The 57,671-nt window shown below is 30.8% G+C and carries 57 protein-coding genes (1 of these 57 running past the window's edge); 10 read left to right on the top strand and 47 right to left on the bottom strand.

What is annotated here, in order from left to right:
* Positions 1 to 198 carry the 5' portion of a transcription antitermination factor NusB gene (locus B5D14_RS09475; protein WP_200804799.1) on the bottom strand. 180 nt of this gene lie to the left of the window's left edge, so the window shows 198 of its 378 coding nt (coding positions 1-198); its start codon is at positions 196 to 198; its stop codon lies off the left edge, out of view.
* Between the two features lie 138 nt (positions 199 to 336).
* On the opposite strand from B5D14_RS09475, the gene B5D14_RS09470 reads away from it, so the two are divergent.
* A complete protein-coding gene (locus B5D14_RS09470) occupies positions 337 to 876 on the top strand; it encodes a DUF5662 family protein (RefSeq protein ID WP_245289558.1) in 540 nt (179 codons plus the stop codon).
* Positions 869 to 1,243: a GNAT family N-acetyltransferase gene (locus B5D14_RS09465; RefSeq protein WP_078712391.1), complete on the top strand. Its 375-nt coding sequence runs from the start codon at positions 869 to 871 to the stop codon at positions 1,241 to 1,243. The genes B5D14_RS09470 and B5D14_RS09465 overlap by 8 nt, the downstream gene beginning before the upstream one ends.
* A gap of 142 nt (positions 1,244 to 1,385) precedes the next feature.
* Here the strand turns inward: B5D14_RS09465 and B5D14_RS09460 are convergent, their stop codons facing one another.
* The 13 genes from B5D14_RS09460 to B5D14_RS09405 all read right to left on the bottom strand — a co-directional run bounded on the left by B5D14_RS09460 (position 1,386) and on the right by B5D14_RS09405 (position 11,281).
* Positions 1,386 to 2,939 carry an ABC-F family ATP-binding cassette domain-containing protein gene (locus tag B5D14_RS09460; RefSeq protein ID WP_078712390.1) on the bottom strand — a complete coding sequence of 518 codons (1,554 nt, stop codon included), beginning with the start codon at positions 2,937 to 2,939 and terminating at the stop codon, positions 1,386 to 1,388.
* A gap of 65 nt (positions 2,940 to 3,004) precedes the next feature.
* Positions 3,005 to 3,862, bottom strand: a complete 858-nt coding sequence (locus tag B5D14_RS09455) for a metallophosphoesterase (RefSeq protein WP_078712389.1) — start codon at positions 3,860 to 3,862, stop codon at positions 3,005 to 3,007.
* 54 nt (positions 3,863 to 3,916) lie between these two features.
* On the bottom strand, positions 3,917 to 4,441 hold the full coding sequence (locus B5D14_RS09450; protein ID WP_078712388.1) for a RidA family protein: 525 nt from the start codon (positions 4,439 to 4,441) through the stop codon (positions 3,917 to 3,919).
* A gap of 17 nt (positions 4,442 to 4,458) precedes the next feature.
* Entirely contained in the window at positions 4,459 to 4,632 is a 174-nt protein-coding gene (locus B5D14_RS12165; protein WP_159443775.1) for a hypothetical protein, read from the bottom strand.
* Between the two features lie 60 nt (positions 4,633 to 4,692).
* A complete protein-coding gene (locus B5D14_RS09445) occupies positions 4,693 to 5,193 on the bottom strand; it encodes an ECF transporter S component (protein ID WP_078712387.1) in 501 nt (166 codons plus the stop codon).
* On the bottom strand, positions 5,186 to 5,695 hold the full coding sequence (locus B5D14_RS09440; RefSeq protein ID WP_078712386.1) for a tRNA (cytidine(34)-2'-O)-methyltransferase: 510 nt from the start codon (positions 5,693 to 5,695) through the stop codon (positions 5,186 to 5,188). The genes B5D14_RS09445 and B5D14_RS09440 overlap by 8 nt, the downstream gene beginning before the upstream one ends.
* The gene (locus B5D14_RS09435; RefSeq protein ID WP_078712385.1) at positions 5,692 to 6,372 is read right to left on the bottom strand and encodes a TIGR01906 family membrane protein; all 681 of its coding nucleotides are present in this window, start codon (positions 6,370 to 6,372) and stop codon (positions 5,692 to 5,694) included. Before B5D14_RS09435 ends, B5D14_RS09440 begins: the two co-directional genes overlap by 4 nt.
* Positions 6,356 to 6,946: an RdgB/HAM1 family non-canonical purine NTP pyrophosphatase gene (gene rdgB / locus B5D14_RS09430; protein ID WP_078712384.1), complete on the bottom strand. Its 591-nt coding sequence runs from the start codon at positions 6,944 to 6,946 to the stop codon at positions 6,356 to 6,358. The genes B5D14_RS09435 and rdgB overlap by 17 nt, the downstream gene beginning before the upstream one ends.
* Positions 6,943 to 8,589, bottom strand: coding sequence for a B12-binding domain-containing radical SAM protein (locus B5D14_RS09425; protein WP_078712383.1), 1,647 nt, complete (start codon positions 8,587 to 8,589; stop codon positions 6,943 to 6,945). The genes rdgB and B5D14_RS09425 overlap by 4 nt, the downstream gene beginning before the upstream one ends.
* Positions 8,590 to 8,742: 153 nt before the next feature.
* Positions 8,743 to 9,429 (bottom strand): DUF4097 family beta strand repeat-containing protein, encoded by a 687-nt coding sequence (locus B5D14_RS09420; protein ID WP_078712382.1) that lies wholly within the window; start codon positions 9,427 to 9,429, stop codon positions 8,743 to 8,745.
* Between the two features lie 24 nt (positions 9,430 to 9,453).
* Entirely contained in the window at positions 9,454 to 10,281 is an 828-nt protein-coding gene (locus B5D14_RS09415; RefSeq protein WP_078712381.1) for a DUF4097 family beta strand repeat-containing protein, read from the bottom strand.
* Complete coding sequence (locus tag B5D14_RS09410; RefSeq protein ID WP_078712380.1) at positions 10,278 to 10,952, bottom strand: permease prefix domain 1-containing protein; 675 nt, start codon at positions 10,950 to 10,952, stop codon at positions 10,278 to 10,280. Before B5D14_RS09410 ends, B5D14_RS09415 begins: the two co-directional genes overlap by 4 nt.
* The gene (locus B5D14_RS09405) at positions 10,949 to 11,281 is read right to left on the bottom strand and encodes a PadR family transcriptional regulator (RefSeq protein ID WP_078712379.1); all 333 of its coding nucleotides are present in this window, start codon (positions 11,279 to 11,281) and stop codon (positions 10,949 to 10,951) included. The genes B5D14_RS09410 and B5D14_RS09405 overlap by 4 nt, the downstream gene beginning before the upstream one ends.
* A 210-nt stretch (positions 11,282 to 11,491) precedes the next feature.
* Between B5D14_RS09405 and gltX the strand changes: the two genes are divergently transcribed.
* Positions 11,492 to 12,949 (top strand): glutamate--tRNA ligase, encoded by a 1,458-nt coding sequence (gene gltX / locus B5D14_RS09400; protein ID WP_078712378.1) that lies wholly within the window; start codon positions 11,492 to 11,494, stop codon positions 12,947 to 12,949.
* Positions 12,950 to 12,975: 26 nt separating this feature from the next.
* Here gltX and B5D14_RS09395 read toward each other — a convergent pair whose 3' ends face one another.
* A complete protein-coding gene (locus B5D14_RS09395; RefSeq protein WP_078712377.1) occupies positions 12,976 to 13,692 on the bottom strand; it encodes a GntR family transcriptional regulator in 717 nt (238 codons plus the stop codon).
* A gap of 124 nt (positions 13,693 to 13,816) precedes the next feature.
* Here B5D14_RS09395 and B5D14_RS09390 point away from each other — a divergent pair, with 124 nt between their 5' ends.
* Complete coding sequence (locus B5D14_RS09390; protein WP_078712376.1) at positions 13,817 to 14,557, top strand: sugar isomerase domain-containing protein; 741 nt, start codon at positions 13,817 to 13,819, stop codon at positions 14,555 to 14,557.
* 248 nt (positions 14,558 to 14,805) lie between these two features.
* Here B5D14_RS09390 and B5D14_RS12370 read toward each other — a convergent pair whose 3' ends face one another.
* The 24 genes from B5D14_RS12370 to truB form a co-directional block, all read right to left on the bottom strand.
* Positions 14,806 to 15,333: a DnaJ domain-containing protein gene (locus tag B5D14_RS12370; protein ID WP_078712375.1), complete on the bottom strand. Its 528-nt coding sequence runs from the start codon at positions 15,331 to 15,333 to the stop codon at positions 14,806 to 14,808.
* Positions 15,330 to 17,060, bottom strand: coding sequence for an Hsp70 family protein (locus B5D14_RS09380; RefSeq protein ID WP_078712374.1), 1,731 nt, complete (start codon positions 17,058 to 17,060; stop codon positions 15,330 to 15,332). Before B5D14_RS09380 ends, B5D14_RS12370 begins: the two co-directional genes overlap by 4 nt.
* Positions 17,041 to 17,940, bottom strand: coding sequence for a hypothetical protein (locus B5D14_RS09375; RefSeq protein WP_078712373.1), 900 nt, complete (start codon positions 17,938 to 17,940; stop codon positions 17,041 to 17,043). The genes B5D14_RS09380 and B5D14_RS09375 overlap by 20 nt, the downstream gene beginning before the upstream one ends.
* A gap of 1,048 nt (positions 17,941 to 18,988) precedes the next feature.
* Positions 18,989 to 19,840 (bottom strand): hypothetical protein, encoded by an 852-nt coding sequence (locus B5D14_RS09365; protein WP_078712371.1) that lies wholly within the window; start codon positions 19,838 to 19,840, stop codon positions 18,989 to 18,991.
* Positions 19,803 to 20,024 carry a hypothetical protein gene (locus tag B5D14_RS12430; RefSeq protein WP_425351968.1) on the bottom strand — a complete coding sequence of 74 codons (222 nt, stop codon included), beginning with the start codon at positions 20,022 to 20,024 and terminating at the stop codon, positions 19,803 to 19,805. The genes B5D14_RS09365 and B5D14_RS12430 overlap by 38 nt, the downstream gene beginning before the upstream one ends.
* Positions 20,025 to 20,033: 9 nt before the next feature.
* Positions 20,034 to 21,110 carry a hypothetical protein gene (locus tag B5D14_RS09360; protein ID WP_078712370.1) on the bottom strand — a complete coding sequence of 359 codons (1,077 nt, stop codon included), beginning with the start codon at positions 21,108 to 21,110 and terminating at the stop codon, positions 20,034 to 20,036.
* Positions 21,110 to 29,788, bottom strand: coding sequence for a DUF6531 domain-containing protein (locus tag B5D14_RS09355; RefSeq protein ID WP_078712369.1), 8,679 nt, complete (start codon positions 29,786 to 29,788; stop codon positions 21,110 to 21,112). The genes B5D14_RS09360 and B5D14_RS09355 overlap by 1 nt, the downstream gene beginning before the upstream one ends.
* Positions 29,781 to 30,215, bottom strand: coding sequence for a hypothetical protein (locus tag B5D14_RS09350; RefSeq protein ID WP_078712368.1), 435 nt, complete (start codon positions 30,213 to 30,215; stop codon positions 29,781 to 29,783). Before B5D14_RS09350 ends, B5D14_RS09355 begins: the two co-directional genes overlap by 8 nt.
* Positions 30,216 to 30,287: 72 nt before the next feature.
* Positions 30,288 to 30,725 carry a hypothetical protein gene (locus tag B5D14_RS09345; protein ID WP_078712367.1) on the bottom strand — a complete coding sequence of 146 codons (438 nt, stop codon included), beginning with the start codon at positions 30,723 to 30,725 and terminating at the stop codon, positions 30,288 to 30,290.
* Positions 30,726 to 31,008: 283 nt separating this feature from the next.
* Positions 31,009 to 31,143, bottom strand: coding sequence for a hypothetical protein (locus tag B5D14_RS12365; RefSeq protein ID WP_280940288.1), 135 nt, complete (start codon positions 31,141 to 31,143; stop codon positions 31,009 to 31,011).
* A 93-nt stretch (positions 31,144 to 31,236) separates the two neighbouring features.
* The gene (locus B5D14_RS09340) at positions 31,237 to 32,508 is read right to left on the bottom strand and encodes a GHKL domain-containing protein (protein ID WP_078712366.1); all 1,272 of its coding nucleotides are present in this window, start codon (positions 32,506 to 32,508) and stop codon (positions 31,237 to 31,239) included.
* A gap of 2 nt (positions 32,509 to 32,510) precedes the next feature.
* Positions 32,511 to 33,212, bottom strand: coding sequence for a LytR/AlgR family response regulator transcription factor (locus B5D14_RS09335; RefSeq protein ID WP_078712365.1), 702 nt, complete (start codon positions 33,210 to 33,212; stop codon positions 32,511 to 32,513).
* 2 nt (positions 33,213 to 33,214) lie between these two features.
* Positions 33,215 to 33,799 (bottom strand): accessory gene regulator B family protein, encoded by a 585-nt coding sequence (locus tag B5D14_RS09330; protein ID WP_078712364.1) that lies wholly within the window; start codon positions 33,797 to 33,799, stop codon positions 33,215 to 33,217.
* A 109-nt stretch (positions 33,800 to 33,908) separates the two neighbouring features.
* Positions 33,909 to 34,442, bottom strand: a complete 534-nt coding sequence (locus tag B5D14_RS09325) for a dihydrofolate reductase family protein (RefSeq protein ID WP_078712363.1) — start codon at positions 34,440 to 34,442, stop codon at positions 33,909 to 33,911.
* Between the two features lie 24 nt (positions 34,443 to 34,466).
* Positions 34,467 to 35,075 carry a TetR/AcrR family transcriptional regulator gene (locus B5D14_RS09320; protein WP_078712362.1) on the bottom strand — a complete coding sequence of 203 codons (609 nt, stop codon included), beginning with the start codon at positions 35,073 to 35,075 and terminating at the stop codon, positions 34,467 to 34,469.
* 78 nt (positions 35,076 to 35,153) lie between these two features.
* Entirely contained in the window at positions 35,154 to 35,639 is a 486-nt protein-coding gene (locus tag B5D14_RS09315; RefSeq protein ID WP_078712361.1) for a GNAT family N-acetyltransferase, read from the bottom strand.
* Positions 35,640 to 35,704: 65 nt separating this feature from the next.
* A complete protein-coding gene (rplT, locus tag B5D14_RS09310; RefSeq protein ID WP_078712360.1) occupies positions 35,705 to 36,061 on the bottom strand; it encodes a 50S ribosomal protein L20 in 357 nt (118 codons plus the stop codon).
* 20 nt (positions 36,062 to 36,081) lie between these two features.
* On the bottom strand, positions 36,082 to 36,276 hold the full coding sequence (gene rpmI / locus B5D14_RS09305; RefSeq protein ID WP_078712359.1) for a 50S ribosomal protein L35: 195 nt from the start codon (positions 36,274 to 36,276) through the stop codon (positions 36,082 to 36,084).
* Between the two features lie 15 nt (positions 36,277 to 36,291).
* Positions 36,292 to 36,834: a translation initiation factor IF-3 gene (infC, locus tag B5D14_RS09300; RefSeq protein ID WP_078712358.1), complete on the bottom strand. Its 543-nt coding sequence runs from the start codon at positions 36,832 to 36,834 to the stop codon at positions 36,292 to 36,294.
* A 172-nt stretch (positions 36,835 to 37,006) separates the two neighbouring features.
* Positions 37,007 to 37,333, bottom strand: coding sequence for an Asp23/Gls24 family envelope stress response protein (locus B5D14_RS09295; RefSeq protein WP_078712357.1), 327 nt, complete (start codon positions 37,331 to 37,333; stop codon positions 37,007 to 37,009).
* Positions 37,334 to 37,378: 45 nt separating this feature from the next.
* Positions 37,379 to 38,752, bottom strand: a complete 1,374-nt coding sequence (locus B5D14_RS09290) for a nucleotidyltransferase family protein (RefSeq protein WP_078712356.1) — start codon at positions 38,750 to 38,752, stop codon at positions 37,379 to 37,381.
* Between the two features lie 8 nt (positions 38,753 to 38,760).
* Complete coding sequence (locus B5D14_RS09285) at positions 38,761 to 40,083, bottom strand: RsmB/NOP family class I SAM-dependent RNA methyltransferase (RefSeq protein WP_078712355.1); 1,323 nt, start codon at positions 40,081 to 40,083, stop codon at positions 38,761 to 38,763.
* Positions 40,076 to 41,002 (bottom strand): bifunctional riboflavin kinase/FAD synthetase, encoded by a 927-nt coding sequence (locus tag B5D14_RS09280; protein WP_200804798.1) that lies wholly within the window; start codon positions 41,000 to 41,002, stop codon positions 40,076 to 40,078. The genes B5D14_RS09285 and B5D14_RS09280 overlap by 8 nt, the downstream gene beginning before the upstream one ends.
* Positions 41,002 to 41,835: a tRNA pseudouridine(55) synthase TruB gene (gene truB, locus B5D14_RS09275; protein WP_078712353.1), complete on the bottom strand. Its 834-nt coding sequence runs from the start codon at positions 41,833 to 41,835 to the stop codon at positions 41,002 to 41,004. The genes B5D14_RS09280 and truB overlap by 1 nt, the downstream gene beginning before the upstream one ends.
* A 70-nt stretch (positions 41,836 to 41,905) precedes the next feature.
* On the opposite strand from truB, the gene B5D14_RS09270 reads away from it, so the two are divergent.
* Both B5D14_RS09270 and B5D14_RS09265 read left to right on the top strand, forming a co-directional pair.
* Positions 41,906 to 42,667, top strand: a complete 762-nt coding sequence (locus tag B5D14_RS09270) for a tRNA 2-thiocytidine biosynthesis TtcA family protein (RefSeq protein ID WP_078712352.1) — start codon at positions 41,906 to 41,908, stop codon at positions 42,665 to 42,667.
* Entirely contained in the window at positions 42,654 to 43,487 is an 834-nt protein-coding gene (locus B5D14_RS09265; protein WP_078712351.1) for a radical SAM/SPASM domain-containing protein, read from the top strand. Before B5D14_RS09270 ends, B5D14_RS09265 begins: the two co-directional genes overlap by 14 nt.
* Here the strand turns inward: B5D14_RS09265 and B5D14_RS09260 are convergent.
* The 6 genes from B5D14_RS09260 to B5D14_RS09235 form a co-directional block, all read right to left on the bottom strand.
* A complete protein-coding gene (locus B5D14_RS09260) occupies positions 43,484 to 45,181 on the bottom strand; it encodes a M3 family oligoendopeptidase (RefSeq protein ID WP_078712350.1) in 1,698 nt (565 codons plus the stop codon). The two genes, B5D14_RS09265 and B5D14_RS09260, sit on opposite strands and share 4 nt — an antisense overlap.
* A 33-nt stretch (positions 45,182 to 45,214) precedes the next feature.
* On the bottom strand, positions 45,215 to 45,448 hold the full coding sequence (locus B5D14_RS09255) for a hypothetical protein (RefSeq protein WP_159443774.1): 234 nt from the start codon (positions 45,446 to 45,448) through the stop codon (positions 45,215 to 45,217).
* Positions 45,441 to 49,190, bottom strand: a complete 3,750-nt coding sequence (locus tag B5D14_RS09250) for an FtsK/SpoIIIE domain-containing protein (RefSeq protein ID WP_078712348.1) — start codon at positions 49,188 to 49,190, stop codon at positions 45,441 to 45,443. Before B5D14_RS09250 ends, B5D14_RS09255 begins: the two co-directional genes overlap by 8 nt.
* Entirely contained in the window at positions 49,171 to 51,147 is a 1,977-nt protein-coding gene (locus B5D14_RS09245) for an Ig-like domain-containing protein (protein WP_078712347.1), read from the bottom strand. Before B5D14_RS09245 ends, B5D14_RS09250 begins: the two co-directional genes overlap by 20 nt.
* Before the next feature lie 70 nt (positions 51,148 to 51,217).
* Positions 51,218 to 51,511, bottom strand: coding sequence for a pore-forming ESAT-6 family protein (locus B5D14_RS09240; protein WP_078712346.1), 294 nt, complete (start codon positions 51,509 to 51,511; stop codon positions 51,218 to 51,220).
* An 8-nt stretch (positions 51,512 to 51,519) separates the two neighbouring features.
* Complete coding sequence (locus tag B5D14_RS09235; RefSeq protein ID WP_078712345.1) at positions 51,520 to 51,813, bottom strand: WXG100 family type VII secretion target; 294 nt, start codon at positions 51,811 to 51,813, stop codon at positions 51,520 to 51,522.
* Positions 51,814 to 51,914: 101 nt separating this feature from the next.
* Here B5D14_RS09235 and B5D14_RS09230 point away from each other — a divergent pair, with 101 nt between their 5' ends.
* On the top strand, positions 51,915 to 52,100 hold the full coding sequence (locus B5D14_RS09230; protein WP_078712344.1) for a hypothetical protein: 186 nt from the start codon (positions 51,915 to 51,917) through the stop codon (positions 52,098 to 52,100).
* A gap of 35 nt (positions 52,101 to 52,135) precedes the next feature.
* On the opposite strand, the gene B5D14_RS09225 is transcribed toward B5D14_RS09230, so the two are convergent.
* Positions 52,136 to 52,936: a helix-turn-helix domain-containing protein gene (locus B5D14_RS09225; RefSeq protein WP_078712343.1), complete on the bottom strand. Its 801-nt coding sequence runs from the start codon at positions 52,934 to 52,936 to the stop codon at positions 52,136 to 52,138.
* Positions 52,937 to 53,036: 100 nt separating this feature from the next.
* Here B5D14_RS09225 and B5D14_RS09220 point away from each other — a divergent pair, with 100 nt between their 5' ends.
* Both B5D14_RS09220 and B5D14_RS09215 read left to right on the top strand, forming a co-directional pair.
* Positions 53,037 to 54,770, top strand: coding sequence for an ABC transporter ATP-binding protein (locus tag B5D14_RS09220; protein ID WP_078712342.1), 1,734 nt, complete (start codon positions 53,037 to 53,039; stop codon positions 54,768 to 54,770).
* Positions 54,767 to 56,569 (top strand): ABC transporter ATP-binding protein, encoded by a 1,803-nt coding sequence (locus B5D14_RS09215; RefSeq protein ID WP_078712341.1) that lies wholly within the window; start codon positions 54,767 to 54,769, stop codon positions 56,567 to 56,569. Before B5D14_RS09220 ends, B5D14_RS09215 begins: the two co-directional genes overlap by 4 nt.
* Before the next feature lie 19 nt (positions 56,570 to 56,588).
* Here the strand turns inward: B5D14_RS09215 and B5D14_RS09210 are convergent, their stop codons facing one another.
* Positions 56,589 to 57,128, bottom strand: coding sequence for an AAA family ATPase (locus B5D14_RS09210; RefSeq protein ID WP_078712340.1), 540 nt, complete (start codon positions 57,126 to 57,128; stop codon positions 56,589 to 56,591).
* A 322-nt stretch (positions 57,129 to 57,450) separates the two neighbouring features.
* Here B5D14_RS09210 and B5D14_RS09205 point away from each other — a divergent pair.
* Positions 57,451 to 57,671 (top strand): HTH domain-containing protein (locus tag B5D14_RS09205; protein WP_342585678.1); only part of this gene is annotated, 221 nt, incomplete at its 3' end.

Here is a 57,671-nt window from a genome sequence, read left to right as displayed (position 1 = left end):
ATCCAATACATTGTTAATATATCCTATATAACGCTCTCTATTTTCATAACTATTAAAAATCAGTGTTTTTGAGAAATCACTGACTTCCTTAAGTGGAACAAGATATATATCCTCTACAATCCCTGATAAATCTCTATTTGTTAATAACCCTTGGTAAAGACAAATCATTGATTTTTCTCTTTCAATATGACGATCCATTTTAGTCCTCCATGCATGACTATTTTATCATGAAATAGCCTTTTTTTATACATCTATTTCTTGTGATTCATCACATATTCTTGCATTAAAATAACGAAACGCTTATCATAGTATTTAAAGTTGAAAGGAGTGTTCCAATTGAAAAGGAAAATTACATTTAAAAACGCATACCTCCATTTCAAAACAATTACAAATCATAAGATCAAAGTGACCTTTCTTTGCTTTAAAATGGGATTATTCAAGCAAGGAATTTTACATGATTTATCTAAATACAGCTGGGTTGAATTTTCTAATGGAGCTCGATATTATCAAGGATACCGCTCCCCTATTGATGCTGAAAAAGAGGAACTAGGCTATTCATTGGGTTGGTTACACCACAAAGGTAGAAACAAACATCACTGGGAATATTGGTTAGATAAAAATAAAACAGGAATTTTTCCAATTGAAGTTCCCTTGAATTATGTTCAAGAAATGATTTGTGATCGCATTGCTGCTTGTATGATTTACAAAGGTAGTGCCTATACTCAAAATACACCTTATGAGTACTTCATGAATGGTACTGACCGCCTCTACATGCACCCAAATACCGCTAAGAAAATAGAAGAAATGTTGATTATTGTTAAAGAATATCCTCTTAATGAAGCATTTAATCGCATTAAAGGTATGAAATATGCTTAAAATCATTCAACCTAGACTAAGTGAGTTAAGTTATCGAAAGAAAATAATGCAAGATATAGAAACAATGTCTTATAACGCTCATTACAATTTAGATTTTCCTGAATATAACAATGATACTGGTTGTATACTCTTTGATGAATCCTCTTGGAAGTCTTGGTACTCAAAGTGGATAAACAATGAACCTACTCGTTTTTACGCATACTTACAAAACGAAGATGGAAATTATGTTGGTGAAATTAATTACCATCTTGATTCATCTTCAAATACACATCAGATTGGAATATTAATTGAAGCAAAGTATCGTGGATTAGGCTATGGTTTAGAAGGATTAAAATTACTCATTGAAAAAGCAAACAAGATGGATTAAAAATACTACGAAATGATTTTGAAGTTGAAAGAACCGCAGCATTAAAAGCACATTTAGATGTTGGATTCAAACTAACTGAATATAAAAACGATTATGGATGTCCCATAATCGAATTAATCTTAGACGTAATTTAACGTCTTTTTTATTGTGCGCTTAAACTGTATTGAGCAAGATTCCAAACATCATCAACAAGATTTTCATAGAATTCACGCTCATGACATACGATTAAAATAGAACCTTTGTATTCTATCAATGCTCTTTTTAATTCCTCTTTAGCATCTTGATCTAAGTGATTGGTAGGCTCATCTAGCACTAAAATATTACATGGACGATTCAAGATTTTACATAATCTAAGTTTTGCTTGTTCACCCCCTGATAAAACATTGACTCTACTTTCAATTTGTTCAGTCGTTAGTCCACATTTTGCAAGCGCACTACGAATTTCATATTGCGAATAGGCTGGAAATTCATCCCACAAGTCATCAATACAAGTCTTGGTTGATTTAGGTGCTTCCTGTTCAAAATAACCGATTTCAAGATTTTCGCCGAGATGTGTTTTCCCTGATATAGCAGGGATTTGACCCAAGAAACTCTTCAGTAGTGTAGATTTACCTAATCCATTTGCACCTACTACCGCAATTTTCTTACCCTTCTCTAAAATTAAGTTCATTGGAATTGATAAAGCAGTATCATATCCAATCACAAGATCTTCCGCTTCAAATATATTCTTACCTGGTGTCTTACCCATCATAAAACTAAACGAAGGTTTTGGTTTCTCACCTTTTAGTGTAATACGATCCATTTTTTCTAATTTCTTAGCACGGGAATTCGCCATACCACGTGTTGCCACTCTAGCTTTATTTCTAGCCACAAAATCTTCTAACTTCTCAATTTCTTTTTGTTGACGCTCATACGCTGCCTCTAGTTGCTTTTGATTTATCTCATATACTCGCTCAAACTCATCATAGTTTCCAACATAACGCGTTAGTAAACAATTATCCACATGATAAATAATATTAACTACATCATTTAAGAATGGAATGTCATGTGAAATTAAAATAAAGGCATTCTCATAATTTCTTAAATAATTTTTTAACCAGCTTATATGTTCTTCATCTAAATAGTTTGTTGGCTCATCCAAAAGTAAAATATCTGGTTTTTCTAATAAGAGTTTACCTAAAAGCACTTTACTTCTTTGACCACCACTTAATTCATTAACAAATTTATCTAAGCCAATATCATTTAACCCTATTGCACTCGCAACTTCTTCCACTTTTGAATCAATTAAATAGAAGTCATGATGTTCCATAATATCTTGCATTTCACCAATTTCTTCAAGCATCTGATTCATTTCATCTTCAGTACAATCCGTCATTTTCATGTAATAATCATTTATTTTAGCTTCCATTTCAAACAAATGATCATATGCTTTTTTAAGTGTATCACGAATTGTATTTCCTTCATGCAAACTAGCGTTTTGATCAAGATAACCAACACTTACCTTATTACTCCAAATTATTTTACCTTCATCGGGTTCAAGAGTATTCGTAATAATTTTCATAAATGTACTCTTACCTTCACCATTTGCACCAATTAATCCAATATGTTCACCCTTTAATAGACGAAAAGAAACATTTTCAAATATTTCTCTTCCTCCATAACTATGGGATAAGTTTTCTACTGTTAATATACTCATAATTCTTCTCCGTTTCTTATATAGTTTACACAAGGAATGATGCTAAAACAAGTCATTCTTTGCGATTAGAACGACTTGTCAGATTCTGTTGATTCACTTTTTAAACGGATTTCAAGTAATTCGGGTTGATCATTTACACGCAATGGGAAAGAACTACTACCTAACCCTTTACTAATCAACATTTGAGTATCACCTTTGCAGAAATAACCTGCATCATACTTTGGAAAAAAGCCTTGGTGAGGAGCTATTAAACCACCCACAAAGGGAATCCTTATTTGACCACCATGAGTATGTCCACAAAGTGCTAAGTCAATCTTATGTTGATAATAATCTTCAAAAAACTCTGGACGATGGATCAACAAAACCGTGTAGTCATCCTTTGTTTTCAACTCATCCAACAATTTATTTAAGACTTTGGCTTCATTTTGATGACCATTGTTCTCTGAAAAGAAATGAGGATCATCCATACCAAGTAGCGTTATACTACTTGATCCACGATGCAACTTAATTGCTTCATTTCTTAATATACGAACACCAATTTCTTTTAAACTCTCTTCAAAGATAGGAAAAGTAATAAGTCGATATTCGTGATTACCTGTTACATAATATGTGGGTGCTATAGTAACTAGTCTTCTTGCAATCTCTAAAGACACATCAAAATTAGTACGACGTGAGTCAATAAAATCTCCACTTATTAATATAATATCCGGATTGGTTACTTCAACTTGTTTATAAAATTGCTCATTATTTAAATACTGTTCATTGTGAATATCTGTACATAGAGTAATGTGATATCCATCGAATTCATTTGGTAGTTTCTTACTTCTTATTTCAAAATGTGTTGTTTTAACTTTTTTATTTGTAATAACAGAATAAATTAAAATCCACCCAAGGAGTATTATTAAAATTAGTATATATATCATTTAGCTCCTCACTTTCTTTATTCATTATTTCTTTCTATGTAAAAGAAAATGCGGTTATTCACCGCATCCACAATCTTCACAATGATCATCATCGCAACCGCAATCGTCATCGCATCCACAATCTTTACCATGGCAACCTTCACCACCACAGCCACCATTGCATCCACCGTTTTGTGACATTTGTCTTTCGTAAACAAGTGTATCAATTACTGTGCATTCAATTTCAACTTTAGCACCCTTTGGTAAAGCTGCTACTTGAACTGTTGAACGTGCTGGAAATGGTTCATTAAAGTAAACTGCATAGATTTGATTCATTGCATCAAAATCAGATAAATCAGTCATAAATACAGTTGTTTTTACTACATGACGAGTTTCAAGATTCATTTCTGCAAGAACTGCTTCAATGTTCTTTAATACTTGTTGTGTTTGTTCTTGGATTCCTCCTGGAACGATTTCTCCAGTAGCTGGATCCATCGGAATTTGTCCTGATAAATAAACGAAATCGCCTAATTTAATCGCTTGAGAATAAGGTCCTAATGCTTTAGGAGCATTAGGTGATGAAATAGCTTGAGTAAACATGATACTCCTCCTTTAGTTTAATAAAAATCTGTTCTTGAATCATCTGTATCTTCTTGATAATAATCTGATTCAATTTGTTGCATCTTATGTTCATGGTGTTTAACGAAAATTGAATAGGTTATATACAAACCATACACAAGAATCAAAAGTAAAAAGGCAATAGACAAAAAATCATTGATGTTTTCTATCATAATCCTCACCTCTCCTAGAATATTATATGAAATCTAAAAACATTTGTCTAATATAACACATTAAATCACTTTCTTCAAACGTGTTACAAGCACTGGTATAATCGCAAATTGCACAATAATGGCAATAAATCCTCCAGAGAAGTTTGCAATGAGTGATGTAACAACCCCTTCAAATGAGAATATCTGTAACAAGAATGCAGCAGCAAGTACATACCCAATACGTCCTACAACGATTGCAATAGCTAAACTAATCCAAACATTGAACTTTTTATTGCATAACCCACTCATTAAACCATACAATCCAATTTCAACCATCATTGCCATGCCAATAGGAAATAAAGGAGGCATGCCCGTAATCACACTACTTAAAAGCGGTACTAAAATTCCCACGCCTAAACCCCAAATGGGTCCTAGTAAAAATCCCGCAAAAAACGCTGGTATATGCAATGGCGAGATCATTCCTGCTAACCCATTACCGAATACATGTAAAACTTGTGGTAACAATAACCCAATCGCAATAAGCGCAGCTGCTATTGTAATTTTCTTTGTTATTTTATTCATTTTCTAACCAATCTTCCCCTTTAATAAATTCTACCGGACTAAGTCCTGGATAATCTAATTGCCTTAACACTTCATACACACAAATTGCTACACAATTTGATAAATTCAAACTTCTAGCTTCCTTAACCATTGGAAGTCTAGCACAATATTCCAAATGGTCGTGTAAGATTTCCTTGGGTATTCCTGTACTCTCTTTACCAAAGATGAGATAAATATCCCCTTCTACTTCTTTATAATCAAACATGGTTGGACTCTTTTTTCCATAACGCGTAATGTAAAAATAAGTTCCAGTATTCTTACTTATAAATTCATTCCAGTCTTTGTAAGTAAAGACTTCCAATTGATCACGATAATCCATGCCAGATCGTCTTAAATGCTTTTCATCTAGTGAGAAGCCCAATGGTTCTATTAAATGAAGTTTACAATTACTTGCCATGCATGTACGCATAATGTTACCTGTATTTTGTGGTATCTCTGGTTCATACAAAACAACATGAATCATTTACTTTTCCTCCTTATATAGAAACAACCTCCACATAGCACTACCATGCCTAGAAGAAATGTTCCCGCAATTCTAAATACTAAATCAAAGAAAAACTGACTAGGTACCATTTGAATTAAAATATCCGTAGCAGGATCTAGTAAAAATAAATCATTGGTAAAGAAAATATAATGAAATTGCAACCAAAATTGATCAAAATCAATCATGGCATACATCCCCAAAAAGAGAATGAGTGTTAGGGCAGATACAGTCCCCATGATAAACATTTCAGTACTATTTCTTAATGCATTCTTACGATCAAATAAGATTCCCAATAATCCAAAGACTATAAATCCAATACCTGTCATCATTCTTACATTCATCGTAGTAAGATATAAATCTTTTACATCGACCATATGCATGATTTCTTTTTCATTGAATACTTGTCGCTCTTGCCCTAGTATCACAGCACTTACATTCAAATCATCTCGTTTATCTTGAATATAGTCCAATAAAACATCTGTAGTTTCTTGTAACTCAACTCTACTAATACCGATTTCATCTGCTACACCTAATTTATCATACTCACTTTTATAGAAATCATGGTTAAAGCTATTAAAGTCTAGACAAGTTAGGAAAAACGCAACGATGAAACAAATTGTAGCTATAAAAAAACAAGGTTTAGATAGGTGTTTCATTTAAATACTCCAATAATTTTTGAAGTGCTTTACCACGGTGAGATACACTATTTTTCTTTTCTTCGCTTACATTCGCAAGTGTTGTTTTAAAAGGTTCATAGTAAACAATTGGATCATAACCAAATCCTTTATTACCCTCAATTGAGGTCGCAACTGTCCCTTCAATCGTATCTCTAAATACTACTGGTTCCTTGCCAGGAACACTTAATGCAATGGCACAAACAAATCGGCACGCACGATTCGATTCATTTTTCATTCTTTCTAATAATGTATTATTTTTAATATCATAACTTGTATCATGACCCAAATATCGTGCGGATTGAACTCCTGGTTCTTTATTTAATGCATCAATTTCTAAACCAGAGTCATCTGAAATACAAGGAATATTAAATTTATCAGTAATTGTTTGTGCTTTGATAATCGCATTTTCTTCAAATGTAACTCCTGTCTCCTCAATATCAATCACTTCTGGTAAATCATTGATACTTCTTATTTGATATCCCAACGGTTCTAGCATATGTTTGAATTCTTCAATTTTATGCGCATTCGCTGAAGCTATGAATAAATCTTTCATTGTTTTTCTCCTTCCAAACTAAACCAATATCGTTTTGGATAATTTTGTTTTGCATCATAAATTAAGGTTTGAATCATAATTTGATTCTTATAAAATCCAAGTCTAATTTTACCATAATTATAGAGAATCTGTTCATCAAAATATTGTCTATTAATCCATAATTTATACAATTCTTTTTTCTTTTCACCACTTATTTCATCATTAAACAAAGGCTTTGGATTTTGTCTGAAGTTCATATAATAGTCTGTATTAAGTAAAGCTTTAATTATCAATGGATCACTTAGTTTCATTGTAGATAAAACATCAAATGCCATTAAAAAATAATCTCTTATTTGTACTTGTCCATCAAATTCTTTCATCTTTAGTCCAAGTAGTGACATCACTTCAAAAATTGGATATCCCATTTGAAAACAAGTATCCAGTGTCCCGCGAATTCGCCCATTGTTATAGCATTTCTCAGTTGCTTGATATACGTTTTCAATTACATTTATTTCTTCACTTGATAACCAGCTTGTTTCTAAAATTGTATAGGGTGAACCCTCTTCATAGACAAACCCATAATTTGAGGCTTGATTTCGCAATGTCGTACCTTTTAGAAGCTTTAAGATACCCACCTGTATCTCAGTGGCACCACACGCAAATAAGCGAGTGTAGGAATCCTTAAAAGAATTTAAATCTTCATAGGGTAATCCACCAATCAAATCAACATGTAAGATGCACCCTGCTAAACTTAATCGTTTGATATTTGCGACTAATTTATCTAAATCTTGTACTCGATGTACTGAATTCAATGTATGTTGATTAAATGATTGAACTCCCACTTCAAATCGAAATCTCTCTTTATTTGCATGTTCAAAGAAACTTAACATTGCTTCATTCATTGTATCGAGGACAACTTCAAATTGAAAACTAAAATCAACATTCAATTGTTCAATACATTTCGCAATCTTTAAAGCACGTTCTGGTTTTACATTAAAGGTTCGATCTAGAAATTTAACTTGTTTGCATGATTTTCCTTCCAATTGCTTTAAAATATTCATTATATATTCTTCTGAATACAATCGTACTTGATTATCCAAAGAAGACAAACAATAACTACAACGATAAGGACATCCCCTACTTGTTTCTATGTAAAGATAGCGATTCTTTTGATTCTCTAAATCAAAAGCTAAGAAGTAAGGACTTTCCAGTGTTTCTAACCAACGCAAATCAACTTTTGCATAAGCTATTTCAGACTGAACTGTTTTAGACACAAATCCTTCGATTTCCTCTTCTTGACGACATGCCTTCCAAAATGAAATTTCACCCTCACCTCTTAAAACACCTTCGATGGGTAAACTCAACCAATCACTATATTCATAAGAAACCTCAGGTCCACCAATCAATATCCTTATGGATGCATTGAGTTTCGCTATTTTCCTAACTAATTCTTTTGATTCTTCTTGATTCCATATATAGATTGATAATCCAATAATATCTGGTTTAGATTCAACTAATTTTAAAGCGACTTCATCTAAATTATCTCGAATTGTATATTCTTGAATTTCAGTATCAAAAGCTGCATCACGTGCTACATAGAGCCAACGTAGTGCAAGACTAGTATGAATAAATTTTGCGTTTAATGTTGTTAGTATAACTTTCATAAATTCTCCAATTCTTGTTTATTATACCACGTACAAGTACGATTCTTTGTTTGTTTTTTCTATCATGTTACAAAATTACTTTCTTGAGAATTTCTAAAATTATACAACACAATGTATTGTATTTACTAAAAAAGAAAAGACTTAAGTTTTCACTTAAGCCCAGTTATCTAATTTGCAATTTCCACTAATTGTATTGATATTAAATTTTGAATGTGCACTTCCTTGTGTATATTCACCAGAGCCCACAATTTTCGCAGTATTGTATTTATCTCTAAAACGGCCACTTACTGATTTAAACTTTAAGATATACCCTTGGTTATCATTAAGTGAAATTAGTACACCTCCACTGATAGTAGAACCAACATACTCACAGTTTGGCTTTCCAGCTAATTTAACACTACCACTTGTTGTTTTAAATTCAAGCTTATCATAAGGTTTATATTGACGAATACTTCCACTCACTGTATGCAAAGACAATCGTTTTCCTACACCATGTGACTCAATTCGACCACTTACTGTTTCTAATTCAAGATTCATCGCATCCACAAAGACTTGAATATGGCCACTTGTTGATTTGAGTTTCATATCCATGTTATCACTTTTAGGAATAAAGAGTTGTAAGATTCCTTTTGATATTTTAATACATACTAATGTTTCAATGCTTAGTTTTCTCTCAACAATTAATTCATCACCATTTACTACAATAGAAATTTTATTGTTGTAGTCACCATCATATTTAAGACATACGGATTCACCCTCATAATAGTTAATCACAATATCTTCTTCAATCATTTTTGCTTTAATTTTTTTAATATTAAAGTAGTTTTCATTTATCTTCATACATCCTCACAACTAGGAATCCAATTAATCCCAATCTTCTAATTTAAAACTTCCACTTACTGTTTCTACATTAAATGATAATTCACTATCACCAAAATTTGTTTTTACATCGCCACCAAATTTTTGTTCATTGTAATTGTCTTTAAATTGCCCTGATACACTATCAAATTCCACTGTATAACCTACTGTTGGGCTGTATAAGCTACAACGAACAGTTCCGCTCACTGTATTTGCATCAATGATTGAATCTTCTTTTGTTGTAAGACGGATATTTCCACTTACTGTTTCAGCATCTACGTTATCAAAACCACCATACATTCTAATATTACCACTCACTGTATTTAACCCTGCAGATTCTCCAACACCATAACCAGTAATTGAACCACTCACAACTTCAACATCCAAGTTTTTCACATTTGGGCTTACCTCTACATTACCACTAACACCCACAATATCTAACTCATTTATTTGATCACTTGGCATATAAATTTCAACGCGTCCTGATACATTGAAGTTAAAGAAGAAGAAACGCCATTCTTTTTCTCTTTCAATTCTTAAATCACCATTACTCAATGTCATACGTGGTAAACGATCATGATCACCATAGTATTTAACAATGATTTCATTTGAATCATGTTTATAAACAATGACATCTTCTTCAATAACATTGACACGAATATTTTTAACATCATTAAATTTTTCTTCAGCTACCAATTCATTTTTATTTGAATCTCTAAAATTGAAAATATTCCAATTGTTTCTGTATCCAAAGAAGAAACTACTTGCAACTCCACACACTAGAGCTAATAAAACTAATAAGACAACTAATTTTGTAATTAATACTTTTTTCATTCGTTAGTTCCTTTCAATTGGAATATAACCACAATAATTTGGTGCATGATTCCTGAAATAACCCAAATAATCCATGTAATTCCCCAAGCGTGTGTTAAAAAAGAAATTAGTAAATAGACTGCAGTTACAATTAACCAATAGATTGATGATATCGCTTCAAATATTTTACGATCTTTTGGTTTCATTGATTTTAGTTCTTGTTCTTGTGAATCCTCATAGTCTTTGTATTCCTTTGGTGTTGACATATGTGAGTAAACAATGAGTGATGTTGCAATTGCTGCTAGAACTAACAAGACAATGACACCCAATGCACCACCCAAATCATCCATGCCTACTTGCTCACCAATTATTGAAAATAAGATTAATGCTGCAGCACCTAAGATATATAAACATACTCCAATTGCTGTATTTCTTGCATTTCTTCTACGATAGGTATTTGCTTCTTTTACAAAATCCTCATTTGGCATTACTTCTCTAATCATTTCGTCAATATCTCCCATATTTGCCACAGCCAAGCCATAGCTTTCAGTTTCTGATTTTCCCTCTTTCAGATAGTCTTCAAATCTTTCATTTAAATTTGAAGCAATCTCTTCTTTTAACTCAATTGCTTTTTTACTTCTTGGTACATCTTTGAACACCACATCTACATAATTTTTAATCTTGCTATTCATTGTCTATCCTCCAATATTTTATCGATCATTGACTTAGCATCTTTCCAGTCATTCAAGTTTTCGTAATATAGTTGTTTACCTAATTCGGTAATCGCATAATATCTTCGTCGTGCCCCAGTATTTTCATCACCCCAATAAGAGATAATATAGCCACCATGCTCTAATCGTCTAAACGTTGTATAAAGTGTTGCTTCTTTAAGTTCAAATCGAGCATTTGTCATATCATTGATAGCCTTGTTAATTTCATAACCATAACTATCATGATGGAGAAGCTGCGCCAAGATGAATGTATCTGTATAGCCACGAATAATATCTGACATTACTAACATCTTTCTACCTCCTTGATACAACTAATATAATCCAAGATACCTCGCCTGTCAAGGTATCTTTCGTAAAAATGTATTATTTTCTATGAAGTATTATTTTTATTAAAGTAAAATTATTGAAATATCCTTTAAAATAAACCTTTTTGCTACAATAAGATTGAAAGAAGTAGCTTATTAGAGTACAATAAACTTTGTGAAAAAGAGGTAAAAACAATGACAAAAGTACGTACTAGATTTGCACCTAGCCCTACTGGCTACATGCACATAGGTAACTTAAGAACTGCATTATATGAGTATTTAGTTGCTAAAAAAGACCCTGATGGTGTCTTCATCCTTCGAATTGAAGATACTGACCAAGGACGTCTAATTGAGGGAGCTACAGATATTATCTATAACACATTAGCACAATGTAAATTATTCCATGATGAAGGACCCGATGTTGGTGGTAATTATGGTTCATACGTACAATCTGAACGTATGAAATCAGGTATCTATAAAGAATATGCAGAAAAGTTAATTGATTTAGGTGGAGCACACTATTGTTTCTGCCAAGAAGAAGATATTCAAAGTCAACGTGAGTTAGCAGAAGCTCGTGGCGAATCTTTTATATTTAATGATCCTTGTAAGAATATTTCAGTAGAAGATGCACGTGCTCGAATCGCAAATGGTGAATCTTATGTTGTACGTCAAAATATTCCAACATCAGGAACAACATCATTTGATGATGAAGTTTATGGTACCATTACTGTAGAAAATAGCACATTGGATGAAGCAGTCTTATTAAAATCTGATGGATATCCTACATATAACTTTGCGAATATTATTGATGATCATATGATGGAAATTACCCATGTTATTCGTGGTAATGAATATTTATCATCAACACCTAAGTACAATTTAGTCTACAAAGCATTTGGTTGGGATATCCCTACCTACATCCATTGCCCACCTGTAATGAAAGATGAACATCATAAATTATCTAAACGTAATGGTGATGCATCATTCCAAGATTTGGTAGCAAAAGGATATTTACCAGAAGCTATTATTAACTATATCGCCCTACTTGGTTGGTCACCAGAAACTGAACAAGAAATTTATACTTTAGATGAACTTAAACAAGCATTTAATGTAAAACGAATTGGTACATCAGGTGCAATCTTCGATATTGATAAATTAACTTGGATGAATGGTATGTACTTACGTAATATGGATATTGATACTTATTATGATATTGCAAAAGAACATATCACCAATGGTGTTAAAGGAAACTATGATCACAAAGAAATCGCAAAAATTCTACAACAACGCGCTAATACTTTAGCTGAAATTGATGAAATGGTGGATTTCTTTGATACATATAATTCTTTTGATTCAGAGTTATATACAAATAAGAAAATGAAATCTAATCCTGAAGTAGCTCTACCCTCATTAAAGGCAGCAAGAGATTTACTAGCTTCACTTCCAAATTGGGAAGAAACTACGATTCATGATGAAATGATGGCATTAGTTGAAAAACTAGGCATCAAGAATGGTCAATTACTCTACCCTGTTCGTGTTGCTATTACAGGTAAACAATTCACTCCAGGAGGAGCTATTGAAATCTCATATATCTTAGGAAAAGATGAAACACTAAGAAGACTTGATTTAGCAATTCAAGATTTAGAAAAATAATAAAGATAATGCCTCGGCATTATCTTTTATTTTCTATTTAACTCAATTTCATATTCATAAAAATCTTGATTATAATATGTCGTATCAAATTCAAAGGGTTGATTGTTCTCTAAATAAGTAAATAGTTTTAAGCGTAGAAGCGATTTTGATGAACCGACACCCAACTCTTTTGCATCATCTCTATCTAAATGATCAACTCCAAATAATTGTGTTCCCTGCCCTAGTTTTTGCTTATACTTATTCTCTAACAAATGATAAATTGAATTTTGCTCAATATCCTCATCAAGTAACCATTCATGATTATGTTTTATAAAATAAGCCTTAGATAAACAAAGTCGTTTATCTTCAACAATTCTAAGTCTTTTAATATATATCACTTCAGTATCTAGAGACAACTTAAAATAATTCGCCATTTCCTCAGGTATTCGAACAATACTTCGTTCTAACAATACGGTCTTTAATGCTAAATCCAAAGTCTTCATACGTTCATTAAACCCTACTAAATTCATGACATTCTCACGAATCTGTTGATTAACAAAAGTACCCTTTCCATGCTCACGATATAAATATCCCTCACTAACTAAATCATTCAATGCACGTACAACCGTAATACGACTTGTATGATAAAAATCACCTAATTCCGTTTCACTTGGAATTTTACAATTCTGACTATATTTACCATTTTTAATATCTTCTTTGATATTATTTTTAATCATCTTATATAAAGGTATATTTGAATTCATCTATTTTCCCTATCTTTCTTTATCATTTTATATGATATCTATTTTTTATTCAATGGCAACTTGACATATCGAGTAGGCGCAGTTAAGATAGAATTATCTCGATATATCGAGTTTGGAGGAAAAGATGAAAACTGTATTTGAAGAATTTGGAACCAAAGTTAAGAATTATTTAGATGATATTATGGAGGTAGAAAAAGATAACATTCTCGAAGCAGCAAGAGTTATGGCAGAAAAAGTAAAAAATGATGGACTTGTATTCACATTTGGTACTGGACACTCTCATATGATTGCTGAAGAAGTTTTCTATCGTGCTGGTGGTTTAGTTCCTGTATACGCAATTATCGAAGATGGTGTAACTGGAAATCATGATGTAACTAAATCAGAATTCACTGAACGATTACATGGTTATGCTAAATGCATTATGGATTACCACAAACCAACAAGCAATGACTGTATGATTATTATTTCTGAATCTGGAAGAAATGCTGTTCCTGTAGAAATGGCTATGGAATGTAAAAAACGTGGGATCTTCTGTATAGCTATTACAGGAGTAACCTATTCAATGGGACAATCAAGTCGTCATGAATCTGGAAAACGTCTATGTGAAGTTGCAGATATTGTTATTGATAATCATACAGAATTTGGTGATAATTGCATGAAAATCGATGGATTTGATCAACCTGTTGGCCCAACTTCAAATATTGCAGCAAACTTTATTATCCACTCTCTTATTCTTGAAACAATCAATAATTGTGTGCAAAGTGGCATGGATGTCCCTGTATTCTTTAGTGGCAATCTTGATGGTGCTAGAGAAAAGAATGATATTATGCTAGAAAAATACTGGGGAAGAATTCGTACCTGGTAAAACTAAAACATCTGTTCTCAACGTGTAATAAATCTAATCATTAAGAAGTAAAATTTAATTATAAGATAAAGATGTGTTTCTAACTTGATTAGGAATACATCTTTTAAATTCTAAATTTTTTTTACATCAAAGAATAAAATTATTAATTTCAATTATTCATTCATTTATTAGTTTATGGTTATTTTTTCAACATAGTTGAAATATAATTATATATCTTGATTAGGAATGATAATCCATTTTATCCATTCCTAAATACTCAAATCTGTATTTACCAAACATATTAATTTATCAATTTCACTATTTGTTAAATACTTGCTACTTTTGATCAAGTTATTTACTTTTTCAGTAAACTCTATATCATTCTTAAAAGATAAAAATTTATTTGAAGTGAGTTGCATAATAATCAACGAAACTTCGATGTTTAACTCTAGTTGTTCTCGAATAGAATCTAAGAATAATGATTTCATTTCTCCAACTGACAATAAAACATCTAAGTTTTTCTCAGTCCTCCAATACTTAGAATAATTTAACTCCTCTTTCTGTATTTCACTCATTTCTTTCTTTCTTTCCTTATTAGAATATTCAAATATTATTTCACCTTCTAAATCATTACTATTTTCTTGTAGCGATACATATGCTTCATGAATTAACTTAAATTCATCTGGATTTTCTTCTGGATGATACTTAATCAAAAGTCTTGCATATGCTTTTTTTATCTCTCTCTTTGATGCATTTTCTTTTAATCCTAACAATTGTAATGCGCTGCTTTTAATCATGACAAATACCCACGTTTATTCAGTGATGAGTCATTGAAAATATCTGATTCCATATATTTTTCTTCATATTTATCTAACATTAATTCAAATTCAATTAATATGCTTTTATTAATATGTATATTTGTTGTTTTATTTCTAAATTTTTCTTCATAAATATTAAACTTATTGCATAATTCCTCTTTATCACAATCATTCAAACCAGCTAAAATATAATTAAATCTCCTTTTTAAATGTTCCCATTTTTCACGAGATTCATAAAAACGTGTTTTATCCTTTATTTCCCTGACTTTTTCATCTAAATCAAGGACTTCTTCAATACCTTTTTCACGCATTTCATAGTAATGAATACTACCTGTAGAGATGACTTTTGCTTCAATAGATAATAATGAATTGATATCATATGAATATGTGAGTTCCACTGCTTCATATTCAACATTGTTAATTGGAACATCAACTAGAATTTGTCCTAATGTGATATTATCATTTGCATAGATTGATTCTCCTTGATTCACATCAAAGTTAATCTTATCTTGACCCAAATTCAAAGTATAATAAGTATTTGACTTGCTTATTGGCAAAACAGAATTCTTCTTTATTAATGTGCTTGTATAGGGATTATTTGTTTGTTGGTGATTAAAAGTATTTGTATTTAGAGAAAATGGGCAAATATCTGTAAGAACTAAATTTTTTACCATGTCTTCTCTTTGCATTATACCAATGTATGTTCCTAAACCACAGACTACAATTTCATCAATATAATCTTTCATCTCTAAAGGAATGTTAAGTAGATCAAGTAAATAATCTTGAACAATGGGCATTAAACAAGTGCCACCCACTAATATCAATTTATCAATATCTTCTTTCTCAAATCCACTTTCCCTCATCGCAATTGAAATATTATATCTTATTTTTTCAAATATTTTAAAAGATTGTTGACAAAATTCTCGATAGCTAATACTAAACCCAAACTGTTTCTCTTTATAAGAAATTATCTGAGTGACATCACTATTTTTTTTAATTTGCTTTTTTATTTGCTCGCATTGCAATAAAATACTATTATATTCTTTATTAGATTCAGTAATAGTAATATTATTATCTTTAAAGAATTTATCTACAAGAATTTTATCAAAATCAGAACCACCCAAGTTATTATCGCCTGCTATTGAACAAATACTCAATATATTATCAAATGAATCTACTACAGAAATATCTAAAGTTCCACCACCAAAATCAAGAACAATAAATGTCTCATCATTATTAGAACGGCACGCCAATGCTGCAGCACTCGGTTCATTGATAAGTCGCTCCACTTTAATTCCAAGTATTTTCCCTATTTTTTTTGTTGCTAATCTTTGATAACTATTAAAATAAGCTGGCACGCTTATCACTACTTCATCAATAGACGTATTAAGAAATCTTTCTGCATCATCTATTAACTGTTTGACAATTAATGCAGATAATTCTTCTGGCAAATATTCCTTATTTCTTATCTTTATTGATTTTCCTTTCCCCATATTTCTTTTAAATAAACAAGCCACAGCGCTAGGTTCTATTAATTGCATATCCTTTGCTTCTTTTCCTACTATCGAATTATTTTTCTCATCGAAATATATCACACTAGGTGTTAGTAATTCGTTATGTTTATTGGGTATAATCATATATTTATTATCAACATAAACCACACCTAAACTGTTTGTTGTTCCTAAATCAATTCCCAAAATCATCATTCCATCCTCCTAAACTATTATCAAATATTTTGCAATACTCCTCTAATGACATCTTAAAAGAGCTACTTCTTTCATTAATTACAACTTTTTCAATTCTTTCATTAAAAATCGCATCTGTATTAGCAATAGAATTTATTGAATTCAATAAATTTCTAGTTGTTGTAGGGAAAAATATATATTTGTTTAATTCATTGAAACTCTTAGTTTCATCTACCCTAGTAAACAAATAAATATTTCCATCATTAATATAAGGTACAACAAATATTTCATCATTAATATTTTCTAAATTATAAATTGATTTAACCTTAGATATATATGCAGGAACTAATATCAAGGTATCTTGCATCTCTTTTACAAAATACTCTTCTCTATTTTTCGCAGCAGATTCTAATATTATTTCTAATGCATTGTTAACATATTTTTTTGAAGCTATAATTTTTTTTGATAACTCCAATTTTTTTAGAAACAGATTTAATTCTGGTTGAATAATGTAACTGCTAAGTTGTTTTATTCTTTTTATTTTTTTGAGTTTATTAGTATAAAATATTTCTCCTTCAATTATCAAATCATTTCTCCCAACAAGAATTCTAACTGAAGTAATTGATGAAACATTATATTGCACATTATTTTTACTTAATGTTATAGTTGCATCCTCGTTGATATTTGTATTGTATACAGTTTTTCTACAAATGGATAAGGAGCCATAAAGAAAACTATATAGATATATTAAATAGATAATAAGAATTATAAAAATTCCTATACCCAAAAAATATGTGTCTACGGACCACCAAACTAAACAACCAAGTGGACATAATATATTTAACCAAAACAAAGAACTAATATTATTTTTTAATGATGCTTCTCCATATTCACCCATCATTTTAGATTTCCTCCTCATATCATATTGATTAATTTGATTCACAATACTTGTTTATTTTGATGTTTCATCATTTAACAAAACAGAGCAACCATCACCCTCAAAACACAATTATTCACACTCCCTTAGAGTAGATTGAAATAAAAATGTATCTCATGTTTCTCAATCTCAACTATAAGTCTTTATTGATTTTACTATATCATTTTTTGCAGGTTAATTACATAGAAAATAGAATATTTGTTCACTACTCTTAATTCACTAGGACTTTTTTAATTACTAATATTTATGGGAAACAAAATACTTCCATCATTTAATTCTATTACGAATAAATTCCATTGAATTTTTTTATCCAACTAATAAATATTATTAAAGTAATTGCAAATAATATCTTGAGAATGGTCCTATCAAGAATGCAAATGGAGCAATAAGACAAAAATATCATAATTTTCAGAAAAATGTATTTTAAAAAATAATTTTTATTAGGAATATAAATTTTCCCAGCTAACCTTGAATTAATAATTTTTAGTCTATTTATTTTAGTTAAAAATACAAATCGACTTATTTTACTAAATGGTAAAACTATCCAAATTACGCATATAATGCATAGTATGGCAAAACTATTGATAGAAAGTATTGCGGGTGATTCCACATTACTTAATATATTTCCAATTGCTATTGAAAATGCTATTAAAAATGGCAATCTAAGTTTTGATATTTTACTTCCATTTTGATATTTAAATTCTTCTATCGATTTTAAATTTACCCTATATAAATTTATTTTACTTTTCCCAATAAGGTTAATCAAAAACAGAATAATAAAATTACCACTTATATCGATTATATAATGTTTATTTGGATTATTAAATATTATTCCCTTCATATTCAGCTCCATAACCGTGTTACTAACAGTTCTAATTACTATGAACTATCTTCATATAAAATCATAATTTTGTATATCTAATACAAAAATCATAACGAGGGAATCCTTATCGCCTAGGTAAGTGTTAAATTATTGTAATTTACCATAAACCAAATTCGTTACCGAGCTAGATCAATCAAAACCAAGTCCCAACTTTGTTAATATTTTCTTAAATTCCTTTTTACATCTTCTATAAAATATTAATATAATGAGAATAATGATTTTAATGATACTTATTATTATTGAATAGAATTGTAATTCCTTTTCATATTGAATATATTCATTATATGACTCTTCTATTTTTTGATTCATCATTTCCGCATCTACTTGATCATTTATATTATACTCCTGTAAAGCTTTTTCTAATTTATTTTGGTCTATTTTCAAAAAACTTTCTGCTAGGTTATTTGTTCTAAATTTTTCCAAGACCAATCTATCTTCTAAATATTCATTCTCTATAATGCCGATATATGGTTTACTACTATCTAAGAAATAAATTAACCTAAATCTATCATCTTCAAAAGGAATCACAATAGAATGCCAAGAAATCAATTGTTCTTGATATGTTCTATTTTTAAATCTACTTTCTCCTTCTAAAGGAAAACTATATAATTCTGGTCTTTTTGCATCAAAAAGATATTTTTCGAAATACGAATACCATTCGTCAATTGCAATTCTCAAGATAATGCCATTTGATATCTCAATGATTTTAAGATATGGACGAGTTTCACACAGATTTTCGTTACATACAGTTTCATACAACCCCTCACGCAAATTAAAGTAATGAAGTTTATCACTTGTCTCAATTTCAACTTCTTGTATGAGTCTATTTTCTCTATCTGCTGTCGAAAGAAAATATAACTTTAAGCATTCGCACAAAAGAAAGTAAATTAATAAGACTTTAAACAATATTTTAATTGTTTTCCAACTTATTTTCATTACTTTTTTAATGATTTGCCATGTAAATAAAAATATACGCTTCATCGTTTTCTCCATTTTCATTAGGATAAGCAGCTCTTTTTCCATCCTTATCAATGTATTTGTAAGGATTATTGTTGAAGGCAATACTTCTATTTTGAGCAATGTTGGAATCTTTCTCACCTAAATAGGTATCTAGTTGCAAAAACCTTTTTAAAGAAGCATCATATGTTCTATTTCTTAAATAGATTAGTTCTAATTATGAGAAATCTACAAGACTCATATTTCTTGTATCAATGATTCTAAACAATTCATCATTGATATAAATGAAGGAATAATTTTTGATATTGTGAACATCAATAACTTTATTTAGTTTAATACTATTTTCATCATAATCATTCATATATTTAGAATATAACAAATCGATATCAATTTCATTTATTTTATCTACTACCATCATATTTTCACCTAATAAATCAGATTTATATATTGTACCTGATTTATCAATAAGAATCATTTCATCACCTATTATGTTGATAATATTTAATCTATTAGATAATCCTATTGTTTGATTAAGTACGCCATCCGGATTCATAAAATATATATAATCATAGCTAGACTGCATATCTTTATTCTCTCTTGAAAGAACTATTATACTGTTTTCTTCATTTGTTCCAACTGATTTTAATTTTTTACCATGATCAGCTCTAACTTTACTTATTATCATCTTACTATCAAAATCAACCACGGATAGATATCCCAAATCATGACGAATAATATACTTTTTATTGTTTATGATAAAATCCGGAATATCGTATCTCGTCTGAATTTCAAATTGTGGAAACAGTATTTTCCCACCGTCATAAATCTTATATCTAAATTCTATTCGTCCTTTAGTTTCATAATCAACCATTCTTACTTCATCACTTGAAATAAATAGAATATCTAGGTTTAAATAACTTTTTAAATCATTTATTTTTTTAAACCTTTTATCTAATGAATCTAATTCTATGTGATTATTACTATAATCATTATTAAGTACAACTACAATTCCATTTTCAGTATACTGAAATGCTGTTATACATTTATTATTTAGACTTGTTATTAGTTCTTTGCCACTATAAATGGCACACTTATCTATGTAATAATATTGTTCATTGTAGTAAACAACCTTTGACGTGGCCACAACATTTGCCCCTATACTATTTAATGTTACAAAACTTGTACTGAATTTTGATGAATCACCTATTAGCATGTCCTCTATATACACATATTTTTCTGTACATCCAACAAGTATAAATGAAACAGCTAAAATTATGAATACGATTTTTCTCATTAATTTACCTCGATATTATATTCTATATTATAAAGATTATCTTTAAAATAGCTAAATATTTTACTATTTGAAATACTAATTGTATCATAGTCAATTGAATTGTAGATTGTGGAAGTAATACCATCTTTGTTTATATACATCGCATGGGCTGATACACCTAGAAATACTGCTGAAACTATATTATGACCTTTTTTCAAATCAAAAAACCAATCAGTTCTTTTCGAGACACGAGTTTTCACATCAAAGTTATCTAATATACTTTTAATTTCATAAATATTTAGTCCTTTATTTTCTATTATTGTATTATTGAATATCACTTTTGCTGCCATTAAAATTATCTCTGAAATGTTCTTTCTTATTCCTTTAGTGACAAACAAATTATAAATCGATATATATGCACAGCCATTTTCTGCTAAAGAAAAACCATTAATAATTGTATCATTTAGCAATCCTTGGTTATTAATATGACCTTTGCCAAACGTTTTCTCTACATTTTGATCAAAGATAGAATAAGAAGATATTTTATTTTTGCCTGTATCTGGGCAAATGAAGTTACCTATCAACATAGCATTGAGATTATTTTCACTCTGATTCTTCATATTTTGTGGATTCAATAAATTGGTAGTACCACCAATAACACTTCCACTTAAAATATTTCCTAATGCTTTATTTGTAGGTGGTGGTACTAAACAAACATTCGTTGGAGGATTACTTACTCCTCCATTCTCACCAGGATACGCAGCCCTATTTCCACCCTTATCAATATACTTATAAGGATTGTTGTTGAAGGCAATACTTCTGTTTTGAGTAATGATGGAATCTTTCTCACCCAAGTAGGTATCTAGTTGTAAGAATCTTCCAGAAGTTGCATCATAGGTTCTATTTCTTAAATAGATTAGTCCTGTGATATCTCTTCTTTCTCCATTATACCCAAATCCTAGTGAATCTGCTATGCCATAATCAGAATAGTTATAAGATTCTGTATCTTTTCCTTCTTGATTGGTTATGGATGTAACAGAGTCGTTTCTTGATGTTTGATAATAAATAGTTCCATCACTGATTCTTGATACACCATAACTATAACTTCTTGTTTGAGTAGGTGATTTTTCAACTAAGACTTCAGTATATTCTTGTGTTACATCATTGATGAACGTAGTGATTTGTGGTACATAGGATGTCATTGAAGATGTATTTTGTGTTTCTGCTTCTTGCATCAACTTCTTATTGATTACCTTGCATCCTTTGTTTTTGTTGATGAGAAGAACTTGTTCTCTCATGGCTTCAAAGGTATCTTCGTTTTCTTTTCTAGCTAGAATTCCTTTTAATTGATTCACTGTATAGTTTTTATAAAGCGTATTTGTCGACTCATCATGAATGACTGTTGTATCTTGTACTGATTCAGTTAATCGGTTTCCATTGCCATCATAGGTATAGGTGGTTTCAGTCTTACCTTGATTTACTTTCACTAAACGATTAAAACTATCATATGTGTAATTTGTGACGACACCGGCTGCATCCATTTTTGATTTCACATTGCCATTCGTGTCATAGGTATACTTTGTTTCACCTTCTTTGGAAGTCATGGAAGTAAGTTGATTTTTCTCATTGTAGTTGTAAGAAACATCACCACTCTTTGATTTTTGAATGCGATTACCGAAAATACTGTAGTTGTATTCAACTTCTACTCTTTCTCCATCAATCATCTTGGAACTGGTTTTGAGTTCATTGTTTTCATCATAGGTGTAGGTATTGGTATAGTTTTCAGTTGGTGTTGTGATTTCTTCAGAAAGTAGATTATTCTCCGAATCATACGTAAATTTAAATCTTTCTATTAAAGATCCATTCGATTTTGTTTCTTTCTTTAGTAGTCTTCCATAGATATCCGTTTCAAGTTCAACTACAACTCCATTACCTTGTATTATCTTGTCTACAAACCTATTCACATCGTAGGTGTATCTTGCTTCCAACTCATGATTTCGCTCAATTGTAATCAATTGATTGAAGTCATTGTATTCTTTCGTTATAACTGTACCCTCTGCATAAGTAATCTCAGTTTGGTTTCCAAAAGAATCAAGTTGATAGGTTGTTCTGTTTCCTTTGACATCCTTGACTTCAGTAATTCGATTCAAGTCATCAACAACTCTAGTCTCTGTTCCCTGATTGTTCGTTGTCGATACTAAGTTACCGCGTAAGTCATACTCTTTCTTAATCGTATCAGAACCTGTTGTGATTTGAATGACTTGATTCAACTCATTGTATTTTGTCGTAATGACAGTACCATTTGGTTTAATCAGTTCGATTTGATTTCCTTGATGATCATAGGCAAAAGTTTCCTTGAATCCATTTTCATCGGTATATTCAATTAAGTTGTTTGATTCATCATAAACAGAAGTTGCGATTTTATCATCATTGATTTTCTTTTCAATGACATTGTTGTTTCCATCAACTTTATAATTCACAACTCTTCCTGATGGATCTTGTACTTTAACTAAATTCTTTTCGCCATCATAATCATACTTTATTTCATTCCCTAAGGTGTCTGTTGAAGAAATTACATTACCAAAATAGTCAAATTTTTGAGATGCAACATGACCATCCTTGTCTTTGACTTCAGTTTGATAACCTCTCTCATCATAACTGTAGTTATAAAGTTGATTACCATTTAAACTTATTTCTATTACGGCATTTCTTTCATCATAAGTTGATTGTGTAGTAACGCCTTGTTTTGATTCTTCAATGATGTTGTTGTTTTCATCGTAGCTATTTTCTTTTTGAAGGAACCCATTAATTGATTGCGTAAGTAGGTTACCACTACCATCATAAGTAAAGCTAGTAATGATTTGATTGTTTTGGGTTTGCGTTAATACTTGTCCCAATTCATCATAAACAAAACTAGTTTCAATACCGTCAAAATCTATTGACTTACTGATTCTTCCTAACACATCATACACGATGTGTTTTTCTTGTTTCATGGCATTGATTGAAGTGATTTGTTGATTGTAGTTGTTGTATTCATTTTCTTCAATGATAATTCCATCTTCAATTTGCTGTACTATATTACCTTGATTATCATATACAGTTTCCACAAGAAGTCCATTAGGCTTCTCCTCTTTGATGATTCGATTCAATGCATCATAAACAAAGGTGGTTGTATTGCCATTCCCATCTGTCTTTGTTATTGCATTTCCTAGTTGATCATACGTTGTTAATTTAGATGACTCATTTGAGTCAATCTCTTCAATCACTCTTCCTGCCTCATCATAAACAAATTTATGGTGAAATCCATATGGATAATTGATTTGAATGTTTTGTTGTTTGTCATTGTAAACATACTCAACTAAAAAGTTGAGTTGATCTACTGTTTTAACTGTTTGCCCAAATGCATTGTACTCACTTGTTGTTGTATTCCCTAAAGCATCTGTCACTTGAACCACATTACCTTCTGAATCATAGAGAGTCGATGTCGTATTTCCTCGAGGATCTGTTACTGAAATTTGATTGCCATTCTTGTCATAGGTATAAGAAGTAATGTTGCCATTCTTATCTGTTTTTGAAATTATTTGACCTTTGGCATCGTAATCTATTTCATCTATAAAACCTAAGGCATCTGTTGTTTTTATCAAACGATTATTTTCGTCATAATCAAATTCTGTAGAAAAACTTCCTCTTGTTTCCTTTATTTTATTGCCTACTTCATCGTACTCATATGAAGTATTGATTCCTTTAGATGTTGTAGAACTCACTTGATTTAATTCATTGTACCTAGTTGTTGTTTCAATCCCATCAAATCCTACTTTTCGTACAACTTGACCCTCTTCATTGTATTCATTTGTTTCAACTTGATTCATTGCATTGGTTGTTTGAATCAGTTGATTGTAGGTATCATAGGCGTATACAGTTGATTGTCCTGCACTATTACTAACAGAATTCAGATTCCCAGTTGTCGTATAACTTCTTTCCTCAATGAGTCCAGTTAAGTTATTGATGGTTTTCGTTACTTGATTCATTTGATTATATTCTGTTGTACTATCACGATCTAATGTTTTCTCACGGATTACATTTCCGAACTGATCAATTTCCTTTTGAGATACAACGACTCCTTCCATCGTAATTGTCGTGTTATCACCAAATTGATTATACGCATAGTTTGTCACCACATTACGTGCTGATATAACTTCACTTACTTGACCTTTTGCATTGTATTTTGTCGTCGTGATGTATCCTTCTGCATCTTTTTCTTCAATCAATCTTGAGTAAATATCATAGGTTGTTTCTGTAATATTTCCAAGCTCATCAATTTCCTTTGTGACATTCCCATTTAAATCATATTCTTTCTTTACTGAATACCCTAAGGCATTCATTGTTTCAATCACTCGGTTGTTTTTATCATATACTGTTTTTGTTCTGTTACCTTTTGGATCTATCACTTCTACTTGATTACCATAACTATCGTAGATATAGCTTGTCGACTGCCCTAAAGCATTCGTACTCTTTGTGAGTTGTCCTAAGGCGTTGTACTCACTTTTTACTGATTTACCATTGGTGATAGTTTCAATTACTTGTCCAAATTCATCAAAAACACTTTCAGTTATGATTCCTTTACTACTCACTGTTTTGACAAGTTGCCCCTTGTCATTGTATTCGTTTTGAATTACTTCTCCTGTTGGGTATATTGTCTTGATGATACGATTTGATGCATCATACTCAAAACTAGTTTCTTGACCATAACCATCCATTGTTTTTCGAGCCAAACCATTTTTATAAATTGTCTTTGTAGAATTCCCTCTTTGGTCAATTGTTTCAATAATATTTCCTGCATCATCATATACATTCTTACTCTCATTACCACGAATATCAGATGTCTTAACCAAACGATTCTTACTATCATATTCATATGTTTCTATATTCCCTAAGGTATCTGTAAAAGACACTTTTTGTCCTTGTTGATTATAAATGGTAGTTTCTGTTAAGCCATTTTGGGTTGTGGATAAGACATTGCCCATGGAATCATAAGTGGACTCTGTGACTGCACCAAGCGGATTTGTATAGCGGATGACATGGCCTTGTCCATCATAGACATAAGCTTCAACTGCACCATAACTATCTTTTTTCTTTAGCACATTCCCTTTTGTATCTAACTCGTAGGTTGTACTTCTTCCCTGATTATCTTCTTCTTTTGTTACATAACCTAAATCATTGTATATATAGGTGGTAGTAAGTCCGAGTTTGTTGGTATAAGTTTTAATCTGATTTCCTTCATAGGTATACCTTTCCGTATTTCCTCGCTCATCTGTTTTTGAGGTCATTCGATTTTCAGTATCATAAGTAAAAAATTCTGTTTTACCATAGATATCCGTAAAACTTAACTTATTACCAACTCCATCATAAGTACTCCACTCCTCTGTTTGATTGGGATAAACTTGATGCGTAATATTTCCATTTTTATCTGTTTCAAAAAGTGTTACAGAGCCATCAAAATCCACTTGTTTACTCACATAGCCAAACTCATTGTATTCATAAGATGAAACTTCACCCAATTCGTTGGTAATAGAAAGCAATTGATTCTTATTCTGGCTATATTCATTGATTTGTTTTGTTCCATCATCATACCTAAGTTCAATGACACGATTGTAGTCATCTATACCATAGATAACTGTATTACCCTCTGCATCCGTTACGCTAGTTTCTTTATTTCCATAGGCAAAAGTCATGATTTTGTCTTCGCCATCCATTTGTGAGATAACTCGATTCTTCTGATCATAAGTATTTCTACCCAAAGAAAAGCCATCTTCATCGATGATTTCACTTACTCTACCTTGATCATCATAAGTATATTTTTCTATGTACCCCTCTGTATCCATAAACTGTGTCATTTGATTCTTGTCATTGTATTCATAACTGACAAATGATCCATCTGGTAAAGTAATCTTACTCACTAGGTTTTTTGTATTGTATTCAAAGAGTACTTCTTTTTGATTATCAATATTCAATGTTGTCATATGAAAATAATCATCATAGATGACTTCTGTAAAATGACCATTTAGCTCTTCAATTTTAGTTAGTGTTCCAGTTTCATCAAAGAATATTTTTTGTTTTGTTTTTTCTTCTGTTAAGGTAACTTTATTATCTTGTATTTCAATGTTGTAAGGATTATCCAAATCTTTATCAAATCCAGAGCCATTGTTTCTAAATTCATACACTTTCCCATCACCTGTAAAATACAATAAGTTATTCTTCTTATCATAGAATACAAACTGATCATAATTACTAGAGAAGCCATTTCCAAATGATGTACTAATAAGTTCTCCTAAAGAATTATAGAATCGTTTAAAAGGTATTTCTTTATAATCATTGATTGTGAAATCCGTATTTTCATGATAATAGTTCCCACTTCCTGTATTAATTGGATCTCCAGCATAACATCCATAAAGACAAACTGGTCCTCTGTATTTATACTCTGCAGTATATTCCTCAAACATAAGGGGTGGCAAAACATCATTCTCATTGATTTTTGGTGAATTTGTAGGTACACGAATCAGTACAACATCACCTTCTTTAATTACTTTGGAGGTGGTATTGTTGTCAAGAAGGATTTGCTCTACTGTAACACCATAATAAGAGGAAAGTGATGCTAAAGTTTCACCCAATTTTGCTTCGTGTTTCATGAACTTATCAGAGTACACATCTTCTGTGTTGGTTTCACTTCCAACTTCTACCTTCATTTTAAAGGTATAGAAGGTATCCAATTCGTCAAATGTAGATGCTTCAACATAGTCTGTTGTATAATTTACTTTTTCTACGAGTATTTCTTGAACACCTGTTCTTGGATTTGTTTTATAGATTGGATCCACATAGAATAATCTTTCCTTGTCGTCATCTTTTGCACTCACTTGTGTTGTCGTTGCTAGTTTATTTCCACTTTCATCCAACTTGACAAGATCAAATGAAATCTTACTCTTTGGCTTAGCTAATCCATCTATGCTAACTGCATCTAACTTACCTAAACCTGTTGAAAATAAACGCAATCTTGCATCCATTGTATTAATATCAGTTTCAGGATTTACATCATACGCTAAACGATATGTTATCGATACTTTTGGTCTTTCTGCATTGCCTTCTGTATAGAATCGACTGGGTTCAATATTAGTGTCTTCATTTTGAGCCACTAAGATAAGTGTTTTGTTTACTCCTGTATATAAATCTTGTGTATGTTTCGTTACATCAAATGATTTATACCCCGTTGAGTTTAGTACTGAATTCGATAGAGAACTTTCCAAAGTCGCACCATTAAGACAGTTATTAAAATTTAAACCTGTCGACATGGGATCAATATAAGGTCTTGAATATACATTAATTCCCGAGTTCGTGGTACTTCCTTCATATTTATACATTTGCAAAGATGCACTGACAATTTCCATCCCTGTACCAATATTCGGCATGACAAAATGAGCTATTGTTCTACCAATGCCAATTTCGTCACCTCCCTTAGTTCTTCCAACAGGAGTATTTGTCATTTGTATAGGCATTCCACCCCAACTTCGTACAGTAGATGTTGTTACGTCAACTGTCTGATTACTTCTCGGCGTTATAATTGGATCAATTGCTATTGGAAATGCTCTTTCTTCAGCATTTACCCAATTTTGATCAAAGATGGTTGTCACTTCTATTTCAGTACTAGATAATCGAATTACTTCTAATGTTAATTGTTCACTGGTGACTCCTACATTATCCATAAGATAGGGTGTTTCAATTACGAATTCTACTTCACCCTCTTTTTCTAAATAGATGGTTGTTCCTTCCTGTCTAAACTCTAAATCTCCAATATCAATCACTTCAGCAATTCTATTTGAATTTAGTGGTTTTGTAAGCAATACATTCGACTTTACTTTAGTAGATGATAAACTATATAAAACATCGATTCCTTCTTTTACATTAAAATACTGTATCGTATTTCCATCCATTCTAATGTCACTTGTATTGGATTCAGGTAGTTTCATTTCAAGTGAAAAACCACCTTCATTTGTGATTCTCGCTAATCTTTCCTCATCACGATAAAAAGCGATATCATAATATCCCTCACCATTGATTGCAAATTTTGTTTGATCAATTAAGGAATACGTTGTTGGTGGTGTTTGTAGCGTTAAATCAATCTCTTCAAATTGTCCTTCAATTTCTTTATGAACAGGTTCAAAATAAACATCTGTTACAAAGGTTTTCTCATCAATTTGATATGTTTTTGTATTCTCTGTTCTTTTTTCAATGATTTCGTTATCCTTGTCCACCAAAGTAGCTTGTGGCAAAACCATTGAAAAAGAATGATTCTCCTCCGTGAGTGGTGTTTCTATAGGTATAGTAGAAACAGGTGTAGTTACTGGAATTTGCGTAGTTTCAGGTGTAGGTTCACTTGTTGGTATAGGTACATCAGTAGAATCCACGCTAGGCGTACTCACTGGATCACTTGTTGGTTCAATTGGTATCTCTGTCTCTGGTGTTTCTTGTGCTTCGATTCTGGATTCCTTATTTCCTAAAGTTGGTATCAACATTGCAGTTCCTGTTGTACTTTTTAACTGAACTTTATTCAGTTCTGCTTTTACTGCAACTGCACCCATTTGAAACTGTGATAAAAACATAGATACAACAAAACCAACTTTTATCCATTTTATAATTTTCTTATTCATATGGTTCTCCTATCACAAGTTCATTTAATCTACTTAGTGATTCTTCTAATGCATCAATATTTTCAATTGAATTCTTTTCGATTAGATTCCCTAAGTCATTTGAAACTTGTTGGAGTTGTTTTCCTATTTCCTGATTATTTAGATTTTTTGAAGCACTTTTATCTTCTGCCATAAGTTTTAAGGTATCCACCACTTTCAAAGCATCTTCATTCCATCCTTGGCTGCAAAAATCTGCCCTTTCTAATAGATCAAATAATTGAATCAAATTTAGAGTTTCTTGTTTCTCTTTCTCAATTTGAGATGTTAGTTCTTGTTCATTCTGCTTTTCTTTAGTTTCACTACATGACTTTACACATAGTAAAAAAAGTATTATCAAAATGCAGATAATACTTAAAAAGATAAGTCTTCTAAACTTTTTATTCTTCATATTTATCCCCAATCTATAAACTATCTAATACGCACTTAATCATACCTAGATGGGTATTAAATATTAATTATACTATTTATGCCTGTATTTAGATATTTTTCTTGGGCTGTTTTTTTCTCTGTCTTTAAGAATATATTCAATCATAATTTTCTTTGAATTATTCTTACCAATTTCTACAAATTTTTTCTTTTTGTCATTTTCATTAATGATTAAAACAATCGCTAAGCCAATTACTATTACAAATACAATTCCTAGCAATTCATAACGTATTGAATCCCCTTTAACAAATGTTGACAAAGCTATAGTGATAAAACTTGAAATAATCGCTATACAAAAATTATTTGCTATATTAATTCTTTGATTAATGATTAATTCATCTTCAATAACTTTTCTTTCAAGACTTGCCAATTTTCCCACTAATGTTGCTGTATCTTTAAGTTCATAAATTTTTAGCGTTGCAATATTGTCACGTAGTATGCAATCTCTTTCTTCCATCGTATTATCTTTCATTTTCTTGTCCTGTTCTATACGTTGATGAAACTCAAGCAATAACCTAATAATCATCGTTATATATACTGGATTTTTTTCAATTGTCTTTACAATTAATTACCAAAAGTGGTATCAAAGATAATAAATTTAATATTCCTTAACTCGAATGAGTTAAGGAATAACAATTATTATGAGTTGTGTTAAATCGATTGTTCAATTATTGATACGATTGCTTTCAATAGTTAAACATTCACTAAAATACTTTTGGAATAAAAATAGATCCAATATAATTATTAACTATAAATTATTTAGTTTTCTTATATTTGTTTAGTTTGCTACTAAGTTTAGGTTGATGCATATTGCTTGCAGATACACAGTTTAATGAGGCAACACCTTTCTTGTAAATCATCTTGATAAGTACTTGGTTAATTTTTTTCACGATTCTAATCTCCTCTTCTATGTATTCTTAATATCAAAAACAACATAAAAAACAACCATCTTGTGACAGATGGTCGATATGTGTGATACTTGGTCATTTTAAAGGAATTACAATGGAACATATAAGAAATTCATCTTCAATGACATAGGAAATTGAGCCATTGTATTTCGCTGCTATTTCCTTGATTGTTTTGATTCCATAACCATGATTATTTCCTCTTTTTGAATCCATAAGATCATCTGGTTTCATACTTGAATCTACTCTATTCTTCAAAGTGAAAAATGCATAGTTATTCTTTTGTTCTATGATTAATTCGATTTTCTTATCACCTACGCTATGCAGCACACTATTTTCAAGAGCATTACCAAGCAAGACCATGTAATCATTATCACTTATATTTACCTCATTAACCAGATTTACTGAAAAATTAAAGATGTAGCCCTTTTCTTTAGCTTCTTGAGTGAATTTGTTAATAAGAAAATCTAGTATTCTTGAATTGAATTTTCCATAACTATGAATCAAATTTACTTCATCTAAGTAAGAAACAATTGAATTCTTTGCATCAGATATCTCATTGTTATCAATATCATTTAAAACATTTAATAAGATATGCTTCAAATTGTGTTTCAATTTTGATATTTCAGCGCTGTTTAATTCTATTTCATGATATCTTCTGTTTTCAAATTCAAGCATCTGATAATTCAATATTTTTTCTTGTTCAATTTCATTTTTCTTCAAATAATCAAAGAAATAGACAATGATTAAAACCATAAATATAAATAAAAGAAAAACTGTTATCATTATTTCTAATGGATTAATGGAATTTGTATAAATTATACTCTCTATAAAAATAAAGATAAGCTGAATAAATACAATTAATATGACTAAGTAGATAATTTGATTATTACTTATTTGATTTTCATACTTTTTTCTTTGGTATGCTATTTCACTCAAAGTAAAAAACAATAAAATTTTTGATAATATAATTAGCCAAAAAAAAGCACAAGTTTTTGCTAATTCAATTGAATTCAACTGATTAAATAAAAGATAACTCGTTGTAATCGTTAAAAATCCATTGATTAAACTAATAATTACATAAGGAAGGAAAGAAACAAATATCTTCTCTCCTATAAAGTTATCTGTAAAAATTAAACAAAATACAAAATTCAATGAAATGAATACAATTTTAAAATAACCTTCAAGTCCAATTGCAAAGTTTGAAAAAGTCATCAAAACTGTTCCAAGTAGAATAAACACAGTAAAATATACATAATTAAACTTGTTATTTAGTTTACAAAACCGAGCAATGAATATAAAGATAATCAATTGCTCAACGAAATTAATGAAAATATCAAACCCACTCATAGTTACCCTCTTCTTAATAAATATTGAACAAATGCCTCACTTATTTCTTTTATCTTTCTTCTGCTAATTTTAAGTTCAACAGAATTTTTAAGTATCATTACCCCATCCTTGATACTATTCACATTACTTAAGTTCACTAAAAATGACATATGAATTTTAACAAAGGAATCATCATTAATTTCCTCAATTATTTTCTTCATTGTTTTTCTAATGATGTATTTATTTTGCTTTGTTACAATATACATATCATTTTTGTATACTTCAAAGTAATAGATATCTTTATAAAATATTTCTTCTTGATTCTTACCATTATCAAAAATAAAAACTTGATTACTTTTAATAAAATAATTAGCAAATTTAGTTAATGCTTTTAATAAGTCATCTTTAAGGAATTCTTTTCGAACAAAGTACAGTGATTCAACAGCAAATGTATTGAATACTAAATCCTCTCTGTAGGATATAAAAATGACTCTTGCTGCTGGATTAGTTTCATTAATTCTTTTAGCTAATTCCAGTCCTGTTATTGAGGGCATATCTAAATCTAACAAATAAAGATCATATTGAGCAGTATTCATTGTAAATGAAACATCATCAAATTCATCTAATTGAAAGTGAATATTAGGAATATGGATAGTTGAAAAACACTTAATTACTTGCTCTCTATCTTCTTTAGAATCATCAACAATAGCTACTCTAATTTCCATTATTAGTCCTCTATATAGGTTGTACTATGTTTTAAAAGAAACATAAGTACCGCATTAAATATTAATACAATCAGTATTATAGTATCTATTTTACAATCAAATAATTGTAATATCAAATTTAAACCAGCATAGACTAATAGAATAATAATCGCATAAAATCGATATTGGTGCTTTTCCATGACTGTTAGTGGATTATTTACGTGCTGTACAGGGGCGTTTTGATAAATATAAAAAGAAGATAAAATCAAGAATAACAAATTGATATAAGTACTTTGAAATAGATTAGTTTGGTACAAAACTAGGAAAATGATATAAAAAATAGTATATAAGAACCAACACATAAAATAAGTATCAGCATGGTAACCTCCTGAATACTTTCTTATAATAGTCAACAAGATAATATAGATTATTGTTGGAATTACTGTGTTTGTTAAAATACTAATTAAAAGAAGAAACAAATATGTTGACCATTCATGAATGATTATTTTGATTGCATGGTAATATAATTCCTTATCCTCTTCCAGTTTGTTTTCTTTATTAAAGTAATTATAAATACTAACAACTAATCTATCTACTATATTATTCACACAATCACCTCGTTAACATTCTATACCTTTTTCTTTTTTAATCTAGTCTATTGTGATAAATGGTTAGCTGGTGTGATAATTGGTACAAATCCATCTAAAAAGAATCCTTTTATTGGATTCTTCTATATACCAAATCAACCATACCATGAAATATTTCTGTCTTCATAAGTTCTAGTTTTGTTTGATTATCCTGTTTATCAAATAGACGGATGCCTTTTCCTAAAAGGATAGGAATCATTGTTATGTAGTATTGATCAATCAAATTTAGTTCAATGAGTTGATTGATCAGATTGGCTCCACCACACACCCAGATGTCTTTACCTTCTTTATTTTTCAAATCAGTTATCAACTCTTTTAAGTCCTGGTTGGTAAATTGAATATTGTACTTTGATTTCAATTTTTTATGTGTATAAACATAAGTCATCATCTTTTCATAAAGCCAGTTTTGAGGTGATAGCTCAGTTACAACCTGATGATATGTTGTATAACCCATAATTATCGTATCAATATCATTAATAAAATTAAGATACTGGGTATTTTCTTCAATTTCTGGATCTTGCTGAATCAACCAGTCAACACTACCCTTTTCATCCGCAATATAGCCGTCTAAACTGGTGGCAATAAATAAAATTACTTTTCTCATAATCTAACCTCACTTGGCTAAATCTTACCAGTTTTTCAAAATATTATCTTCTTCCATGCCCTGTTCATCCACCTTGAATATTGAAATAATTGTTTTGGGACTAGGTAGTGGTTGCTTTGGGTTAAGCAAATATTGATTCATACTGGTTTGAATCATTGACCAATAGAGTGATGTTAATATCTTTGGATTTTCATGATTTAAACTTCCTTCTTCTTGACCTTTAACGATAAAAGACTCAATTTGATTAAATACATTCTCTTTCTTTATTAACTTCTTGGCTGCACTTGGTACATCATCACTACGATGAATCATGTAAATAAACGAGAATATTTTAGCTCTGTAGGGCTGTTTTTGAATAGATTCGAAGATTGATTCAGTTAAACGATAAAAGAAATCATAAATCGAATCATAATACATACCTAAGGGTAAATTGGTTCCATCTATTGCGATTTTAGTCAGTTCGTTGAATAGTTCTTCTTTATTTTTAAAATAGTGAAATAACAATCCAACACTCATTCCAGCAAAAGAAGCAATATCTTGTATCTTCGTACCGGTATATCCTTTCGCAACAAAAACATCAATTGATGCAATAATAATTTCAAGTTTTCTCTTTTCTTTTTGTTCAAATCGCATAAAGTCCTCTTATTGAATAAATATTCAATGAATATATGTTCAATATAATCTGTTTTAGGTAATAATTCAATGATTTTATTATATTATATCTCTTTTCATAAAGATTGTGGTTTCCAAAGGACTATTATTGTATGCATCACACTGAATAAATCCCTTCTTCTTATAGAGATGAATGGCACTTTTTAATGCTGGTATTGTATCTAAAACCATTGTTTTATAGCCTATTAATCTTGCTTGTTCGATTAATAGATCAATTAATCTTCCTGCAATACCTTGTCCTCTTACTTCACTTCTTACATACAATCGCTTCATTTCACATACATCTTTACTTAATTTTCGTAGTGCTATACACCCTACGACTCTATCTTGAGATAATACAACATATAATCGACCTTCTGGTTTACCATACTTAGATTCAATTTCTTCTAACTCTTTGTCAAAGCTTTGAAGCGTTAAATAAACTTTGAAGTCTGGATCATTATCTAGAAGCATTTGAGTATACTCAATGAATAATTCTCTTACTTCTTGAAGATAATTCATACCTTCTTTTATTTCATATTGCATTTGATCACCTCATTTTGTCAATTTTAGCATAAAAAAAGAGTTCTGTATAAGAACTCCATTATATTTTATGCTAAAGCTTTTTTAGCTGATTCTACGATTGTTTCAAAACCTTTTGGATCGTGAATAGCGATTTCACTTAACATTTTACGGTTAACTGTAATTCCAGCTAACTTTAATCCATGCATTAATTTTGAATAACTCATGTCATGCATTCTTGCTGCTGCATTGATACGAGCAATCCATAATTTACGCATTTCACGTTTAGTTTGTTTACGACCTGCGTAAGCATAACGCATAGAATGCATTACTTGCTCATGGGCTGTCTTATATAGTAAGTGCTTTGCACCATAGTAACCTTTTGCTAATTTTAATACTCTTTTTCTACGAGCACGTGTAACCGTACCACCTTTAACTCTTGCCATTTCTTATATCCTCCTTCAGCTTAGTCTTGAATCAAGTGCTTGATTCTCTTCATATCACTCTTAGAAACTAGTGTTGATTTTCTTAAATGCACTTTTTGTTTATGAGTTTTATGTGCAGCCATGTGAGAAGTATAGTTATGGCCTCTCTTTAATTTTCCAGTTCCAGTTCTTTTTACACGTTTTGCTAATGTCTTTTTAGTTTTCATCTTTGGCATAAAATTTATCCTCCTCTATTTACCTTTTTTTGGCGATAATACGACAGACATGGTGTTACCTTCCATTGATGGTGCTTTTTCAACACCTGCAAATTCTGACATTTGCGCAATGAATTGTTTCATAACTTCCCTGCCAACTTCAAGCCTTGTCATCATACGGCCTCTAAAACGCATATCTACTTTAACTTTCATACCCTCTTCAGCCCATTTTTGAGCTTGACGAAGTTTAGTGTCAAAGTCGTGTTTATCAATTACAGGAGACAATCTTAATGGTTTAACTTCTGTAACTTGTTGATTTCTTTTTGCTTCTTTCGCTTTCTTTTGAGACTCAAAGCGATACTTTCCAAAATCAAGAATTTTGCACACTGGTGGGTTTCCATTTGGTGCAACACACATTAAATCTAACTCACTTTCGTAAGCCTTTTCCAATGCTTCGCGTCGAGACATAACTCCCAATTGTTCCCCTTCAGGTCCAATTACAAGAACTTCTTTAAATCGAATGTTTTCGTTGACTAGTTCATCAGTCATGAATTTTTTAGTAATAAGCGACACCTCCATGTCTTTTTATCGAATAAAAAGCAGGTACATAGTGCACCTGCTTTACTAGATTTATTGATAAACAATATACCGTAGCGTGAACCCAAATCCATAGGATATCAGGTGAGAAGAGGTGCTTCTACTTTCCACATCTTTAAATACTTAGTAAGTATACAATAATCTACTTTGTTTGTCAAATATGAAATCCAACAACATGGATATCCACACTGCCACATTTCATACTCGTCATGTCATAAATGTTTTGATAAATCCTATTTTGTAAGATTTCACATGTTGCATTTACATTTGCACCATATTTTAACTTCACATCAATCGCAATATGAAGTTGATTGTTTGCTATTTTACATGAGATTGCTTTATTGAATTTCGTTGCTGGTATTCTTTCTACACTATCCACATCGTCTAATGTAATATCTGCAATTAATTCAAATACATTTTTTGATAAAGCAATTTCACCTGCACCATCTTTTTCAGTTAACAATACATATTCTTGAGCCATTTTCTTCACCTCTATATTGGCATTATAGCATGAAAATCCTTTGATTTAAAATAGATTTACAATCTTATGTTCCAGTGTTGAAGAATAATCTTCAAGATTTTCATTAAATTCTTCAATACTGTGTGTGCGCATACTAACAAGTTCAATAAAATCTCTAAATAACTCCAACATGTTAAGTAGTTTATCTTCATGGATGATATCAATTTTCCCTACTTTAACCATTGTTTTTGCTACTACCTCTGCAAATACATCTCTACACATTTGACCATTTACATCACCCAATTGGCTAAATTGTTCATGGTACCATGATGGTGGAATAATTAAATTTTTTATAATTTCAATGAATTTTGAGAAATCTTGAATATTATTACCAGGTTCAATCGCAAATAACATGACAAAGAATACATGCCATTCAAAATCTATATTAATAATGCTTTCCCAGTATTGTCCAATAATATTGCAAAAAGGATCTGGATGACTATAAGAATTCTCTAGATAAATTGGATAACTAAAATCGAAGTCCATAATTTGTAATAAGTTAAAATGTTCAAAATACTCAACCATTCTATACTGTGGATGCTCACACGATACAAAATCCTTTATATAAATATATTGACTTAAAACCGAACTACATTTCCTAAAATCAGTAGTAAATCCTACAGTTTCATTCATTTTAAGAGCTACCAAATCATTAATCGCTTTAGCAATAAAGATTTTAAAACCACCCTCTGACATGCCAATCTCACGATCACTTTGTGATTGATCAATTAGTTGTTTATACACAATTTGTAACTGACGATCTACAACTTCTAAATTATCACGTATAGAAGCTAGAATATTCTTTACAAATGAATCATACACTACAAATTGGGTATTCTTATAAACAACTTGGTGCTCTACTTCTGACCAAAATGAATGAACAAGTGATTTGATCTGCAATTCAAAATTAATCTTTTTTTGATTAAATACCATATGGCCATCAATGCGATAGATCGTAAATCCATTGCGTTGTAGTTGTGGTTGAGGCATATTCAAATTCAAGTAAACATCATGGTTGGCTACGCATTGGTAAGTTCCTTTACTTGTTTGTTGGAAATGATGAAACAGTTCACTAAAGATATTATTTTCATCACTAATAAAACGACATTCAAGTGTAAGTCCCACAAGGTCAGGTAATGCATTCACTGCATCTTCTGCTGTTTCATACTCTAAATAGTATTTATTACGAATTAACTTCTCTTTTAAACTTTCTTTTGATTTAATGCGTGATGAAATACTTACAATAACATCACCCTTTTCTTTTTTCATTAGATTTTCAAACAAGTCCGTTAAAACATGTTCAACATATTGAAAAGTAGGTTGATTTAATTCTAGTAAATTACTTACTTCATCTATAAAATCAAATAATTCTAAACGCATACTACCTCCTATCGGATTCTTAATCCTTTTGGTATTTTATTCTTAATTATTGAACCATCACTTTTTCCAAACCCTATAAATTGATCCATGATTCTTATACCCACAAATCCTTTTGGTACTGGTTTTTGCAAGATGTTTCCTTTTCTAAATAATTCTACTTCTTTTTCATCACACAGACATACATTGTTTAGGGTTGGTGCAAACAATACTGAAGTATACGCATGTTGATGTGGTTCAAATCGATCATGTATTACTTCTCCAATTAATACTTGGTTTCTTAATACATAGTTGTCTTTGAAATCATAAAACGGATGTTTTCCAGCATAAATACGATTGTTTTTTAATAAAATATTTTCTTTAAATGATGTCTCATTTTTAATAAACTTTTCAATACTTGGTGTTAGTTTATCTGATTTAAGTATATCAAGAGAATTCAAAGTATTTGGTGAAATTCTTCTGAACTTTGCGATGAAATGTCCTTCGCCTTCATCCATTGGTAAAATACGACGTGTATAATGTGTCGGATAATTACCTATTTGTACCCCTTCTTTACCCCATTTGACTTGAATTTGTACTAATTCTAAATCAGTAAACGTTTCTAGTATCCAAGCTACATTTTTCTCATTTTCTTCAATTGCATAGGTACATGTAGAATAGACAAGGATTCCATCTTGTTTAAGAGCTTGTATTGCACATTGTAAAATATGCCTTTGCCTTAATGAACAACTAATAACATGTTCTTCACTCCAGTCCTCTAAAGCTTTACTCTCTTTTTTAAACATCCCTTCGCCACTACAAGGAGCATCCACAAGTACTTTATCCATTCTTCCATGAAGCAACTTAGTAATTTTCTCTGGAGTTGAATTTGTAACAATAGCATTACTGATTCCTAGGCGTTCAATATTACTTAATAGAATCTGTGCTCGCTTGGATTCAATTTCATTACTTACTAAAAGACCGTCACCTGTTAAATATTGTGCAATTTGCGTACTTTTGCCACCTGGTGCAGCACACAAATCCAATACCCAATCATTGGGTTTGGGATCAAGTACCTCTACAGCACTTGCAGCACTTGGTTCTTGCATATACATCAATCCTAGTGCATGAGGAAGAGATTGACCATAATGCTCATCAGTGTCCAAAACATAGGCATGCTTCGCAAAGTTTGATGCATGACATTCAATTTCAAACGTATGAAAAAAATCTTCTTCTGTTATTTTTAAAGTGTTGATTCTAAAGCCACGATAAGGTTTATTATTTAATGTATTAAGATAGGCTTCATAATCTTCTTGTAATAAATCTTTCATACGCTTTAAAAATAACTCATTCATTACTTAAAACCTCAATGGTCTTCACTTTATCCAAATCCATTTGATCAATTAGTTCTTGAATCGTATCAAATTTTAATTCATCTCTTAAATAAGATACAAATTGAATTCGAATTTCTTTGCCATAAATTTGATCATCAAAATCAAAAATATTAGATTCAACCGATAATTTCTTAGAAAAATTGAATGTTGGATTATGACCTACATTAATCATACTTTGATAACGTATACCATCAATGATAGTCCATCCAGCATAAACACCTACTCGTGGAATGATAAGTTCATCAAGTACATCCACATTCGCAGTTGGAAATCCAATTTCTCTACCCCTTTTGTATCCATGGACTACTTCACCATAAATCTCATAGGGATAACCAAGCAAACGATTAGCATGTTCAACTTCACCTGACTCCAAATATTCAGTTATTCTTGTCGTACTAATTTTCTTTTCTTCTTCATTAATTGATTCAATAACTACTAAATCAAATAATGAACTAGAGTTTTGTTTTAATGTTTCTGTATTTCCTGCACCTTTAAACCCATAATGAAAATCAAATCCACAAATAAGTGCTTTCAAATTACAAGGTATTAAAACTTGGTTTATAAACTCTTCTGGTGCTAGCTCTGACATTTCTTTTGTAAAATCCAAAATAATAACACGATCAATCCCCAGTTTTTCAGCCAGTTCAATTCTTCTTTTTTCACTTGTTAAATGCTGTACATTTGTTAAGCCTTTAATTGTCACCCATGGATCTGGAGAAAATGTGATTAAAGCACTTTCAACTTTTTTCTCCTTTGCAACTTCAATTGTTTTGTTTATTAAAGCTCTATGTCCAAGATGTAGACCATCAAAATAACCAATGCATGCAGCAATGGGCTCACTTATTTTTGTACAGTTTAAGCTAATTTTATCAACTTTCATTACCATAATCCTCTTTTACTACGATATTCATTACCTTCTTTTTCATATGCAGCTAAAACTTTTTGATTATGTGTCAAAATTACAATTTCCTCCTCACAATCAAGTTTGATTCGCTTTCCTTGCATCACTTCTTTTACACAATCTACTTCAATTCTTGGATAGATTGGATTAATCACATCTTCAATATCATGAATATTATCACCTGTTAAATCATCTAAGACCAGTGCATCTGCTAAAGAAACATTGCCAATTTTAGTTCGTACCAAAGATGACATGGAACCCACAGTTCCTAATTTCTTTGCGATATCCTCGCATAAAACACGAATGTATGTGCCACTAGATACTACCGCCCTTATTTTAATTTCATGATCATTTGATAAACATTCAATTTCATCAATAACAATATTACGTGGTTTAACTTCTACTTCCTTGCCTTCACGATGATACTCATAGAGCTTTTTGCCATTCACCTTAATTGCAGATACCATAGGTGGTATTTGTGTTTGAGGCCCTAAAAAAGAATTTAATACCTCATTTAATTGATTTTGATCAAAGCTTATAACTTCTTTCTCTTCAATCGTTTTACCCCAAATATCTCCCGTATCCGTCTTAATACCTAACTGTATTGTTGCAACATATTCTTTTTTACTATGTTCACAATAAGGTAAACATTTGCAAGCTTTACCCAATAAAACAATTAAAAGACCCTCAGCATTGGGATCGAGTGTTCCTGTATGTCCTACTGATTTCTCATTGAACTTTTTTCTTATTTTTGCACAAACATCAAAAGATGTCATATTCATTGTCTTTTTTATATAGTAAACGCCGTCCATTGTTTCCTCATTTCCTACAACATTATATCAAGTTCATGATATAATAGCAAAGCATCTAGGAGTGAAAAATATGTCAGTTAAACATGTACTTGGAAGAATCAGAAAAGCTGATTTAGACTTTAATTTAATGCAAAATGGTGACCGCATTGCAGTTGGCGTATCTGGAGGAAAAGACAGTATGCTTCTTTTATATTGCCTTGCCCTTTATCGCAATATCGCAAAACGCCATATGGAGAAACAAATTGAAATCGTTGGGATTCATATTAAGATGGGTTTCCCTAATATGGATTTTAGTGAAGTTATTGAATTTTGCAAGAAAAATGATATTGAATTTTATACAATCGATTCAAGAATCTATGATATTTTGAAAATACAAGCAAACCAAGATGGAACACTTAAATGCAGTATTTGTTCCAAGCTTAAAAAAGGTGCCGTTATTAATGAAGCCAAAAAATTAAACTGCAATAAAACAGCTTTTGCCCATCACGCAGATGATGCAGTAGAAACCTTATTTTTAAATGCCATCTTTGGTGGTAGACTTGCAACATTTGCACCTAAAATGTTCTTAACAAATTCTGAAATGACCTTTATCCGACCTTTTGTCTATTCTTTTGAAAGTGATATTATTGCTGCAACAAATGAGGCAAATATTCCAATTGTAAAAAGTACTTGTCCAATGGATGGTCATACAAAGCGTCAAGATATGAAAGAATTACTACAATCGATTTACAAAACTTATCCATCATCAAAAGAAAACTTCTTATTGATGCTACATAATCAAAAACAATTAGACTTATGGGTTAAACAAAGTGACCTCAATGAACAAGATTAAACGCGTTTACATTGAAATTACTAACAAATGCAACTTACGTTGTGCTTTTTGTGCTTTTCATCATCGCCCTTTAAAAGAGATGTCATTGGATGATTTTGAATACTGCGTTAAGGAAATCAAACAGGTTACTCCTTATCTCTATCTTCATGTTCAAGGAGAACCCTTATTGCATTCAAAATTCAATGAATTATTAACAATATGCGATACATACCAAATGAATGTCCAACTTGTTACTAATGGTACTTATATCGCTAATTATCCAAATTTAGAGCAGCATCCTTCTTTACGCAAAATTAGTTTTTCTTTGCATAGTCTTGATTATCAACAAATAGACACCAAAACTTACATTACACAATTACTTTCATTTATTGATAATTATAGCAAGAAGAATGATGGTTACATTGAACTCCGCTTTTGGGTTAGTGATCAGCTAAATCAAAAGGCTAAAGAAGCATTGGCAATTATAAAATCAAGATATGAGCTATTACCTACATCAAAACCCAATAGTTATAAATTAGATGAACACATCTTTATTCATTTTGAAAAAGAATTCAAATGGCCATCTGTTTCAAATAATTCAAATCCAAATCATGGTACATGTCGTGGTGGTAAAGATATGATTGCGATTCTTGTGGATGGAACAGTTGTCCCTTGTTGTTTAGATGCTGAAGGTGAAATTAATTTAGGAAATCTTTTCAATGCATCACTACAACAAATTTTAAATTCTCCTCGTTACTTAAACATAATAAAAGGATTCAATGAGAATAAACTCACTGAACCCTTATGTCAAACTTGTGAATATCGTAAACGATTTGATTAGAATTTAGATATATCAAACTTTTCCAAATAATTAGCAGCAAATTGGATAATTGGTTCAACCGTACCATCAGCAAATGGTGATTTTAATCCTGCTTCCTTTACAATTTCTAAGAATGTCTTTGTTCCACCAATTTTACAAATATGAATGTAATCACTCCAAGCCTTTGGATCTTTTTCTACCGCTCTTTTCCAAAATTGAAGTGCACATACTTGTGCTAAGGTATAGTCAATGTAATAGAATGGATTATGGAAAATATGACTTTGTTGGAACCACCAACATCCTCTTTCCAAGAAATCACATCCCGTGTAGTCTTTATGTGGTAAATATTGTTTTTCAAGCTTACGCCACATTTGTTTTCGTTCATCTTTACTGCAGTTTGGGTTTGCATAAACTTCATGTTGGAAATGGTCTACTAAAACACCATAAGGAATAAATTTAATTGCATCAGCAACGTGAGAATAATAATATTTTTCAGCATCTTCTTTAAAGAAGTACTCCATCCAAGGATGTGCAAAGAATTCCATACTCATTGAATGAATTTCAGCACTTTCCATTGTTGGAAACATACATTCTGGTATTGTGATAGATTGCATTGATAAATAAGATTGAAGTGCATGTCCTGCTTCATGGGTTAAAACATCAACATCTCCACTTGTTCCATTGAAATTACTAAAGATAAATGGAACTTTGTAGTCAACTAAATCTGTGCAATAGCCACCACCTTCTTTTCCAGGCTTACTCTCTAAATCAAATAATTCTTGTTCAACCAATACATCAAAGAACTCTCCTGTTTCTTTTGACATTTCATGATACATTTTGTTTGCTGCATCAATCAAGTCATCTTTTGTTCCTTTTGGTTTTGGATTACCTGTTACAAATACATTATTTAAATCATAATATGCCAACTTATCTAATCCCAAACTTTTACGTTGAGCTTCAAATAACTTCATCGATTCAGGAACAATATATTTTAAAACTTGTTGACGATAGTTTTTTACCATTTCAGCATCATAATCTAAACGTGACATACGTAAATAACCTAGTTCTATATAACTAGGAAAACCTAAATCCTGAGCCATCTTGGTGCGTACATGAACCATTTGATCATAAATCTCATCGATTTCAGCTTCATTTGCTTCTAACCAAGCCATTTTTGCTTGTGTCGCTCTTTCACGTATACTTCGGTCATTATCAGTCATCTTAACACCAATGCTAGATAAATTATATGTCTCTCCATCAAACTCTATCTTAGCACTCGCAAGTAACTTTGAATGTCTTGATGCCAAGCGATTTTCTTCTTGTAAATCTGGAATAATTTTTGGATCAAATGATTTAACTGCACACTCTGCAAGTTTCATAAAGGCATTTGGTATTTTGTCTTTGATTTCTTCTTTGCATTTTGAATTCAATACAACTTTGTATAAACGTGTACTTAACTCTGTATACATTGGGCTTACTTCATCCCAATAATCATTCTCTTTACTGTAAAACTCGTCTTTTGTATTAATCGAATACCGTATACTACACAATGTGACCATTGTATTTACATGATTTCTAATTTTATTAATCTTATTGAAGTTGTCCATAAAATCTTCACCATTCTCACTATGTTCAAGTTTGAATAGTAACATTTCAAGGCTTGCCTTTGTTAATTCGAAATCAGGTCTTTCATATTTAAATTCAGTAAATTTCATTTTCATCACCTCTTAAAATTATTATACACTAAATTAAATGATAGTTAAGTGTATTCCATTGTATAAACCTAATTGACTGCATTGAATATATGGATGGAGAATTGTATTGGAATACTTATCCACTACAATCATCTGTTCACTGTAATATGAATCTGCTTTAATTTCATCACCAATTACTTGGAAAAAGGAAGAAAGTATCTCTTGTAGAGTAGTATCCAAATCACACTTTACTAACCACTTTTTATTTAATACTAAAATTTCAATCACAATTAAACAACTCATCAATCAATCGTACCTTCTCTCTTTTTTCATGATGCATATAGTATCCTTGATTTCGATTACATTTTATTTTCCTATTTACCGCAATAATATATTGCTCACTTAAACCGTCTCCTACCCATAAAATGTATTCATCCTCCATTATTTCTTTAATCCATGTTTGCGAACTGGATTGTACATCTAAACAGAATACAAGGGGATGCTTTCTCTGATTTAAACTCTTTTTAAGTGTCAATGAATCAACTTTATCTAAATCTTTTACAAAAACAACACTCTTTCTTGCCTCATATAGCTCCGCCTCATTCCAAACACGATGATAGGATGGAATACATTTTCTAATGAATTGAAGCAATATCGAGCTTGTCTTCGCAACTAGAAAACAAAAAGGAAACTGCTGAAGATCAATCCATTGGTAGGTTTCATAACTAATCCCTATCCTCCCCTCTTTTTTACCTATAACAATTTCTGGCATTTCACAAATAATTTTCTTTTTGCTTAGTTTTGGCTTCTTTTCTATGATGTCTTCAAAAGTGACATTCAATTTCCTAAAGTAGCTAATCTTCTCTTTTTGAATGTAATAAAAGTCTTCTTTATGAATACCATACCTCACTTTCTCTTCAAAGATGATTGATAGATCTTGTCTTGAAAATGAAGAAGATACAATTTTTGTTTGAAAATAACCCGCTATAGTATAAGGAATAGCATTAGCTGTGTAGGTAAATAAATTAAGAAAAATATTCTTATTGAATCCATCATTTAAAAAACGATAAAACTCTATTTCAAATAGATTCATTTTCTCAATTAAAAAATGATTACTTGGTGCAATAAATAAATCTATTTTATCCTGATTCTTTTTAAAACTTAAATCTTTTAATAGATTTAACAGTAATTCATCTGATGAAATCGAATGAATAAAACTTGTTGAATTTGCTAAAGCACTAAATATTTTTTCATAATCCAGGATATAAATTTCAATCGGCTCATACATTTTTAAATAAGCATATAAAAGAGTTAATATCCAATTCAACAATTCATTTTGATTTTTCACATAAAATAACGTATGCACTAAATCAACAATACAAGGTATTTGAGAATTAGTTTCGATATCATCTATTATTCCTATTCCACGGTTAACCCATCTTAGCGCTTCTTTTTCAATTCTTTCTAATGGTTGATTCCACAACATTTGTGGCTTATAACTCTGACTAGTCAATTTTTCTAATATTTTTGAAAGAATACTTTCTTGTGACTTTTTATTCAATTTAAATTTGCGATGATATAAATCATACACAGCTATACTATTTGCATTATCAAAAGAACTATTTAGGTAATAGAATTCTCCCTTCGTTAAGATATTATCAGTGTACTTATAAAACTGTCCTGGCTTATCTAAGTAAAACGCAAGATTTGAATCGATCATTTCTAGACTATCTTGTTTATCTTGTACGCGAAGTGAAATTCGAGTACGACAATTCGACCAAATCTGCCCATCTACAACATTTGATGGTTTCTGCGTCGATAGAATTAGATGAATACCTAAACTTCGACCAATACGAGCTAAACTAATCAATTCTTTTATAAAGTCTTCATACTCAACTTTCAACTCTGCAAATTCATCAATAATTACAAACAAATGACTCAACTTTTCCAACTGTAATTGATCACATTGCAGTTGATATTTTTTTATGTCCACAGATGATGTATTAGATAAAACTGCCATTTGATTAAACAACACTTGTCTTCTTCTACTTTCTATTTTAATTGCACTAAAGAAACGTAGAATCTCATGTGAATCTAAATTAGATATCGACCCAATAAAATGTGGACACGCTACTCCATTATAATAAAAAGAGTTCGCTAACCCACCACCTTTAAAGTCAACAACTACAAATTGAAAATCTTGATATGAATATTTCAACATAAGCATGATACATAGCGTAATAATACTTTCGGATTTTCCAGCACCTGTAGTTGCCCCAACTAACAAATGTGGGCCATCCTTACTCTCATGAAGGTCTAACTCTACTGGTTTCCCCTCAGTATCAAATCCAATGTTTACTGCTAAGGAATTAATTGTCGTGTTGTTTTCCCAATTTTTCACTAGATTAAGCTGTGCAAGTTGATTTAGATTTATACCAGTAGAAGGTTGTTTTTTATCTTGTTTTGATTGATAAAAATGAATTTTTTCAAATAATTTTTGAAAATCAGTTTCAATATCTTCAAATAGAAAATTAATTTCATTTTGTGTTGTTTTCAGTTTTCCTTTATTATTATCCAGTAAAATCTGACAATCTGAAAAAGTTGGAACAAGATTTGAATGAAGCAAATGGACACAAGTATTCTCACTTCTAAAACTTTCACCTGTGATGTTCAATACAATTTTGATGCGATGATCTTCAATAAAATCATTTTCCTTGAATTCACTTACACTTGAATATACATAATGTTTATCTTGATATATTGAATGCTCAAATAATGTACAGTGTATATATTTTGATAACCACGCAATATCACAAATAAAAATAAGTGATAGATTGTTTGAACTAACTTGTGTAGTTAGATAAAAACATATCCATAGAAAACACTGCATTGAATTCGTACATATATTTCGGTATTCAACAATATTGATTGTTACAAGATGATGGTGCAAGAACATGTATTTATTGTAAATCTCAATGTATTGTTTATAAGCAATATTATTTTCCTTGGGAAAATTCTTGAATTGAATACCACTTAAAATAGTTCCTTTTCCTAGAGGAATAATTATTTCATCACCCTCTATGTTTTGAACATACTTATTTTCACATTCAAAATCATCAATGATTTGCCTTGAAGTTCGATATATTACTCTCTCATAATCAAGTAATTGCGAGTTAAATAATTCAATAACTTCTTCAATTGATTGATAATATCGGTTTATTTCCGCAATGAGTACAGTTACTTTCTTTTTATATTTTTTATTTTCATACAGTCTTTGCAAAGGATGAATGAAGAAACTACTCATTATCATCACTAGGGGTACAATTAAAGAAGGTAGCACTTCAATAAGCTCTCTTCCTTGTAAATATCCTTGATAAGCCATAATTGATCCTGAAAGAAGCGAAGCACAGGACATCATTAAGATTGGAAATAAAGAGAAGAACAATGGCAGTTTCTCAATTGCATGTACCTCATTGAAAGACTGAAGTTCTAGAGTACATGTCGGTTTTATTGAATAAGGTCTTTTTTGACTAAAGATTCCTCTTTTATTCTTCATCGATTGAATAGAATAGTTTTTGATTTTGATTTGCTCCAGATGAACACGAATCGATTCACATTGATTAACCATAACAAAATCATCAGTAATCAGTATTTTCAATTCATTGAGAGTCAATAAATCATTCGTATTAAAGTGCTTTTTCATTTGTCCATTAATAAAAATACAACTTGGTTTCTCAATTATTTTGTTCTTAAGGTTAATAACACAATGAATACGTTCAATGTGCGAATTCAATACTTGTATACTTGCTACATCACTACTTCCAATTGAAATTTCATCTTGTAGTTCATATTTTTTAAAGTAATTGTATTGATTATCATTCAATATAGTAATCGATAAATCATTTAGATTAAATTTTCTAGCTTCATTGATATCCAGTTCAATGCTTGTTTCAAAGAATTGAATACAATGAAATCCTTTATTTAATGCATATCTTTTTTCTCTTAAACCATCATGTATTATGCAGATCATTCGTTCTCTTTTCACTCACTAAGATATTGCAATGAGTAAAGTAATTACCATCACTACTTTTAATTGTAATGATTGCACTTCCTCGCTTCACTCCAGTCACCACTCCTGCTTGATTAACCTTTGCAACATCAATTTGATTTGATGAATAAATTAAATCACTCTCATCAACATTATTAGGTAATCCTACAATATTAATCTTTTTTGATTCATCAACATAAATTACTAGATTAATTTTTTCTAAAATAATTTTATCTGACTGTATGGGCTGATTTGTTTCTTTTACCTTACGCTTACCTCGTGTACACTTCTCGAGAAATTGCCAATTTTCAATATGTGTTTTCTTATTAAGAATAATTTTACCATTGTTTTCATTTATCACATTCAATGTCTTTGAAAAACCAATTTTCGATGCAATTGTTTTTGAGGTATTAAATCCAACATCCAATACCCAATGTAAATTAAGATTTCCACAAACTTTTACATCATCATGATTAAGAGAAACTGTATCTGCTTTATCTAATGGGACGTCTACCTTTAGTTCACTCTTCTCTCCTTTTGAATCATACAAATGAACTATTGTATCCATGTATCCTCTTATTCCTGCTTTAATTTGAATATCCATTAAAGCTAGATTTCCTGCTGATACACCTGTAGTCAAACCTAACGTGGAGGATGCGGACGCCTTAACAATGAAATCTGCATTTCTTTTACTATCTTGAATTATTCTCATCTTGTTATTTTTAATTTCAATACCTAGCTGATGTTCATTGACTAATACTAACTCAATTTTTCCACTGGCATAAACATGAAATTTTAATTGCATTGTTAATTGGAGGATAGGAAGATTAGGAAATGGTACCTTAATCTCACAGATTGGGATTGTGGTACCATTTAAATCTTCACTTGTCTTAAAGGATGCTAAAAGTGATTGTACAAAGTTATCTCCTTTTAAATTTGAAAAATCAGAATAATAGTTTTTATTAATTGTAGGTTCAAGTTTAATTAGTTCAGTTGTATTAAAGTTCAATTTAAAATAAGCATCCTCTATCCCTTGATTACTAGTTTTCCAACGTACAGTAGGTTTTACTTGATAGATTTTTGACTCTGTTTTAATATCACCTTTTCTTAATTTCAATGTAATTCCATTAACTCCAGCATCAATACTTCCTTCAAAATCTTTTATCTTAATTTCTTTTGATATGAGCTGTTGAATTTTTGTTGTTCCTACCTCTTTGATATTTTCATTTAACATCTCTATTTCTGCATTTGAAAAATCGATATGAGAACTATCTTCAATTTCAAACTTCTCAAAAATATCCTGATACTCTGGTTGTACAAGTTGTACTTCAATTCCTTTTTCACTCTCTTGAACTTCTACCACTTTGTAGAATTGATCTTGATGATCAAACCAACGTATAACATCCCCTTCTTTTACAACTTCTTTATCACTCAAGACTGCCTTTAAATCATCCTCATTAAATTCAAGTGGTACATCTACATCAATCAAATCATCGCTAAATTCAAGTTCATTTCGTGGTTCACTTACCTTGTAGTTATTTACATAGTCTTTAACTAATTCAAACTTTTCAAGTGCATCCTCCCTGCTTAAGCTTTGTTTAGGATTAAAGCAGTTCCGTTGGTCTACTTCAAAGATACCTAGTTGAACCGATGTTGCGATCTGTTTTGGAAATATACTTTTATTTGCATCTTTTATCGCAATGGTTGCTTCAGTAGGTTGAATCAAGTTAACTAAAGTGTAGGCAGCCCACTCCTTTGTTAATGTATCTTCTAAATTAATTGATACACTAGAATCTAGTATTCTCCACTCAACACTTGCTTGGACAATATTAAAATATGGGTTTTCTTCATTTATATGTAGAAAATAAGGTTTAGTATTTGAAGCCTCTGGTATATTCATATTAGTTACAATAATTTCAAGCCATTCTTTAAGTTGCATCGTTTCCTTTGGTTTTGTACACCCTGTTAATAAAAACAGGAGTGTACATACCAAAAGACTACTTATTCTTCTAGAAACTGGATGCATTGGAGGTAATGGTTGTTTCTAAAGAATCATAGCTTGATACTGTAAAATCTAAAAATGAACCATATGCATAAATTACATCTTTTTGTTGTTCAAAACGACTAGAGAATGCATTGAATCTACCACGTATTGCTTCGCCTGAATCACTAATCCATGAACCATTCAAATCATAGATTTCTTTTTTGATTATTTGTAAATGATCATAAATTTGATTTCCTAAATTTCTAAGCTGATTTGCACAGTCAGTAACTTCTGCCAATGATATTTTAATTTCTTCCATAAACCCTCCTATAGTCTATTTACTTGATTCATTAATTCATTTTGCATTTCGCGATATGCTCTTGCTGATGATTTCAAGAATTCTGAATACTGTTGAGTAATCACATATATTTGTCTAAAATCGTTTTCAAAGGATCTTATTTGATTTGTAAATGCAATGTTATCTTTTCCCTGCCAAGCATTTTTCATTTTCTCTACCTCATCAAATAATTGTATGAATTTTTTTTCATATTGTTGCGCTTCACTATCAATCTTTCTTGAACTTATCTCTAATCTTTCTGGATCTACATAAATCTTTCTCATCTTATCACCTTCCTCACTTATATATACTGATACAAATTTAAGACTCCTATATCGTTTTAAACCTTATAATTATGTTATGATAAATTAAAGGAGAATCTACTATGTATATTTTTATCGATATTGTTGGAAGTGTCCCCCTTATTCTTTTTTATAATGCTTATCGTGGTAACTATAAACTTGCAAATAAAGATATGCAAAAACGCGTTGGTCTTATTGGTATGATTATTTCTATTCTCTTCCTATTATCTCCAATTATTTACGGAGTTATTACAAAATACATTTCATAAAAAAAGAACTCATTTCTAAGCAAATGAGCTCTTTTTTACTTTTCTTTAATTTGCACTTCAATTTTAACACAATAGTCTTCCGTATTTTGCTCTGCTACATGATCCAAAACATATTCAACATAAACTTCACCTGTCATGGTTAGCTTCTCTTTTTCAATATAATCAAATAAGAATTGAATACCTTGCATCGTAACCCATGGATCATATTTACCAATAAAAACTGCATAATATCCTTCAGGTTTGAAAGCATTCTTAATTTTTGTGGATTTAAAATAATAATTTTTGACTCTAAATTTTTGAGAAGTATTATATATCTCTGTATCAACGATGATTCCTAAAGGACACACTAAATTTACTTTATGCTCCCAAGCATAGGCAAATGCTTGTATTTCAGCTTCTTCATTACTCAATTCTTGTAAAACATCTTCACACTTAAAATAATTCTCTTGTCCATGATATTGCACCTTGCACACATAATCATCTTCAATTTCAGCTTCATTGGCTAGTGATATATAAAGTTTCATAATATCTCTTGTTTCTTTTAATCGTGCTATTTCTTGACTAATTCTTTGATCATGCTTTTTGAATAATTTATTCATGACTTCTGGATTTCTCGATGTAGCATATTCTCTTATCTCTTCCAAACCAACATCTAAACTTCTTAATGTTGTGATTAAATAAGCAGTACTTAATTGCTTTCTTGAATAACTGCGATAACCGTTCTCTTCTCTTCTCTCTGGCACCAATAAACCTTCTCTATCATAGAATCTTAAGTTATCTGTATTAATACCCGTTAATTTAGAAAACTCTGAAATTGTATAGCTATTTTTAGTCATTGTATAATTTCCTTTTCATAATCGCTTGACATTGAAGTGACTTCATAGTTTATTGTATCATTTGTCGCATGAATTTCAATGAATCTAGAAAGGAATCTTTATGAAATATTTTAAACAATTCTTAGCAATAAATAAAATGAAGGTGTTTGTTGCTTTACTCTTACTACTAGGACAAGTGATTGGAACACTATTTGTACCTAAATTAGTTGCAACAATGATTGATCAGGGAATCTTAAAAAATGATTTTAATGTGGTTATTAACATAGGAATCTGGATGTTTATCTTTGCATTGGTGACAACACTTATATCTACAATTGGAAGCTGGGTTACAAGTCATTTAGCTGCTTTATTTGGCAAAAAAATGAGAACACTACTCTTTAAGAAAACACAGGAACTTTCAATTCAACAATTTGATGAAATTGGGATTTCATCACTCATTACTCGTTCCACATCCGATATAACCAACATTCAACAAATGTTAGGTATGTTACTACAACTTGTATTCCCTGCACCAATTATTCTAATTGTATCAATTTGTATGACTGCATCCATTAACATTCCCCTAGCTATTATCCAATTCTTCTTTATTTTCTTACTTTTCATATTATCAATCTTTGTTATTAAACGATCAAATCGTTTATCTTCACAAATTCAAACAAAACTGGATACTATCAACAAAGTTGTTCGTGAATCCATTACTGGAGTACGTGTTATTAGAGCATTTGGATGTGAAGATTACGAAGAAAAAAGAAGCAATGGTGCATTTACCTCTTATGCTTCAAATATGATTCAACTCAATCGTTTATTTGCTATTTTCTTTCCAGCAGTTTGGACTATTATGGGGTTGATTATGGTTGTTGCCTTAGCACTAGGAGGTGCATTTACCTTACAAGGTTCAATGCAAATAGGACAAATATCAGCTGTTACTGAATATGCTATTCTCTCTATTGGTTATTGTATTATGGCAGTTTCAACCTTAACTACACTTCCCAAAGCCAAGGCATGTCTTAAAAGATTAGAAACAGTATTAGATACTAAACCAAGTATACTAAGTACTTCGATAAATCAAACATTTAATTCATCAGCTACTAATGCAATTGAATTCAATGATGTTACATTCGCTTATGATGGTGCAGAGCAACCTGTATTAAATCACATTAGTTTTGCAATGAAGAATGGTGAAACTACAGCAATTATTGGAAGTACAGGTGCTGGAAAAAGCACACTGGTTGATCTTTTATTACGTATTCACCAACAACAATCTGGTTCAATTAAGGTCCATGGTATTGATATCCGTGATTGCTTGCAAAATGATTTAAGAAATGAATTTGGTTATGTTCCACAAAAAGCATTTTTGTTTAGTGGAACTATCCAAGAAAATCTTCGCCTTGGTCATCCCCATGCTAGTGATGATGATTTGTGGCAAGCTCTTGAAATTTCTCAAGCCAAAGATTTTGTTTTGAATTTAAATGATCAACTTAATTCTTTTGTCGCACAAGGAGGAACAAATTTTTCCGGTGGACAAAGACAACGATTATCAATTGCACGAGCATTAACTAAAAACTCATCCATTTTACTGTTCGATGATTGCTTCTCAGCACTCGATGTCAAAACAGACAAAGCCTTAAGAAAAGCTCTTCATGAAAAAGCAAAACACAAAACAAAATTAATCATTGCGCAAAGAGTTAGTAGTATTATGGATGCCGATCAAATTTTAGTTCTTGATGAAGGTGCCATTGTTGCCAAAGGCACTCACTCAGAACTCTTATCTACATGTGAACTTTATCAATCCATCGTAGCAAGTCAAAGTCAACTAAAGGAGGTGACATCATGAAAAAAGAAAAAGACTTCATTAACGAAGATATTCCTCAAAATTTCAAGAAAACAGTATTTCGCTTCTTTAAAATAATTTTAAAACAAAAAAAGAAACTCATATTGATTATACTCTCAACAATTCTAAGTTCCTTAACCTTTGCTGCTTTACCTCTAGCAATGGGGCTTGGTATTGATAATCTAGTGGAGGCAATTAAAACTTATGATCCACAAATTGGAATACTTCAAACTTTAATTTCTGCATTAAGTACCCCTATTTTATTTATGTCACTTACCTTTGGTTCTAGTTGTCTACTAGCCTATTTCCAGCAATATATCGTAGCTAGTGTTGGCGAAGAAATTACGCTTGAACTTCGCTGCTCTGTTAGTAACAAACTTAAGAAGTTACCACTAAGTTATTTCGATAATCATCAAGCAGGTGATATCATGAGTCGAGTAACAAATGACTTAGAGAAAGTTTCATCTGTTCTACAAGTTGGTCTAATGCAATTAATTTCTTCTGCATTTACTATCTTATTTTCAATGATTGTTATGTTTAGACTAAGTCCTCAATTGTTTATTCTAGTCATTGTATCTCTTGCAATTAGTTTATTTGCAACAGGCTATGTATCTGTGTTAGCTCAAAAAGCTTACACAGAGAATATGAAAGCAATGGGCGCACTTACAAGCAAAGTCGAAGAAGTTTATGCTGGTAATCGTATTATAAAGACATTCAATATTCAAACAAAAACACTTGAAGATTTAGAAAAATACAACCACAGACAATTCTTAGCACAACGAAAATCACAATTTGCAGATTATACAATCTATCCTATCATGCGATTCCTTGGACAATTGGGATTCATTGCATCTGCAATTGCCGGCTCACTACTCGCATTAAATGGAACTTTAACACTGGGAACTGTTCAAGCATTCTTACTCTATATTAATCAAATTGCTGAGCCAGTTACAGAATCTTCTTATGTTATTACTTCCCTTCAAGCAGCCATCGCTGGTGCAGAACGTGTCTTCTCTTTTCTTGATGAGAAAGAAGAAAACTTGATAGAAAATAACTCAAATGTGCATATTCAACAAGGTCATGTATTATTTGAACATGTACAATTTGGTTATACAAAAAATAAGATTTTAATGAACGACTTAAATCTTGAAGTCAAACCAAATGAAATGATTGCTATTGTTGGACCAACAGGTGGTGGTAAAACAACACTTGTTAATTTATTAATGCGATTCTATGAATTAAATAGTGGAACGATATTCATAGATGGTCATGATATCTCTACTTTACCAAAGCAAGCTATGCGACGTAATATTGGAATGGTATTACAAGATTCATGGTTATTTGATGGCACAATCAAAGAAAACATAGCTTATGGTAAACAAGATGCAACAATGGATGAAATCATTCAAGTATCTAAAGATGCATGTTGTGATCATTTTATAAGAACACTCCCTCAAGGATATGATACAAAGTTATCTAGTGAAGCAATGATTATCTCTCAAGGACAAATGCAATTATTAACCATTGCACGCGCTATGCTGACAAACCCTTCTATCCTTATTCTTGATGAAGCGACATCAAGTGTTGATACAAGAACTGAAGTAGAAATACAAAAAGCTATGACTCGCTTGATGAAAGGTAAAACAAGTTTTGTTATTTCACATCGATTATCCACCATTCAAAATGCTGATTGTATCTTAGTTGTAAGAGATGGCGATATTGTCGAACGTGGTAATCATTCACAATTACTAAATCTTAATGGTTTCTATGCATCACTTTATCAAAGTCAATTTGAAGGTTAGAAAAACTGATGAGTATTCATCAGTTTTTTAGCATTTCTATTATTTGATTAGCATTATTCTCTAAACTATTTTCACCATTTAAAAATAAACATGGACATTCCAATTTTTCAATCCATATATCATGCAAAAGTTTTCCCCGACAATTTATACCAGCAGTATCATAGCATCTTGCCCATTCAATAAAATTTTTGTGATTTTCATGCATATCACCATCTTCGTCAATCCTAGAACCAAAACTAATTCTTTCTCTTTGAATCAATCTCTCTATCCTAATCTCAGTTCTTGTATTTAAATAGACAGCTAAGGAGAATTTAGGTATAAGTGAATCACCCCAACCACAAAGTGAACCAGATAATACTATTCCTTGCTTTTCATTCATATCCAATTTCATTAAATTGAGGCGCTCTTCAACTTTACGTGCATCAGTATATGGAATTTTTGTTGGAAGCCAATAATAATCATCGGTATCCATAAAAAAATAGTTTAATTTCTTCGCAATGAATTTACCAAGTGTTGTTGTTCCTGAGCCAGAAGCTCCAAACAAATGAATAATAACCATAATTACCCTCCTTAAAGTAAGTATAACAATTCCTCCTTAATAATGAAAGTACGTTAGATTTTATGAATTTCTACTTTGCAATAATAATAGCCTATAATATATGACTTAAATAAAATAGTAAAATAATTTAATGCTTATGTCACAAGATAATCAATACCTCTTGCACTATGAACAGGTAGTAGTAACCCTTGAAATTAATACTAGTTCCAAAAGAAAAAGAACTCTAATTAGAGTCCTTTAAACTATACCCCGTAAGGAAGACACTAGATAAAAAGTGACTACCTTACGGGGTTTCAGTATACTTTAGAAGAGGAAAGAAAATATGGGAAGAAATTATTTTAGTAAAGAACAAATAGAAGAATTAAGAAAAAGCAAGTATGTAAAGAAAATCAGTGAAGCAAATGTACGATTTACAGATGATTTTAAGAATGAATTTACAGGTTTACTCAATACAGGAGCATCACCAATAGAAGCACTAAACAAATTAGGAATTAGCCCCAAAATATTAGGACCAAAGCGAGTTGGTTCATTGACAACTAGAAT

Origin of the sequence: Anaerorhabdus furcosa (assembly GCF_900167375.1) — a bacterium.
Lineage (GTDB): Bacteria > Bacillota_I > Bacilli_A > Erysipelotrichales > Erysipelotrichaceae > Anaerorhabdus > Anaerorhabdus furcosa.
The sequence above is the reverse complement of the archived record's forward strand: the minus strand, read 5'-3'. Positions and strand labels throughout refer to the sequence as shown.

What these genes read in the sequence shown, in the direction of transcription:
- B5D14_RS09465 (WP_078712391.1), top strand. Translation starts at nt 869, where the DNA reads ATGCTTAAAATCATTCAACCTAGACTAAGTGAGTTAAGTTATCGAAAG.
- B5D14_RS09460 (WP_078712390.1), bottom strand. Translation starts at nt 2,939, where the DNA reads ATGAGTATATTAACAGTAGAAAACTTATCCCATAGTTATGGAGGAAGA.
- B5D14_RS09455 (WP_078712389.1), bottom strand. Translation starts at nt 3,862, where the DNA reads ATGATATATATACTAATTTTAATAATACTCCTTGGGTGGATTTTAATT.
- B5D14_RS09450 (WP_078712388.1), bottom strand. Translation starts at nt 4,441, where the DNA reads ATGTTTACTCAAGCTATTTCATCACCTAATGCTCCTAAAGCATTAGGA.
- B5D14_RS12165 (WP_159443775.1), bottom strand. Translation starts at nt 4,632, where the DNA reads ATGATAGAAAACATCAATGATTTTTTGTCTATTGCCTTTTTACTTTTG.
- B5D14_RS09445 (WP_078712387.1), bottom strand. Translation starts at nt 5,193, where the DNA reads ATGAATAAAATAACAAAGAAAATTACAATAGCAGCTGCGCTTATTGCG.
- B5D14_RS09440 (WP_078712386.1), bottom strand. Translation starts at nt 5,695, where the DNA reads ATGATTCATGTTGTTTTGTATGAACCAGAGATACCACAAAATACAGGT.
- B5D14_RS09435 (WP_078712385.1), bottom strand. Translation starts at nt 6,372, where the DNA reads ATGAAACACCTATCTAAACCTTGTTTTTTTATAGCTACAATTTGTTTC.
- rdgB (WP_078712384.1), bottom strand. Translation starts at nt 6,946, where the DNA reads ATGAAAGATTTATTCATAGCTTCAGCGAATGCGCATAAAATTGAAGAA.
- B5D14_RS09425 (WP_078712383.1), bottom strand. Translation starts at nt 8,589, where the DNA reads ATGAAAGTTATACTAACAACATTAAACGCAAAATTTATTCATACTAGT.
- B5D14_RS09420 (WP_078712382.1), bottom strand. Translation starts at nt 9,429, where the DNA reads ATGAAGATAAATGAAAACTACTTTAATATTAAAAAAATTAAAGCAAAA.
- B5D14_RS09415 (WP_078712381.1), bottom strand. Translation starts at nt 10,281, where the DNA reads ATGAAAAAAGTATTAATTACAAAATTAGTTGTCTTATTAGTTTTATTA.
- B5D14_RS09410 (WP_078712380.1), bottom strand. Translation starts at nt 10,952, where the DNA reads ATGAATAGCAAGATTAAAAATTATGTAGATGTGGTGTTCAAAGATGTA.
- B5D14_RS09405 (WP_078712379.1), bottom strand. Translation starts at nt 11,281, where the DNA reads ATGTTAGTAATGTCAGATATTATTCGTGGCTATACAGATACATTCATC.
- gltX (WP_078712378.1), top strand. Translation starts at nt 11,492, where the DNA reads ATGACAAAAGTACGTACTAGATTTGCACCTAGCCCTACTGGCTACATG.
- B5D14_RS09395 (WP_078712377.1), bottom strand. Translation starts at nt 13,692, where the DNA reads ATGAATTCAAATATACCTTTATATAAGATGATTAAAAATAATATCAAA.
- B5D14_RS09390 (WP_078712376.1), top strand. Translation starts at nt 13,817, where the DNA reads ATGAAAACTGTATTTGAAGAATTTGGAACCAAAGTTAAGAATTATTTA.
- B5D14_RS12370 (WP_078712375.1), bottom strand. Translation starts at nt 15,333, where the DNA reads ATGATTAAAAGCAGCGCATTACAATTGTTAGGATTAAAAGAAAATGCA.
- B5D14_RS09380 (WP_078712374.1), bottom strand. Translation starts at nt 17,060, where the DNA reads ATGATGATTTTGGGAATTGATTTAGGAACAACAAACAGTTTAGGTGTG.
- B5D14_RS09375 (WP_078712373.1), bottom strand. Translation starts at nt 17,940, where the DNA reads ATGATGGGTGAATATGGAGAAGCATCATTAAAAAATAATATTAGTTCT.
- B5D14_RS09365 (WP_078712371.1), bottom strand. Translation starts at nt 19,840, where the DNA reads ATGAAGCGTATATTTTTATTTACATGGCAAATCATTAAAAAAGTAATG.
- B5D14_RS09360 (WP_078712370.1), bottom strand. Translation starts at nt 21,110, where the DNA reads ATGAGAAAAATCGTATTCATAATTTTAGCTGTTTCATTTATACTTGTT.
- B5D14_RS09355 (WP_078712369.1), bottom strand. Translation starts at nt 29,788, where the DNA reads ATGAATAAGAAAATTATAAAATGGATAAAAGTTGGTTTTGTTGTATCT.
- B5D14_RS09350 (WP_078712368.1), bottom strand. Translation starts at nt 30,215, where the DNA reads ATGAAGAATAAAAAGTTTAGAAGACTTATCTTTTTAAGTATTATCTGC.
- B5D14_RS09345 (WP_078712367.1), bottom strand. Translation starts at nt 30,725, where the DNA reads ATGAAAGATAATACGATGGAAGAAAGAGATTGCATACTACGTGACAAT.
- B5D14_RS09340 (WP_078712366.1), bottom strand. Translation starts at nt 32,508, where the DNA reads ATGAGTGGGTTTGATATTTTCATTAATTTCGTTGAGCAATTGATTATC.
- B5D14_RS09335 (WP_078712365.1), bottom strand. Translation starts at nt 33,212, where the DNA reads ATGGAAATTAGAGTAGCTATTGTTGATGATTCTAAAGAAGATAGAGAG.
- B5D14_RS09325 (WP_078712363.1), bottom strand. Translation starts at nt 34,442, where the DNA reads ATGAGAAAAGTAATTTTATTTATTGCCACCAGTTTAGACGGCTATATT.
- B5D14_RS09320 (WP_078712362.1), bottom strand. Translation starts at nt 35,075, where the DNA reads ATGCGATTTGAACAAAAAGAAAAGAGAAAACTTGAAATTATTATTGCA.
- B5D14_RS09315 (WP_078712361.1), bottom strand. Translation starts at nt 35,639, where the DNA reads ATGCAATATGAAATAAAAGAAGGTATGAATTATCTTCAAGAAGTAAGA.
- rplT (WP_078712360.1), bottom strand. Translation starts at nt 36,061, where the DNA reads ATGGCAAGAGTTAAAGGTGGTACGGTTACACGTGCTCGTAGAAAAAGA.
- rpmI (WP_078712359.1), bottom strand. Translation starts at nt 36,276, where the DNA reads ATGCCAAAGATGAAAACTAAAAAGACATTAGCAAAACGTGTAAAAAGA.
- infC (WP_078712358.1), bottom strand. Translation starts at nt 36,834, where the DNA reads ATGGAGGTGTCGCTTATTACTAAAAAATTCATGACTGATGAACTAGTC.
- B5D14_RS09295 (WP_078712357.1), bottom strand. Translation starts at nt 37,333, where the DNA reads ATGGCTCAAGAATATGTATTGTTAACTGAAAAAGATGGTGCAGGTGAA.
- B5D14_RS09290 (WP_078712356.1), bottom strand. Translation starts at nt 38,752, where the DNA reads ATGCGTTTAGAATTATTTGATTTTATAGATGAAGTAAGTAATTTACTA.
- B5D14_RS09285 (WP_078712355.1), bottom strand. Translation starts at nt 40,083, where the DNA reads ATGAATGAGTTATTTTTAAAGCGTATGAAAGATTTATTACAAGAAGAT.
- B5D14_RS09280 (WP_200804798.1), bottom strand. Translation starts at nt 41,002, where the DNA reads ATGAAAGTTGATAAAATTAGCTTAAACTGTACAAAAATAAGTGAGCCC.
- truB (WP_078712353.1), bottom strand. Translation starts at nt 41,835, where the DNA reads ATGGACGGCGTTTACTATATAAAAAAGACAATGAATATGACATCTTTT.
- B5D14_RS09270 (WP_078712352.1), top strand. Translation starts at nt 41,906, where the DNA reads ATGTCAGTTAAACATGTACTTGGAAGAATCAGAAAAGCTGATTTAGAC.
- B5D14_RS09265 (WP_078712351.1), top strand. Translation starts at nt 42,654, where the DNA reads ATGAACAAGATTAAACGCGTTTACATTGAAATTACTAACAAATGCAAC.
- B5D14_RS09260 (WP_078712350.1), bottom strand. Translation starts at nt 45,181, where the DNA reads ATGAAATTTACTGAATTTAAATATGAAAGACCTGATTTCGAATTAACA.
- B5D14_RS09250 (WP_078712348.1), bottom strand. Translation starts at nt 49,190, where the DNA reads ATGATCTGCATAATACATGATGGTTTAAGAGAAAAAAGATATGCATTA.
- B5D14_RS09245 (WP_078712347.1), bottom strand. Translation starts at nt 51,147, where the DNA reads ATGCAACTTAAAGAATGGCTTGAAATTATTGTAACTAATATGAATATA.
- B5D14_RS09240 (WP_078712346.1), bottom strand. Translation starts at nt 51,511, where the DNA reads ATGGAAGAAATTAAAATATCATTGGCAGAAGTTACTGACTGTGCAAAT.
- B5D14_RS09235 (WP_078712345.1), bottom strand. Translation starts at nt 51,813, where the DNA reads ATGAGAAAGATTTATGTAGATCCAGAAAGATTAGAGATAAGTTCAAGA.
- B5D14_RS09230 (WP_078712344.1), top strand. Translation starts at nt 51,915, where the DNA reads ATGTATATTTTTATCGATATTGTTGGAAGTGTCCCCCTTATTCTTTTT.
- B5D14_RS09225 (WP_078712343.1), bottom strand. Translation starts at nt 52,936, where the DNA reads ATGACTAAAAATAGCTATACAATTTCAGAGTTTTCTAAATTAACGGGT.
- B5D14_RS09220 (WP_078712342.1), top strand. Translation starts at nt 53,037, where the DNA reads ATGAAATATTTTAAACAATTCTTAGCAATAAATAAAATGAAGGTGTTT.
- B5D14_RS09215 (WP_078712341.1), top strand. Translation starts at nt 54,767, where the DNA reads ATGAAAAAAGAAAAAGACTTCATTAACGAAGATATTCCTCAAAATTTC.
- B5D14_RS09210 (WP_078712340.1), bottom strand. Translation starts at nt 57,128, where the DNA reads ATGGTTATTATTCATTTGTTTGGAGCTTCTGGCTCAGGAACAACAACA.